This is a genomic window from Sulfurospirillum halorespirans DSM 13726, assembly GCF_001723605.1.
Lineage (GTDB): Bacteria > Campylobacterota > Campylobacteria > Campylobacterales > Sulfurospirillaceae > Sulfurospirillum > Sulfurospirillum halorespirans.
Map to the genome: position 1 here is coordinate 2,986,305 of NZ_CP017111.1, position 43,536 is coordinate 3,029,840.

The 43,536-nt window shown below is 41.9% G+C and carries 36 protein-coding genes, 2 tRNA genes and 3 rRNA genes (1 of these 41 cut by a window edge); 16 read left to right on the forward strand and 25 right to left on the reverse strand.

Features of this window, described 5'->3' with window-relative positions; translation table 11 throughout:
- The 8 genes from SHALO_RS14975 to SHALO_RS15010 form a co-directional block, all read right to left on the reverse strand.
- Positions 1–256, reverse strand: partial view of a DUF3373 family protein gene (locus tag SHALO_RS14975; RefSeq protein WP_069479241.1) — the 5' portion only. It extends 1,184 nt beyond the left edge of the window; only the first 256 of its 1,440 coding nucleotides appear in the window; its start codon is at positions 254–256; its stop codon lies off the left edge, out of view.
- A 40-nt stretch (positions 257–296) separates the two neighbouring features.
- The gene (locus SHALO_RS14980) at positions 297–638 is read right to left on the reverse strand and encodes a hypothetical protein (protein WP_069479242.1); all 342 of its coding nucleotides are present in this window, start codon (positions 636–638) and stop codon (positions 297–299) included.
- Between the two features lie 243 nt (positions 639–881).
- Positions 882–1,220: a hypothetical protein gene (locus tag SHALO_RS14985; protein ID WP_037958767.1), complete on the reverse strand. Its 339-nt coding sequence runs from the start codon at positions 1,218–1,220 to the stop codon at positions 882–884.
- A gap of 325 nt (positions 1,221–1,545) precedes the next feature.
- Positions 1,546–1,661: ribosomal RNA gene (gene rrf / locus SHALO_RS14990) — 5S ribosomal RNA — on the reverse strand.
- Positions 1,662–1,849: 188 nt separating this feature from the next.
- Positions 1,850–4,763: ribosomal RNA gene (locus SHALO_RS14995) — 23S ribosomal RNA — on the reverse strand.
- A gap of 321 nt (positions 4,764–5,084) precedes the next feature.
- Positions 5,085–5,160 (reverse strand) — tRNA-Ala (locus SHALO_RS15000).
- 1 nt (position 5,161) lies between these two features.
- Positions 5,162–5,238: transfer RNA gene (locus SHALO_RS15005), tRNA-Ile, on the reverse strand.
- Positions 5,239–5,326: 88 nt separating this feature from the next.
- Positions 5,327–6,835: ribosomal RNA gene (locus SHALO_RS15010) — 16S ribosomal RNA — on the reverse strand.
- Together the 16S, 23S and 5S rRNA genes with 2 tRNA genes alongside form the textbook arrangement of a ribosomal RNA operon.
- 400 nt (positions 6,836–7,235) lie before the next feature.
- Here SHALO_RS15010 and SHALO_RS15015 point away from each other — a divergent pair.
- Positions 7,236–7,943 carry a Bax inhibitor-1/YccA family protein gene (locus SHALO_RS15015; protein ID WP_025346305.1) on the forward strand — a complete coding sequence of 236 codons (708 nt, stop codon included), beginning with the start codon at positions 7,236–7,238 and terminating at the stop codon, positions 7,941–7,943.
- Between the two features lie 75 nt (positions 7,944–8,018).
- Here SHALO_RS15015 and SHALO_RS15020 read toward each other — a convergent pair whose 3' ends face one another.
- The 12 genes from SHALO_RS15020 to SHALO_RS15075 form a co-directional block, all read right to left on the reverse strand.
- Positions 8,019–9,176: a rhodanese-like domain-containing protein gene (locus SHALO_RS15020; RefSeq protein ID WP_069479243.1), complete on the reverse strand. Its 1,158-nt coding sequence runs from the start codon at positions 9,174–9,176 to the stop codon at positions 8,019–8,021.
- 28 nt (positions 9,177–9,204) lie between these two features.
- Complete coding sequence (gene nrfD / locus SHALO_RS15025) at positions 9,205–10,470, reverse strand: NrfD/PsrC family molybdoenzyme membrane anchor subunit (RefSeq protein ID WP_025346307.1); 1,266 nt, start codon at positions 10,468–10,470, stop codon at positions 9,205–9,207.
- Positions 10,458–11,123, reverse strand: a complete 666-nt coding sequence (locus SHALO_RS15030) for a 4Fe-4S dicluster domain-containing protein (RefSeq protein WP_069479244.1) — start codon at positions 11,121–11,123, stop codon at positions 10,458–10,460. Before SHALO_RS15030 ends, nrfD (SHALO_RS15025) begins: the two co-directional genes overlap by 13 nt.
- Before the next feature lie 2 nt (positions 11,124–11,125).
- Positions 11,126–13,549, reverse strand: coding sequence for a molybdopterin-containing oxidoreductase family protein (locus SHALO_RS15035; RefSeq protein WP_069479245.1), 2,424 nt, complete (start codon positions 13,547–13,549; stop codon positions 11,126–11,128).
- Between the two features lie 356 nt (positions 13,550–13,905).
- Positions 13,906–14,340 carry a hypothetical protein gene (locus tag SHALO_RS15040; protein ID WP_025346310.1) on the reverse strand — a complete coding sequence of 145 codons (435 nt, stop codon included), beginning with the start codon at positions 14,338–14,340 and terminating at the stop codon, positions 13,906–13,908.
- 156 nt (positions 14,341–14,496) lie between these two features.
- Positions 14,497–15,408 (reverse strand): LysR family transcriptional regulator, encoded by a 912-nt coding sequence (locus SHALO_RS15045; RefSeq protein ID WP_069479246.1) that lies wholly within the window; start codon positions 15,406–15,408, stop codon positions 14,497–14,499.
- Positions 15,409–15,450: 42 nt separating this feature from the next.
- A complete protein-coding gene (locus tag SHALO_RS15050; protein WP_069479247.1) occupies positions 15,451–15,771 on the reverse strand; it encodes a hypothetical protein in 321 nt (106 codons plus the stop codon).
- Between the two features lie 68 nt (positions 15,772–15,839).
- Complete coding sequence (locus SHALO_RS15055) at positions 15,840–17,054, reverse strand: rhodanese-like domain-containing protein (protein ID WP_069479248.1); 1,215 nt, start codon at positions 17,052–17,054, stop codon at positions 15,840–15,842.
- A gap of 29 nt (positions 17,055–17,083) precedes the next feature.
- On the reverse strand, positions 17,084–18,253 hold the full coding sequence (gene nrfD / locus SHALO_RS15060) for an NrfD/PsrC family molybdoenzyme membrane anchor subunit (protein ID WP_084010991.1): 1,170 nt from the start codon (positions 18,251–18,253) through the stop codon (positions 17,084–17,086).
- A gap of 6 nt (positions 18,254–18,259) precedes the next feature.
- On the reverse strand, positions 18,260–18,823 hold the full coding sequence (locus tag SHALO_RS15065) for a 4Fe-4S dicluster domain-containing protein (protein WP_025346315.1): 564 nt from the start codon (positions 18,821–18,823) through the stop codon (positions 18,260–18,262).
- 2 nt (positions 18,824–18,825) lie between these two features.
- On the reverse strand, positions 18,826–21,165 hold the full coding sequence (locus SHALO_RS15070; RefSeq protein ID WP_069479250.1) for a molybdopterin-dependent oxidoreductase: 2,340 nt from the start codon (positions 21,163–21,165) through the stop codon (positions 18,826–18,828).
- A 440-nt stretch (positions 21,166–21,605) separates the two neighbouring features.
- Positions 21,606–22,307: a methyltransferase gene (locus tag SHALO_RS15075; protein ID WP_069479251.1), complete on the reverse strand. Its 702-nt coding sequence runs from the start codon at positions 22,305–22,307 to the stop codon at positions 21,606–21,608.
- A gap of 220 nt (positions 22,308–22,527) precedes the next feature.
- On the opposite strand from SHALO_RS15075, the gene SHALO_RS15080 reads away from it, so the two are divergent.
- The 8 genes from SHALO_RS15080 (at position 22,528) to SHALO_RS15115 (ending at position 31,249) form a co-directional block, all read left to right on the forward strand.
- Entirely contained in the window at positions 22,528–24,744 is a 2,217-nt protein-coding gene (locus SHALO_RS15080; protein WP_069479252.1) for a CHASE2 domain-containing protein, read from the forward strand.
- Between the two features lie 2 nt (positions 24,745–24,746).
- Positions 24,747–27,143, forward strand: a complete 2,397-nt coding sequence (locus SHALO_RS15085; RefSeq protein WP_069479253.1) for an HD domain-containing phosphohydrolase — start codon at positions 24,747–24,749, stop codon at positions 27,141–27,143.
- A gap of 88 nt (positions 27,144–27,231) precedes the next feature.
- The gene (gene secG / locus SHALO_RS15090; RefSeq protein WP_037960056.1) at positions 27,232–27,567 is read left to right on the forward strand and encodes a preprotein translocase subunit SecG; all 336 of its coding nucleotides are present in this window, start codon (positions 27,232–27,234) and stop codon (positions 27,565–27,567) included.
- A gap of 5 nt (positions 27,568–27,572) precedes the next feature.
- Positions 27,573–28,529 (forward strand): polysaccharide deacetylase family protein, encoded by a 957-nt coding sequence (locus SHALO_RS15095; protein WP_084010993.1) that lies wholly within the window; start codon positions 27,573–27,575, stop codon positions 28,527–28,529.
- The gene (gene frr / locus SHALO_RS15100; protein ID WP_025346322.1) at positions 28,516–29,076 is read left to right on the forward strand and encodes a ribosome recycling factor; all 561 of its coding nucleotides are present in this window, start codon (positions 28,516–28,518) and stop codon (positions 29,074–29,076) included. The genes SHALO_RS15095 and frr overlap by 14 nt, the downstream gene beginning before the upstream one ends.
- 8 nt (positions 29,077–29,084) lie before the next feature.
- A complete protein-coding gene (gene pyrE / locus SHALO_RS15105; protein WP_069479254.1) occupies positions 29,085–29,693 on the forward strand; it encodes an orotate phosphoribosyltransferase in 609 nt (202 codons plus the stop codon).
- 6 nt (positions 29,694–29,699) lie between these two features.
- Positions 29,700–30,161: an RDD family protein gene (locus SHALO_RS15110; protein ID WP_084010995.1), complete on the forward strand. Its 462-nt coding sequence runs from the start codon at positions 29,700–29,702 to the stop codon at positions 30,159–30,161.
- Positions 30,158–31,249, forward strand: coding sequence for an MFS transporter (locus SHALO_RS15115; protein WP_069479255.1), 1,092 nt, complete (start codon positions 30,158–30,160; stop codon positions 31,247–31,249). Before SHALO_RS15110 ends, SHALO_RS15115 begins: the two co-directional genes overlap by 4 nt.
- On the opposite strand, the gene SHALO_RS15120 is transcribed toward SHALO_RS15115, so the two are convergent.
- From SHALO_RS15120 to typA, 4 genes are all read right to left on the reverse strand, one after another.
- Positions 31,233–31,685: a flagellar basal body-associated FliL family protein gene (locus SHALO_RS15120; RefSeq protein WP_069479256.1), complete on the reverse strand. Its 453-nt coding sequence runs from the start codon at positions 31,683–31,685 to the stop codon at positions 31,233–31,235. The genes SHALO_RS15115 and SHALO_RS15120 overlap by 17 nt on opposite strands.
- Positions 31,686–32,654 (reverse strand): DUF3137 domain-containing protein, encoded by a 969-nt coding sequence (locus tag SHALO_RS15125; RefSeq protein ID WP_084010997.1) that lies wholly within the window; start codon positions 32,652–32,654, stop codon positions 31,686–31,688.
- Between the two features lie 7 nt (positions 32,655–32,661).
- Positions 32,662–33,219: a LemA family protein gene (locus tag SHALO_RS15130; protein ID WP_069479257.1), complete on the reverse strand. Its 558-nt coding sequence runs from the start codon at positions 33,217–33,219 to the stop codon at positions 32,662–32,664.
- Between the two features lie 79 nt (positions 33,220–33,298).
- A complete protein-coding gene (gene typA / locus SHALO_RS15135; protein ID WP_069479258.1) occupies positions 33,299–35,098 on the reverse strand; it encodes a translational GTPase TypA in 1,800 nt (599 codons plus the stop codon).
- A 212-nt stretch (positions 35,099–35,310) separates the two neighbouring features.
- Between typA and fliK the strand changes: the two genes are divergently transcribed.
- From fliK to thyX, 7 genes are all read left to right on the forward strand, one after another.
- Complete coding sequence (gene fliK, locus SHALO_RS15140) at positions 35,311–36,858, forward strand: flagellar hook-length control protein FliK (RefSeq protein WP_238585259.1); 1,548 nt, start codon at positions 35,311–35,313, stop codon at positions 36,856–36,858.
- Between the two features lie 19 nt (positions 36,859–36,877).
- Positions 36,878–37,573, forward strand: a complete 696-nt coding sequence (locus SHALO_RS15145; RefSeq protein WP_069479260.1) for a FlgD immunoglobulin-like domain containing protein — start codon at positions 36,878–36,880, stop codon at positions 37,571–37,573.
- Between the two features lie 13 nt (positions 37,574–37,586).
- Positions 37,587–39,269, forward strand: coding sequence for a flagellar hook-basal body complex protein (locus SHALO_RS15150; RefSeq protein WP_069479261.1), 1,683 nt, complete (start codon positions 37,587–37,589; stop codon positions 39,267–39,269).
- 87 nt (positions 39,270–39,356) lie between these two features.
- Positions 39,357–41,855, forward strand: a complete 2,499-nt coding sequence (gene flgE, locus SHALO_RS15155; RefSeq protein WP_069479262.1) for a flagellar hook protein FlgE — start codon at positions 39,357–39,359, stop codon at positions 41,853–41,855.
- 54 nt (positions 41,856–41,909) lie between these two features.
- Entirely contained in the window at positions 41,910–42,176 is a 267-nt protein-coding gene (locus SHALO_RS15160) for a DUF4160 domain-containing protein (RefSeq protein WP_069479263.1), read from the forward strand.
- Positions 42,169–42,438 (forward strand): DUF2442 domain-containing protein, encoded by a 270-nt coding sequence (locus SHALO_RS15165; protein WP_069479264.1) that lies wholly within the window; start codon positions 42,169–42,171, stop codon positions 42,436–42,438. The genes SHALO_RS15160 and SHALO_RS15165 overlap by 8 nt, the downstream gene beginning before the upstream one ends.
- A gap of 12 nt (positions 42,439–42,450) precedes the next feature.
- Positions 42,451–43,065, forward strand: a complete 615-nt coding sequence (gene thyX / locus SHALO_RS15170) for an FAD-dependent thymidylate synthase (protein WP_069479265.1) — start codon at positions 42,451–42,453, stop codon at positions 43,063–43,065.
- Here thyX and ruvC read toward each other — a convergent pair.
- Positions 43,062–43,535: a crossover junction endodeoxyribonuclease RuvC gene (gene ruvC / locus SHALO_RS15175; protein ID WP_037960023.1), complete on the reverse strand. Its 474-nt coding sequence runs from the start codon at positions 43,533–43,535 to the stop codon at positions 43,062–43,064. The genes thyX and ruvC overlap by 4 nt on opposite strands.
- Position 43,536 lies beyond the last annotated feature (1 nt).

Below are 43,536 nucleotides of genomic sequence, written 5' to 3' on the forward strand. Positions count from 1 at the left end.
CGCCATTCATCTTGTAATCAACAACATCATACGCTGTTCTTAAATCAACAGTCCACTTGATGTTATCCCCAGAATCATGCGCCTTAATCTCAGATATTTGAGACTTTAAGGCATCAATATTGATTTTTGATTGAGCATTTTTGAGCTCGGCCATTTGCACTTTAAGTGCTTCAATCTCCTGCTTAAGTGAATCATCAGCGCCAAACGCTGAAGAGAGTGCTGCTCCGATGAGTAGCGGTGCGATGAGTTTTTTCATCTTTTTTTTACCTTTTCTAAGTAAGAATTATTTAACACAACTAGCAAGACGGAACGTTGCCGCTATCGCTTGCAAACTCGATACAGAAATCTCTAATATCTGGCATAAATTTTTGGAATTTTTCGCCTTTTAGAAACGCATCTAATCCCGGAAACTTTTTGGAGTATTCAGCAATAAATTTCTCGCCTTTTCCATCAAAAAGTGCTTTCCACTCTGCTTGCGTATGTTGTGTTGCGAATTTCGCTCCATTCATACTTGAACCATCTTTCATATATTTAAGATAGTACTTTTGTCCTTTTGCCGCATCTGCAAATGCAGAAGTGCTCATCATGCCCAATACCAAGAAAGCTGAAACAAGTAAACCGAAGACTTTTTTCATCATTTCTCCTTTTCAAATTTTAGATATGGAGTCATCATAACAAAAGTAAAATAAATTTTAATTTAAAAAGACGATTATGGGGACAAATAAGTAAATATTATGTTTACTTTTTTTTACTTTCCTGAACTATATAGGCTTAAAGCTGAAAGATAAGGCATTTTGTAGTAAATTTTATTTAACTTTTATAAATGCTTTTCAGATCATTTGAGTCTGATCTGAAAAGCGCGGAGTCACTTTAGAAGAAAATTAACACGAAGGAACGTTACCACTATCACTTGCAAACTCGATACAAAAATCTCTAATATCTGGCATAAATTTCTCAAATTTATCGCCTTTTAGAAACGCATCAAGCGTTGGAAACTTTGCAGAATACTCTGCAATAAACTTTTCAGCTTTTCCATCAAAGAGAGCTTTCCACTCCGCTTGAGTGTGTTGCGCAGCAAATTTTGCCCCATTCATACCTGAGTCATTCTTCATGTACTTCAGGTAGTATTTTTGCCCTTTAGCGGCATCAGCAAGTGCATTTGTACTCAAAAGCCCTACAATAAAGAAGGCTGAAACGAGTAAACCAATCAATTTTTTCATTCTTGATCCTTTTAGTTAAGTTTAGGAAAATATAGTAACGCAAAGAGACTAAAAGGTAATTGAAGAAATCAAACTTATAATATTAATAATAATTATAATAAGGCTAAATGATATGTCTAATAACAATGAAGATCTACGACGTAAGCGGGGATATAACAGGGAAGATTAAGCATGAAAGAGGAGGGTTTGTACTGGCAAAGTAAATTAACAGATAAAAAGTAAAGCGATAAAATGAGGTAAACGTTGTGTTCTATGTTAAGTAAAGGTGATGGTTGTTATTGGAGATAAAAAAGGGAGTTACGAATAAAGAGGGATAAAATCACGGAACTGGCAGCGACCTACGTTTCCATCCCAGTAAGGGAAAGTATTATCGGCGATGAAGAGCTTAGCTTCCTGGTTCGAAATGGGACAGGGCGTTTCCTCTTCTCTATAGCCACCAGAATCGTGAATTAAATGGTAAAAATAGGGGTCAGTTGTTAAACTTTAATACCTTTAGGTTTAAAGTTTTGCCCTGACTCCCATCAGATTACCGCTTAATTCACCATTCTATTGGTGAGTTTTAGTATTGTCTAGTCAACAGAACACTTTACACTTAATAAGGAAGTGAAATAGCATTATCATACGTAATAATATGTAAGCCAAACGACCTATTAGTACTGGTCAGCTAAAGGGCTCTCACCCATTACACACCCAGCCTATCAAACATGTAGTCTTCATGAGGTCTTCAGGGAAAGTTAATCTTGGAGTTGGCTTCCCGCTTAGATGCTTTCAGCGGTTATCACATCCGAACATAGCTACCGGGCGATGCTCTTGGCAGAACAACCCGTACACCAGTGGTTCGTTCAACCCGGTCCTCTCGTACTAGGGTTAACTCTCCTCAACTTTCCTACGCCCACGGCAGATAGGGACCGAACTGTCTCACGACGTTCTGAACCCAGCTCGCGTACCGCTTTAAATGGCGAACAGCCATACCCTTGGGACCTGCTCCAGCCCCAGGATGCGATGAGCCGACATCGAGGTGCCAAACCTCCCCGTCGATGTGAGCTCTTGGGGGAGATCAGCCTGTTATCCCCGGGGTACCTTTTATCCTTTGAGCGATGGCCCTTCCACACAGAACCACCGGATCACTATGACCGACTTTCGTCTCTGCTCGACGTGTATGTCTCACAGTCAAGCTGGCTTGTACCATTATACTCTACGAACGATTTCCAACCGTTCTGAGCCAACCTTTGTAAGCCTCCGTTACTTTTTAGGAGGCGACCGCCCCAGTCAAACTACCCACCAGACATTGTCCTGAACATAGATAATATGTCCCAGTTAGCTATCAGAATAAAGAAGAGTGGTATCTCAACAATGGCTCAGATGCAACTGGCGTCACATCCTCAAAGCCTCCCACCTATCCTGCACATCTTTATCCCAACAGCAGTGTCAAGCTATAGTAAAGGTCCACGGGGTCTTTCCGTCTTGCCGCGGGTAGGAGGAATTTTCACCTCCACTACAATTTCACTGGATTTCTGGTCGAGACAGCTCCCATCTCGTTACGCCATTCATGCAGGTCGATATTTAATCGACAAGGAATTTCGCTACCTTAGGACCGTTATAGTTACGGCCGCCGTTTACTGGGGCTTCGATCAAGAGCTTCGCTTGCGCTAACACCATCAATTAACCTTCCAGCACCGGGCAGGCGTCACACCCTATACATCCTCTTACGAGTTAGCAGAGTGCTGTGTTTTTGGTAAACAGTCGGGAGGGACTCTTTGTTGCAACCTTTTCCGCTTTCGAGAGCAAGTCTCTATACAGAAGGAGGCACACCTTATACCGAAGATACGGTGCTATTTTGCAGAGTTCCTTAACCAGAATTCTTCCACGCGCCTTAGAATACTCATCTCACCCACCTGTGTCGGTTTACGGTACGAGCAATTACAGATATACTTAGAAACTTTTCTTGGCTCGACGGCATCAACGATTCACCATCCACTCCGAAGAGCATCAAGTGCCTGTCAGGTCTCGAATAAAAGATTACGGATTTGCCTGTAATCTAATCTACACCCTTCGAACAACTATTCCATCAGTTGCCTCGTTTAGCCCTAAGCGTCCTTCCATCGCGCTCTATAATTGGTGTTGGAATATTAACCAACTTTCCATCGTCTACCCCTTTCGGACTCGACTTAGGTCCCGACTAACCCTACGATGACGAACATCGCGTAGGAAACCTTGGGTTTTCGGCGAACGGGATTCTCACCCGTTTTATCGCTACTCATGCCTGCATACTCACTTCTAGCCGCTCCAGCGCTCCTTACCGGTACACCTTCAATGCTGACTAGAACGCTCTCCTACCACTYGAAATAAATTTCAAATCTACAGCTTCGGTGGATAACTTTAGCCCCGTTATATTTTCCGCGCAGAATCGCTAGACCAGTGAGCTGTTACGCTTTCTTTAAAGGATGGCTGCTTCTAAGCCAACCTCCTGGTTGTTTGAGCAACTCCACATCGTTTTCCACTGAGTTATCACTTTGGGACCTTAGCTGGTAGTCTGGGTTGTTCCCCTCTTGACGACGCATTTTATCACCCGCCGCCTGACTGCCATGATTACACTATGGGTATTCGGAGTTTGACAGGGTTTGGTACCTTGGTATAGGCCCTAGCCCAATCAGTGCTCTACCCCCCATAATTACAACATGACGCTATACCTAAATATATTTCGGAGAGAACCAGCTATCACGAAGTTTGATTGGCCTTTCACCCCTATCCACAAGTCATCCCAGGACTTTTCAACGTCAACGAGTTCGGTCCTCCACTAGCTCTTACACCAGCTTCAACCTGCTCATGGATAGATCACTTCGCTTCGGGTCTGCAGCATCTGACTAATTCGCCCTATTAAGACTCGCTTTCGCTACGGCTCCGAGTTTTCTTAACCTCGCCAGATACCACAACTCGCAGGCTCATTATGCAAAAGGCAGTCCATCACCCTGATAAATCATAGGGCTCTGAATGATTGTAAGCAAATGGTTTCAGGTTCTATTTCACTCCCCTCACTGGGGTTCTTTTCACCTTTCCCTCACGGTACTGGTTCACTATCGGTCTGTAAGTAGTATTTAGGGTTGGGAGGTGGTCCTCCCGGCTTCAGACAGAATACCACGTGTTCCGCCCTACTCAGGATACTGCTAAGATGAATCTAGATTTCGTATATGGGACTATCACCCGCTATGGTTAACCTTTCCAGGTTACTCTACTACCTATCATCATTCTACAACGCAGTCCTACAACCCCTGTTGCAAGCAACAGGTTTGCCCTCTTCCAAGTTCGCTCGCCGCTACTATCGGAATCTCTATTTGATTTCTCTTCCTCTGGCTACTGAGATGTTTCACTTCACCAGGTTCGCTCCCCGCAGGGTAACTGACATTACTGTCAGCTGGGTTGCCCCATTCGGAAATTTACGGATCAAAGCTTCTTGACAGCTCCCCGTAACTTATCGCAGTCTAGTACGTCCTTCATCGCCTCTTACAGCCTAGGCATCCACCATTCGCTCTTAATAGCTTACCTATTTGTATTCTAATGCACATTTCACTCCCTTATTAAATGTAATTAAACATTAAACAAGTTGTAAATTGTTTTTTTTGCGTTTTGTTGACTTTGACAATAATAAATTAAATAACATCTTTATGTTCTTTCATCAGATAGCAAAGCTATCTTAAAGAACCAAACCTAAAGCACAACGCAAAGCGTCGTATTCTAAATTGTAGAACATAAACTTAGACTAAAAAGTCTAATATAAAAACAATACAAATTGTTCTTATATTAGACGTTGTGTCTTCATTCTCACTAACAATGTCTCTTGGCAATCTTTCACCATCTCTTAAAAAATGGTGGAGAATAGCGGGATCGAACCGCTGACCTCCTGCGTGCAAAGCAGGCGCTCTCCCAGCTGAGCTAATTCCCCATGGTGGGCTTAAGAGGACTCGAACCTCTGACCTTACCCTTATCAGGGGTACGCTCTAACCACCTGAGCTATAAGCCCCTTTTTCATTCAATCTCTCAAAACTAAATAAGCTTCCCTAGCTATGCTCGCCGGAGCACCATTGTGAGATAGTGCCCCTATACTCTAGAAAGGAGGTGATCCAACCGCAGGTTCTCCTACGGTTACCTTGTTACGACTTCACCCCAGTCGCTGAACCCACCGTGGTCGGTAACTAGTTTAGTATTCCGGCTTCGGGTGAATTCAACTCCCATGGTGTGACGGGCGGTGAGTACAAGACCCGGGAACGTATTCACCGTAGCATATCTGATCTACGATTACTAGCGATTCCAGCTTCATGAAGTCGAGTTGCAGACTTCAATCCGAACTGAGACTAGGTTTTAAGATTTGCTCCACTTCGCAGTATCGCGTCTCTTTGTCCTAGCCATTGTAGCACGTGTGTAGCCCTGGCCATAAGGGCCATGATGACTTGACGTCGTCCTCACCTTCCTCCTCCTTACGAAGGCAGTCTGATTAGAGTGCTCAGCCGAACTGTTAGCAACTAATCACGAGGGTTGCGCTCGTTGCGGGACTTAACCCAACATCTCACGACACGAGCTGACGACAGCCGTGCAGCACCTGTCTCTAAGTTCTAGTAAACTAGCACTCCTCTATCTCTAAAGGATTCTTAGGATATCAAGGCCAGGTAAGGTTCTTCGTGTATCTTCGAATTAAACCACATGCTCCACCGCTTGTGCGGGTCCCCGTCTATTCCTTTGAGTTTTAATCTTGCGACCGTACTCCCCAGGCGGCACACTTAATCTGTTAAGTGCATTACTGCAATGACTAGCATCGCAACAACTAGTGTGCATCGTTTAGGGCGTGGACTACCAGGGTATCTAATCCTGTTTGCTCCCCACGCTTTCATGCCTCAGCGTCAATAATGTTCCAGTAGATCGCCTTCGCAATCGGTATTCCTAGTGATATCTACGGATTTTACCCCTACACCACTAATTCCATCTACCTCTCCCATATTCTAGGTAACCAGTTTCGAGAGCAGTTCAACGGTTGAGCCGTTGGATTTCACTCTCGACTTGATTTCCAGCCTACGCATCCTTTACGCCCAGTGATTCCGAGTAACGCTTGCACCCTCCGTATTACCGCGGCTGCTGGCACGGAGTTAGCCGGTGCTTATTCATAGGGTACCGTCATTATCTTCCCCTATAAAAGGAGTTTACACACCGAAATGCGTCATCCTCCACGCGGCGTTGCTGCATCAGAGTTTCCTCCATTGTGCAATATTCCCCACTGCTGCCTCCCGTAGGAGTCTGGACCGTGTCTCAGTTCCAGTGTGCCTGATCATCCTCTCAGACCAGGTATGCGTCATAGCCTTGGTAGGCCATTACCCCACCAACTAGCTGATACAATAAAGCCCCATCCTTTAGCGATAAATCTTTCCCAACTGATCTTAAGATCAGAAGGAGTATGGGGTATTAGCAGTCGTTTCCAACTGTTGTCCCCCACTAAAGGGCAGGTTAGCTATATATTACTCACCCGTGCGCCACTAACTTAATAAGCAAGCTCATTAAGTCCGTTCGACTTGCATGTGTTAAGCACGCCGCCAGCGTTCACTCTGAGCCAGGATCAAACTCTCCATAAAATTTATGAAGTGTCTTCATTTGACTTAAAGTATCTCTTTTTTATTAAAGAGTTGATAATCTCTTTTTTCGCGTCACTGACTAAGGTCGCTTATTTAGATTTCAAAGATTGAATTTGACATTGTTAAAATGGTAATGAACTTGAAGCAAATCCCCTACTTTGGGTGCTTCTCTTTAACCCCGTTCTCTCAAACGAGGACGAAATTATATATCCATACACCTTAAAAGAAGGTTAAAATAAATGCGCAGCTAAGTAGTTTTTTTCTTCCTCTTAATACGATTAATTTTTTGTTTACTCTGTTTCCATATAATAGAGAACTCAAAAATTGCATTCCATCTTTTGAATTGGATAGAATGCGTTTTGATTTAATATGTTTAGTAAACAGTAAAAGGAGAATTAATATGGGACTGTATGACAGAAATTACATACAACAAGGTACGCATGAGAGTACCCATGAGCATACGAGGCTTAATGAAAGTTCATTAGGACTTTTTATCAAACAAACCTATCAGCTCTTTGCGGCTTCATTACTTGCGGCAAGTGCAGGTGCTTATGTCGGAATTGGAATGGCAAGTGCTATTGCTTCTTGGTATTGGGGTCTTGTTATTTTAGAGTTTGTCTTCTTGTTTGGACTTTTTGCGGCTAAAAAGAAAGCTGGCCTGAATATGGTACTTCTTTTTGGTTTCACGTTTTTAACAGGTTTAACACTCACACCGCTTCTTTCGAGCATTCTTGGAATGAAAGGCGGTGCAAGTATTGTGGCAAATGCCTTCATTTTAACAACGGTTGCGTTTGGTGGGCTTTCTGTGTTTGCAATGAATACTAAAAGAGATTTTTCAGCAATGGGTAAAATGTTGTTCATCACATTGATTGTGGTTGTGGTTGCAGGCGTCATTAATATCTTTTTCCATAGCCCAATCTTACAATTAGCCATTGCGAGCGTTAGCTCTATTTTGTTTAGTGCATTTATTCTTTACGATACACAAAACATTATCAGAGGCGCTTATGAAACGCCGATTGAAGGTGCTATTGCTCTGTATTTAGACTTTTTAAATCTCTTTATCTCATTGCTTCAAATTCTTGGAATTTTTGGCTCACGCGACGAATAAGTTCTAGATTAGCTATAAAAAAAGGGGCGAGAGGATTTTATCCTCCGCCCCTTTTTGCGTTTACATGTAAAGCTATTAACCTAAAGGTTCATTGACCTTAATCTCACATTTACTGCTCGTATCACATTTGATATTCGCATCAAAGTAGAAGATCTTACTCACATCAACTTTGGCATCTTTGAGTTTCAAGAAGATCTTACTCACATCAACTTTGGCATCTTTGAGTTTCAAGAAGGCTTCCATAGCTCTTCCTCCTGTCGCACAATTGATAATCACCATTTTACCTTTGGGTAATTTTGCTGCCAATTCTGTTGCTTTTAGTTTCCCTGCTTCAATATTGATAGCCCCTTTTATATGTCCATTAGCATATTCTGCTGCACTTCGTACATCGATAACAGCCACATTTGCGGGTATCTTATCACTGATGATCAGTGCTTTATACCATTCACCGTCTACCGTTCCTTCATCTTCTCCTAGTTTAATTCCTTCTACGAAGGTATCTTTTTTAGGAGCTGTAGCGACTTCTACTTTTTTAGCGCCTGCGGTAGTTTGCAGTTTTGCTTCTTTCCATGCGGGGAGTCCACCTGCGTAGACACTCACTTTTGTGTATCCAAGCTCTAGGAGTTTATTCGCAACCACATGGGATTTATGGCATTCATAGCCTGCACAGAAGGTAATGATCGGTGTTTTTTTATCGGTAGGAAAACGTCCCATTAGGGCTGGCATCTCTTCATCATTCATGTAAAGAGCTCCTGGGATACTCTCTGCCATTGTTTTAGCGTAAGGTCTTGCATCAATCAAGAGGGCACTATTTTTCTTAAAGGCACTCTCAACGACGGGTGTTCCTACTTCAAGGTAATTTTTACTGGCCCATTCTGGTTCACCTGCTTGGTAAAGTTTTACGTTGGTAAAGCCTTTACTTTTTAGGTGACCTGCAACGATTGGACTTTTTTCACAATCCCATCCACCACAGAAGACGATAATCTCTTTATCTTTTGCGACTTTATCCAGTTGTCCTATGTATTTATCAATTTGGGTATCAGGAATATTCAAACTGGAAGGAATCGTTCCTCCTAAGTATTTTGGGTTAGGTCTTGCATCAATCAAGAGGGCTTTAGCGCCACTTCTGGGTCCATTGCCAAGTGTTGCGCCTGTTGTCTCGGGTTGATTCGTACATCCTCCTAGTAGCAATCCTGCTACGATCAGGCTACTCGCTATTACTCTTAGTCTCATTCTCTCTCTCCTTTTTCGGGTTATTGGTTTAATGGTGTTCTCTTAATTCATTCACAGAAAAAAGCGTATCAAAAAGCTTATAAATAACCATCACCACGCCCACAGAGCCAACGACGATAAAAATCTCTCCTAAGTGCGGTGCGACATAATTAAATGATTTAGACAATGCATAAAAATCGTATTTCTCATACCCGAGGCCAAAACGGTTTGACATGGGATTGGCATTGCCTCCATAGACAAAAAGGTACCTTCCCACAAAGCCACCAACAACCACGGAAATGGAAGCGACTAATGTAAATATAGGCTGTCGTGCCTTAACAATACATAAAAAGGGGAGTGCCAATGTCAAAAAGATGTACCCTGTGAAATAGAGATAACGAAAAGGTCCAAAGAGAATCAAAAATGCCCAATCTTTATCGACCGTCATATAACCAAAGATCTCATAAATACCTAAAAGAGAGACGAAAAATAGCATCGCTCTACGAATAAGATCCATCAAGGCTTTATATTCTGCTTTACTGCGATGGGCAAAGAAACTGATGATTCCCATAATACCCAAAGATGAGACAAAAGCAGAGATAATAAAATAAAATGTCAAGAAGGGAAATTCTGTCCAAAGATGACGTGCCGTATTCATGGAAAAAAGTTTCGCTTGAATATAATACTCAATCAAGTCAACCCCAATGCTCAGCACTAAAATAGGCAATGCCAAACGTTTAGCCCACTCTCGTTTGTGCGTTAGAACCAGATAGATTTCAAATAAAACAAAAGGAATATACGTGCAATAAAGTGGCAACATCAACCACATGCCCGCATTAAGATTCGGGGTGAGTACCATCCAAACCATATTGAGCATATTAAGATCGGTCGCAATCGTAAAGAGTCCTGCAAATACCATCGAAATTCCGATGACCATAAAACCTGCGGCTGCTTTAGCTATAAGATTAAAATTCATCAGCTCCGCCAATGCGACTAAAAAAATCACTCCACTCCCCGTATAAATCATGTACATGTAATTCACAATGAAAAGCGTCCAAGGGATATTGCGATTGACCTCGCCAACATCTCCAAAAACGGCTAAACGCATCGCCTCTTTAAGGGCAGGATCGGTTGGATTGAGCCCTGAAGCATGCGCATTAGCGGCTGCACTAAAATAGCGTACATCAAAAATTTCATAAATGCCAATACATGCAAAGACTAGAAGGACATAGCCTAAAAGCATCGTTTTATTGAGCAACAGTTGAACGATACTGATCTTGTTAATATCAAGACCTGCAAACCTTATTTTCTCCATTCTGTACTCCTTCGATTGCGAGCTTGGTCATACATGGGTTTAATATCTTCCCATGTGTGAATAATCGTATTATGCGAAACACTTTGTTTGGCATACGTCTCATCATCTGGCAAAATATAAAAGAGTTTTGGAAGCGTTCCTGTGTACTCTTTTTGAAAGAAAAAACGTTTTGTTTTTAAAAGTTTCACAATGTCGCTATTCTCATCGTCCAAATCGCCAAACGTTCTTACTTTGGTTGGACATGTCGCTTGACACGCGGTCGTACCGCCTTCCACTAATGAGCGGTGATCGCAAAATGTACATTTATCCACAGCAACCATCGTGTCATCCACAAACCGTGCATCATACGGACACGCTTCCATACACCCTTTGCATAAAATACACTTGTGCGCATCCACTTTGACAATGCCTCCCTGTGCAAAATGGCTTGCGTTGGTCGGACACACACTCACACAAGGAGCATCAATACAGTGGTTACACTGCGATGGATAGAGATTGGCGAAGGGTTTGCCAAAAATGGTTCCTTCCACCACACCGATCCAAATACGTTGCTTATCGGCACCCAATTGAACACCGTTTTCCTCTTTACATGCAACCTCACACGCTTTGCAGTTGATACAATTTTGATAATCTAATGCCATTGCATAATTCATCTTCACACCCTCCTAATCGATACGAGTGTTTCATGCATATTGGCACATCCATGTACTGGCTCAATCGTATCTTCAATAATTTCATTATCACTCGCACCATTACGATGCGCAAACGTTAGCCCTTCTGATTTTGCGCCAAACCCATGAATGTAAAAAACAGTTTGTGGCACAATTTTAGGAGTGGGATAAGCTTTAATTTGCACCTGCCCTACGCGACTTGTCACTTCAACCGTATCTCCAAACTGGATGTTTAGCGCTTCGGCTTCTTTGTCATTGATCCACAAATAATTCTCACGCATCAACTCTAAGAGCATGATGTTATTTTGCGTTGCATTTTGGGTGAACTGTGCATGGCGCCCTGTAATAAATTTAAATTTCCCCACGGGAACGTTCACATACTCTTCATCCCTCCATACAGGCATAGGATCAACGCCTTTAGCAACCATACTGCCCAAAAAGCATTCAACTTTTTTATTCGGGGTGTTAAACGAGCGTTTAAGATCAGCAATATCCACAGGATTGACACAAATATCGTGTAAAAAAGCGACAGGATCGTACTCTTCTTCCAACTTCAACACAGAGTAAAACTTTTTATCTTTAGGGTAGTATTCGTACGTATTGTTATCAATCTTTTTAAAGTAGGTGAGCATATTGGGGTAAAAAACACCCTTTTCACGCAAGACTCCCCACGCCTCTTCACCGTATTTTTCAACAAACATATGTTTGTTCGTCTCTTCTTGATCGTGCATAAAAGGCTCTGCTAAATCAAAACCATTTTCTTCATAAAACTCATTTTCATCAGTATCTTCAAGCTCTTCTTGCACATCTTCATCATACTTTTTGGTAATTTCCCACAATGGTTTTGAAAGTTTTTGCGCTAAGCCTCGCATAATTTCATTCACCGGTTTACTCTCATACATAGGCTCAATCACTTTTTCACGTATCGCGATGGAGGGCTCTATCCCTGCAAAAGACTGCACGGGATCTTCTCGCTCCAAGTAAGTACATTCAGGTAAGATGACATCGGCTAGCATTGCGGTATCACTTGGCATCGTGTCGATGACAACGACTAGATCCATCTTTTCAAACATTGTGCGTGTTTTAGCAGAGTTGGGAACGGAGAGCATTGGGTTTTGTTTGTAGACAAACATACCACGGATCGGATAGGGTGATTTGCCCTCTTCGACCATATTGCGCCAACCTACCCATGTACCTGTTGCGCCGACAACTGCAGCTAAATTTTTATCGATTCTAGGTTTGGCGTTGGCGTACATTGGAGCGGTGGTTGTGTGTTCACCCAACGGAAGTTTTTTACCAAAGACAATGCCACCTTTGACATCGATGCCACCGCCAAGCGCTGTAAAAAGTGCCATGGCGCGACGCAGTTGAAAATCATTTTTAGACCATGTCGTTCGTCTTCCTTGGTAATAAACCGCTTGAGGCGCATTTGTCATAAAATCATGCGCAATTTTACATATCGTTGCAGCAGGAACACCTGTAATTTTTTCTGCCCATTCTGGGGTATATTCACTCTCAATGATATGTTTTTTGTATTTATCAAAATCAACAAAGTTTTTGGCAACATAACTTCGGTTGTAAACTTGGTCAATGATCGCAACATAGGTCAGTGCCAATACAAACGCCAAGTCGGTTCCTGGGCGAATTGGAACATAGGTATCAGCGTGCATTGCGGTATTGGTAAAGCGCGGATCGACCACGACCAGTTTCATGCCACGTCCACGGGTGCGTTTAAACATATCCATCGTGTCAGGTGTTAAAATCGCTTCGGCGCGATTGGCACCTGCCATAATGACGTACTTTGCATTTTCCAAATCCGCTTGCCCGTAACCACCAATGGTGAGCGTATAGCCTGAAACAGCGGTTTGCAGACAGATGGTTGAGTGATTAAGGAAATTGGACGATCCAAATTTATCGGACATAAAAGTTTTAAAAGTGTGTTCTGCCAACCCTTCACCGGCACAGTAACCAATACAGGAACGGTTGTCTTTCTCTTCTTCTAAAATTTTGACCAATTTGTCTTTAATATACTCATTCGCCTCTTCCCATGTCGCACGTCTGTATTTGCCTTCCCCTCTCTCTCCTGTTCGAATTAAAGGGTATTTGAGTCGATCAGGATCATACAGGGCATGAATGCCTGCCGCTCCTCTAGCACAGAGCATATTGCGAGATTTGGGGAAATAAGGATTGGGATCTAATTTTGTCACAATGCCATTACGTACATGCGCGATAGCCGCACATTTATTAACACACATTTCACAGATAGTTGGAACTTCCTTCATCAGTGCCACTTGAGGTTTCTCTTTTGAGCTTGCTAGAATGGTTGACGAACTAAACGCCGTTCCACTTGCAATACTCAAGGCGACACTGCCTTGAAGAAATCTCCTTCGTGAGATCTCTACTTTCATTCGTTTTCTCCACTTCAATTTTTAAACATTAGGTTTCAGAAAACCTACTGAAATAACCATTTCATGGATACATTGTAAGAAGAGTTTCTTTATATTATTATTAAACTAAATCATATTTATAAGTTAAACAAATTAATACAAAGACGAAACTCCGATGCAATCGCTTATAAAAAAAATAAAAGAATTTTATAATTTTATTTAACTTAGTAAAAAAAAGTCTTGTTTTTTTGATTTTAGTAAAAAAATAATGACATTTATGAGATTTTTATACCTATTTTTAAATATTCTAAGATACCGTTAAGAGAGGAAAGGTTGCAGAAAGAGGCTAAAGACATTAGCCTCTGATGGTGAAGTATCTATTTTTCACCTGGTTCTTTAGTACAGTTCGCACCATCACCTTTAATGACAACTCGCACACGCTTCTCTTTACCTTTTTGCTGTTCGTTTTCATACAGAAGCTCTCGTATTTCATTTTGAAACGACTCAATACAGTCTTGGCTATTTTTAGTCGTATCCAAAATAAGCACTTTTTCTTCTTTGGGATTTGAAGATGCACTCTTCTCTTGGGCTGCAGCCTTTTGGATCGAAGCATTCAGATCGCACTCCTCTTCTAAAAGCGTATTGATTTTTTGCGTCAGCGCTTCGATGGAGTTATTTTTATCATCGGGGTTGGCATAAAGAATTTTAGTAATCTCATTTTGAAACACTTCCGTACAATCGGCCCGACTCTGGGGATTAGCGCTTATCAATAATGAAGCTAGCAATGGTAAACTAAATATAACTTTTTTCATTTTATCTCCTTTATTTTTAACTATTATATACTATAATTATAAAAATATTTACTTTATTTTATGTTAAATCGTTACATGTAAAGCTTTGTGGTTCAAAAAGAGACGTACGAAGAGGTTTGGAGTCCAAGGAGCGTTTGCAATGCTCCTTGGGTAATGTTAAATTGAGGGTTTAATATCTTGTTTTCGGGTGATAAAATCAAGTGCGCTCGTAATTAGTGCATCTTGAATGCGGTCTTTAAGGTAGCAAATATAAAATTTTCGCATCAAATGAATACCTTTGATCGTGGCGACATGTAATCTTCCGGCCTTCACATCATCTTCGACCATATATTTGGAAAGAATGGAAACCGTTGGAGCCTCGTTGATGTCGGCTTTTAGAAGTGTTTGTTTGATAGTTATTGCGCTGTTAGCGATATTTTTAATCGTAAAATTTTTACAATCTACATCTATTTTGTGAAATGTCTCATAAATGATTTTACGGGTATTAGACTCCTCTTCGCGGCAAATCCACTGCAACCCAAAGAGCTCTTCCTTTTTTAAAGTGCTAGGAAGCGGTGATCTGCTGACAACGACCAACTCATCTTCCATCCATTCACGGTAGAAAATATTGGGATGAAAGGTAGGAGATTCGATGAGCGCTAGATCAACTTTTCGGTTCACCACAAGCTCAGTTAGTTCAACGGAGCTGTTGACTTTGACCATCACTTGGTTGGAGATCACCTCTTGAATATCGTTGAGAAACTCAGGCAAAATATAATTTCCAATCACAGGAGAAGCACCCAAAATAAAGAGCATCTCTTTATTAACCAGACGCAGTACCTCTTTTTCCGTGATCAAAATTTGCTTTTCAAGGCTGAGCAACGCTTGAAAAAGTTCTTCGCCCTCTTTGGTAAGGCTAATGCCACTTTTTTTGCGATCCACGATGGGAATGTTTAAATAATCTTCAAGGAATTTGATCTGTTGGGTAACGGCAGGTTGGCTAATTCCAAGCTTTCTAGAAGCTTTTGAAAAACTTTTTTCTCGCACAACGGTTAAAAACGTCTCTATCTTCGCAAAATCTTTAAACATTCACATCCCTATTTAAACAGTTCTAAATCTATCTCGTATCCATCAATAACATAAAGCCGTATTGCCACTATCGTTCGCAAAATGATAGAGAAAATCGTACAGATGTTTTAGGGAAGCATCGGTTAATGGCTTTGCATCAGGGCACAAAAGAAGCATCTCAGCTTTGAATGTTCCTGCTTCATAAAAGTGTTGCCACTCTTTTTGCGTATGCTTTTTAGCCATCACATTTCCACTAAAACCACAGACCGTGAGCATCTCTTTTTTAAAAATATCTGCACCCATTGTTGCATCCGCAAAACTAGGTGTTGCAAACCAACCAAACGCAACACAAGCGCCTAGAAATACATTTGTAAATTTTACCATGTTTTACTTCTTTTAGTGTAAGCGATCAGAGTGTTTCATCTCTGATCGCAGCTTTACATGTAAAGCTATTAACCTAAAGGTTCATTGACCTTAATCTCACATTTACTGCTCGTATCACATTTGATATTCGCATCAAAGTAGAAGATCTTACTCACATCAACTTTGGCATCTTTGAGTTTCAAGAAGGCTTCCATAGCTCTTCCTCCTGTCGCACAATTGATAATCACCATTTTACCTTTGGGTAATTTTGCTGCCAATTCTGTTGCTTTTAGTTTCCCTGCTTCAATATTGATAGCCCCTTTTATATGTCCATTAGCATATTCTGCTGCACTTCGTACATCGATAACAGCCACATTTGCGGGTATCTTATCACTGATGATCAGTGCTTTATACCATTCACCGTCTACCGTTCCTTCATCTTCTCCTAGTTTAATTCCTTCTACGAAGGTATCTTTTTTAGGAGCTGTAGCGACTTCTACTTTTTTAGCGCCTGCGGTAGTTTGCAGTTTTGCTTCTTTCCATGCGGGGAGTCCACCTGCGTAGACACTCACTTTTGTGTATCCAAGCTCTAGGAGTTTATTCGCAACCACATGGGATTTATGGCATTCATAGCCTGCACAGAAGGTAATGATCGGTGTTTTTTTATCGGTAGGAAAACGTCCCATTAGGGCTGGCATCTCTTCATCATTCATGTAAAGAGCTCCTGGGATACTCTCTGCCATTGTTTTAGCGTAAGGTCTTGCATCAATCAAGAGGGCACTATTTTTCTTAAAGGCACTCTCAACGACGGGTGTTCCTACTTCAAGGTAATTTTTACTGGCCCATTCTGGTTCACCTGCTTGGTAAAGTTTTACGTTGGTAAAGCCTTTACTTTTTAGGTGACCTGCAACGATTGGACTTTTTTCACAATCCCATCCACCACAGAAGACGATAATCTCTTTATCTTTTGCGACTTTATCCAGTTGTCCTATGTATTTATCAATTTGGGTATCAGGAATATTCAAACTGGAAGGAATCGTTCCTCCTAAGTATTTTGGGTTAGGTCTTGCATCAATCAAGAGGGCTTTAGCGCCACTTCTGGTTCCATTGCCAATCGCTGTTTTTACGTAAGCGTAATCTACATTTTCAAGTTTAAATTTCTCCATCAAACCTTTTACATGTAACGTGGGTTCATTCAACACTTTTGCACTTGGTGTTGCGCCTGTTGTCTCGGGTTGATTCGTACATCCTCCTAGTAGCAATCCTGCTACGATCAGGCTACTCGCTATTACTCTTAGTCTCATTCTCTCTCTCCTTTTTCGGGTTTAATACATTAATGCTGAGTGGTTTCATCCAAATTAAATACCTTATCGGCAACATAATATAAAAACAGCGCTAAACCAATACCGCCAAACCCTATGGCAAACTCTGCCGCTGAGGGAAAATATTCCACAAAGGTGGGAGCGACTTGGTATTCGGCTCGTTTGAGCGTTGTCATAGGATAGAGCAATGTGTCATGCACCAAATCATAGCGCATAAAAAAGATGCCCACCATACCTGTTATAGAGGCATAAACGGTGGCTTTAATCGCCTTTGCATTGCTCACTAAAATAACGGTAAAGGGAATCAACATACCTAAAATCAACTCACCAAACCAGAAATTGGGGTGTTTAATCGCATGAAAAATAGTTGCAGCACGTTCAGGCATATCACCATACAATGCGGTTAAAATTTTCCATGCTTCAAAAAAGATCAATACGGCTAAAAGCATGCCTAAAATCTTTGAAAGCTTGACAAGCATCACGCTTATTTTTTCAGGAAAATTCATTTTATAACGAAAACCATACATTAAAAAAATCAAATAACACCCTGTGATCATCGCAGAGAGAATGAAATAGACAGGGTAAAAAACACCATTGGCAGAAGGACGTGAAACCAAAAAGCCAAAAACAGCGCCAAGATTGGAGTGTGCGGCAAGACCCACTAAGAGTCCACAAATGCCAAAGATTTTAGAAAAGGTGTGGTTGACCTTAATCGCTAAAAAGAAAAACTCTAAACAGATAAAGGTCAGATAAAGACCATAAAGCGTACCCATCCACCAAATAGCCGACGTCAAACCTGGTGTTAAAACATTGTAAATAAGCATCGTCATCGGGTGACCGATTTCTAGTCCAATGACTGCAAAACCTGAGCTGATCGTAATAATTGCACCCGCGATCGCTCGTTTACCGATTTGCTGAAACTCAGGAATACCAAAAACATGCCCGATAGAGGAGATAATACAAAGACCTGTGCTGGAAACAACAAAGAAAACGTACATCGCAATCAGTAAACCCCACGGATGTTGTCTCGTGACATTGTAAACATGGTGTCCGTGTAAGATGTACGCAACCGCACCTGCCATAAACGCGGCAAGAAGCGCTACGGTTGTCACTGCCATCACCACATTGAGAGGTGTTTTTTCAAAATAAAAGAGTTTTTTTAAAGAGAGTGTTTGCATCATAAACTCCTACAAGATATAAAATAATTTTGGTTTCGTACCCAAGTGCTCTTTCACTTGGCGGTACTCTTTGTTAGCAAGCAATACAGAAATCTCGCTGTTTGGATCGTCCAAATCACCAAATACCCGAACTTTCGTTGGGCAGGTTGCTTGACAGGCGGTGGTTGTTTCGCCTGCAGCTAAACGGGTGTCGGAACAGAAGGTACATTTATCAACCGTGTTGGTTCGATTATCCACATAACGCGCATCATACGGACAAGCGTTGATACAATAGGTACACAAAATACATTTCGTCGGATCCACCATCACCATACCACCTTCGCCATAATAGGTTGCATTGGTCGGACAGACTTGCTGACACGGTGCATTTTCACAATGTTGGCATTGACTCGGATGATAGGTTTGTGAAGCGATAGAGATGTTCGGGAACTCACCCTCCGCCTCTTTAAAGCCGACCCAAATACGGTAATGATCGGGTAAAAGTAAAACGCCATTCTCTTCTTTACATGCACTTTCACATGCTCTACAATTAATACAATTTTTGTAGTTGAGTGCCATTCCATAACGTGCCATGATTAAACCTTTCTAATTTCTACGATGGTGTCGTGAAGACAGGTTGATCCGTGCATCGGTTCAATGCCATCTTCTATAATAGCCGCGTCATTACCGCCATTGTTGTACCCAAGACTCAGCGCTTTTGAGTACACACCAAAGCCGTGTACAAAAAAGAGGGTATCGGGTCCAATTTTCTCTGTCGGATACGCTTTAATAGTTGTTTTACCGACTTTACTCGCAACTTCAAGTTTATCGCCAAATTTAATGCCCAGTTTTTCAGCGACGCGTTTATTGATCCACGCGTAGTTTTGAGGCACAAGATTGAGAAGCAGGCGGTTATTGGAGGTGCCTGATTGGGTAAATTGTGCATGACGACCGGTGATAAAGCGAAATTTTCCTGCGGGAATTGCCATCTCGTATTCACTTTTCCAAACAGGCATCGCATCGATTCCTTTTTTAGCAAGAGCAGGAACAGAACACTCAATTTTGCCTGATGGGGTATTGAATTTCATGTTGCGTACCGAGTAGGCGCGTTTATGCTCAGGATAATACTCATAGTCATTCACACCCACTTTTTTGAAATACTCATTCATATTGGGATAGAAAACGCCTTTTTCTTTAAGTATATCAGCAGCACCTTCGTACTTGGCAACGGCATTGACATTGAGCTCTGCTTGATCGTGCGCAAACGGTTTTGTCAGATCAAACTCTGCGTAGACGGTCTCTTCATCATCATCTTCAATCGCTGATTGCACATCTTCGTCGTATTTTTTCGTAATTTCAAACAGCGGTTTGGTAAGCTTTGCACTCAGCCCTCGCATGATTTCCATCACAGGTTTACTCTCAAACATCGGATCAATCGCTTTGTTGCGTTGCGCGATGGAAGGCTCAATGCCACCGTACGAAACGACAGGATCGGTGCGCTCTAAATAAGTACACTCAGGTAAGATAACATCACTGAGCATCACCGTATCGCTTGGCATCGTATCGATCGTGACGACAAGGTCTAGTTTTTTCAGAAACTCTGCTGTTTTAGCATTGTTGGGCATATTTTGCATTGGGTTATGTTTGTAGTTAAAAAGTGCTCGAATCGGGTAAGGACTTCGATTTTCCAAAACCATATTGCGAAACGCAACCCATGAACCAGAACCGCCCACAACGGCTGCTTCATCTTTTTCAATGCGTGGTTTGGCTTGGGCGTACATTGGGGCCACCGCGTCATGTTCAACGAGTGGCAAGGTTTTACCAAAACAGATGCCCCCTTTGACATCGACACCGCCACCAAGGGCTGAAAAGATCGCTTGAGCACGACGAAGTTGGAAGTCATTTTTAGACCATGTGGTACGGCGACCTTGATAGTAAATGGATTGTGGTGCATGTGCCATAAAATCGCGCGCTACCTCATAAATATCTTTGGCTTTAATACCCGTGATTTTCTCCGCCCACTCAGGCGTGTAGTTATTGTTTAAAATATGGTTTTTATACTCTTCAAAGCCATTGAAATAATTTTCCACAAAGGCTTTATTGTAACGCTCTTCTTTGATGACAACATAGGTGAGAGAAAGCACAAACGCTAAGTCGGTTCCCACATTAATGGCGAGCCATTTATCGCTTTTCGCTGCGGTGTTGGTAAAGCGAGGATCGACCGTAATGAGTTTAGCCCCTCTTCCGTTGGTGCGTTTAAACATGTCCATCGTATCAGGCGTTACAATCGCTTCCGCACGATTGGCTCCAGCCATTATGACATACTTGGCGTTATCCAAATCGGCAATGCCATACCCACCAATCGTCAGAGAATAGCCTGAAACGGTGGTTGCCAGACATAAACTCGCGTGGTTGAGAAAATGCGAAGAGCCAAACATCGTAAAGAAGCTTTTGAAGGTGTGTTCAGCCATGCCTTCGCCTGCACAAAAGGCGACTGTGGAGCGGTTATCTTTCTCTTCATCCAAGATTTTGGTGAGCTTTTCGTTAATGTAAGCATACGCTTCGTCCCAACTGACGCGCTTAAACTTTCCACTTCCTTTTTCACCATCACGAATCAACGGGTATTTGAGTCGATCAGGATCGTACAGAGCTTGAATACCCGAATTTCCACGTGCGCAAAGCATATTGCGTGATTTTGGAAACAGTGGGTTTGGATCGAGTTTTTCAACGACACCATTGCGGACATGCGCAATGGCAGCACATTTATTGACACACATTTCACACAGTGTTGCTATCTTTTTATCTTCATTGCCAACTTTTTTGGCTGGTGTTGCAGCGCTTGCCATCATTGAAGAGGAGCTGATGCTCACTCCGCCTGCGATGGACATCGCCACACTCCCTTGAAGAAATCTCCTTCGTGAGATCTCTACTTTCATCGCGTCTCCTTGTTCTCTTTTGCCTTTAAGTTTCGCACTTTCAAACGATGTCAAAAAGTACGTCTTTCTAACTCCATTGTAAAGGTTAAATCTTATAAATAACTTACATTTTTGAAGGTAGATTGCCCTAAGAATGGGATATGCAGTGCAAATGCCCTATTTGTCGAAAGATAAAGATTGAAAAAAAATAAAAAATTTTTCTCAAAAGAGGGTAAAAAGTTAATTTTAATTGACATTTAGTAAATTATTTTTTCACTTTTTATGAAAAAATGGACAAATAAGTAGTCTATTTTGTTTAAGTTTATTTAACTAAATATCTATTTTATCGGAGTTTATGTTAATTTTACTAATAATTATAATTAGTAAAACTAATTATAATTACGTCAGAAGAATAGTTAAATATTTTTTACAATTATAATTATAATAACTAATTTATATAATTAAGCTTTTGAAGGAGTACCCCAAATGAAAAGAACCTCAAACTCAAGGTAGGCGTGTGGGTAATTTTGAATGAGCGCCTTGGTTTGTGCCACATTCAAACGTCTTTTTCCGCCACTTACACCACTTTTTTTGATGTAGCGAAAGGCGGAGCGATTGTCATCAAAAAAGAGGCGATAGGTTTTGATTTCATGCTTACATGTAAAGTAGTTTTCAAACTGAACTGCCAGGTTTTTGGCGTTAGGTAAGAACGAGGGAAGCCCGCTTACATGGTAGATACTTTCAAAGGTTTTATCGGTAAAAATAGCAAACGCCCCCTCTTTACATGTAAGGCTTATTTGCGCGATTAGCGCCTCAATATCCCTCGCCCATTGCAGTGCAGACGAGGAGATCAAAAGATCAAACGGTGGGGTTAGGCGAGAGAAAAGCGTAGGCGATTCAAAGTCTTCACAGAAAATCTCAACCTCTTTACCTGTAGGATGCAGGTCACACATACCTTGAGCACTATCCACGCCTGTAAAGTGCGCGATCTTCCAAGGGATATTTTTAAAAACAGCCCCACTGCCACACCCCAAATCTAAAATGGTTTGAGGCTTTGAATCAATACGCGCAATCAAATAACGCGCGATCTCTTGTTGCAACGCGGTATGGTCATCATAACGATGGGCATTTTTGGAAAATTCTTTGGTATGTTGTGCGATCATTGCGGTTGGGATATCCACTCTTTTTTGGAAAAGTATACCCTCCTGTGGCTAAAAAATGACTGTTTGGTCTTTACATGTAAAGCGAAGAAGAAGTACCAATAGTAGTTTAAGAAATCTTTTCATAGAATTAGGGAGCACACTCAAACAAGCGCTGAAAGATGGCTAAATGACGTGCGATACACTCTAGGCACTTACAAACATTACAGGAACATTTTAGACCATGCAAAAAAGCCTCATACAACTTCTTTTTACATTTGTCGTGATGGCTGGCTGCATTGGAGGCTATCTCTCGTTGAACCATTTTTGGCAACCTTTTGAGCATAAGATCAAAGATTTGATGCTTGAAAGCCGTGGAGAGATTCAAGGCGATGCGAACATTGTGATTATCGACATTGATGAAAAGAGTCTCAAAGCGCTCGGGCAATGGCCGTGGAGCAGGGATAAAATGGCAAAACTGCTGCAAAACCTTTCTGATCTGGGTGTTGCGATTATTGGGCTCGATGTTGTGTTTGCTGAGGCGGACAACAGCTCACCACACAACGTGTTAACTAAGCTTGGATTGTCGCATAAAGATGTACCCAATTACGATGCTATTTTTGCTCAAACCATTGCGGAAACACCCACTGTTGTGGGCTATGTTTTTGCGCTTATGCCTGATTCCATCGCGCCAGAAGGTCACCCAAAATCTGCGGCAATTATCATCGAGCAAAACCGACCAGCCCACTCATCGCTTATCAAACCCTACCGTGCCATTTTGAATATTCCAGAAGTTCAAAAACAGGCGTATTCAAGTGGTTATTTCAACACGATTCCCGATAGTGATGGGATTGTGCGTAGCATTCCTTTGGTCATGGAGTACGATGGAGTGCTCTACCCTTCCCTCAGCCTTGAAATGGCACGTATTGCGCTGGGAGAAAAAAAGATTCGCATTGTTTACGACGAGAGTGGGCTTCGTCACATTGAGATGGGAGAGCATCTTATTCCCACCGACTTTTTTGGACGCTTGATGGTGAATTACCGTGGAAGTCAACACAGCTACGAATACATCTCGGCGATTGATGTTTACAACAACACCGTTGATGCTTTACATGTAAAAGATAAAATCGCGCTTATTGGCACCTCCGCGGCAGGACTTTTGGATCTGCGAAGTACGCCATTTGATAGCGTTTACGCAGGTGTGGAGGTGCATGCCAACGCGATTGATAACATTTTGCATCAAGATTACATCGCCAAACCTGTCTGGACGCGTGGGGTTGATCTTTTGAGCATCGTTCTGCTCTGTTTTATCACCTTTGCCATTTTGCTTCTTCCAAGTGCCTTTTTCAGCTTTCTGGCGCTCATCGCACTCAATCTGATCATCGTTCTAACCCACTACTACAGTATGATCTACCAAGGAATTTTGTTCAACACGATTTTACCTCTAAGCGCAATCAACCTTCTGTTTATCATCGGGCAAGCGATTAACTATTTTCTAGAGATCAAGCAAAAAGAGCTGATCAAACATAAATTTGCCAGCAAAGTCAGCCCTGCGGTTATGAATAACATTCTCGCAAGCGAGGATGACATTTTGCAAGGCGTGGAAAAAGAGATCACGATCTTTTTCTCTGATGTGCGAGGTTTTACCGCGATTTCGGAAGCGGCGGGCGATGCAAAGTCGCTGATTCACCTCATGAATTCCTATATGGACCCGATGAGTCAGATTATTATTCGCAGTGGTGGCACGGTCGATAAATTTATTGGCGATGCGATTATGGCGTATTGGAACGCGCCCATCAGCATGGAAGATCATGCCGATAAAGCCGTCCATGCGGCACTCGAACAGCTCCATCACCTCACATCGCTTAATGCCAAGCTCAAAGCAAATCCTGAGTTTGCACCTATTGCATTGATGGCAGAGTCACAAAATATGCCCATCATTGACATTGGCATTGGGATTAATACGGGTGTTGCGATCGTCGGCGAGATGGGAACAAGCAGTCGCAGCGACTATACGGTCATTGGTGATGCGATCAACCTGGGATCTCGCCTTGAGTCGCTCTGCAAATACTACCATTCGCACCTTACCATTTCGCATTTCACCAAAGCCAAACTCAAAGGTGCTTACATTTTTCGTTTTTTAGATTTGGTGACCGTCAAAGGCAAACATGAGCCTGTTGAAGTGTGGCAGATTCACGACTTTGATGCGCCACAAACAGAGCCACTTTACGAAGTCCGTTATGAAGAACTCCAAGAAGAGCTCAGGCTTCACCACGAAGCGATTGCCCTTTACCAAGAGGCGCGTTTTGCTGAAGCACTCACGCGTTTTGAAGCACTGAACCAAAGAGAGCATAAAACCAATGAAGCCATTTATGGCATCTATTGTGAGCGTTGCGCACACTACATCGCCTTCTCACCTCTTGCATTTAACGGTGTCTTTGTACACACAACCAAAGGATAAGTATGAGTTTTATTCGCATTTTAGGTGCTCAAGGAAGCAGATCCAAAAACGCCTTTACCACCTGCATTCAGGTGAGTCGCCATACACTGATTGATGCGGGCAATATTATGCACGCCTTAGGCGAAGAGGCTTTACATGTAAACCGTATTTTTTTCTCCCACGCTCATTTAGATCACATCATCGATACCGCATTTTTGATCGACCATTTTTTTACCAAACGCACTGAAACGCTCTACCTCTACGGACTTCCCCACACGATTGAAGCCCTGCAAAAGCATCTTTTTAATGACGTGCTTTGGCCCGATTTTAGTCACATTCATCTGCCAAATTCAACTAAGCCAGCCATCGCGTATGTTGAAATAGAACCCAATCAACCCTACGCCATTGAAGAGGGCATCACGCTCACCCCATTTTTAGCCAATCATAGCGTGCCGTGTTGCGGATACATCATCGAACAAAACGGAAGCAGCGTGCTTTTTTCAGGCGACACGTTCCACAACGAAGTACTGTGGCAAAAACTCAATGAAACGCCTTCCATCAAAGCGCTCATCATCGATGTTTCGTTCCCCAACCACTTTGTCAAAATTGCGACCGAGAGCAAACACCTCACGCCTCAGTTTCTTGAACAAGAACTCAAACAGCTCACTCGCACCGATTTGAAACTCTACATCAACCATCTCAAACCGCTTCATGCGGCGTTGATTATTCAAGAACTTGGTGAGATTGGTATTAAAGAAGAGATGGTCTTGCGTGATGGCGAGAGGATTGAGCTCTCTTCTGGCGCACTCAGTCGCACCTTAAACACTCCAAAAAATGACGAGCGCGTTCAAAAACTCACCGAAATTGGCACCGCTCTCTCGGCAAGTGAGAGCCTTGATGTTCTCTTAGAGATGATCGTCACCGAAGCTAAAAATCTCACGCACGCCGATGGAGGAACACTCTATCTTCTAGAGAAAGAGCATCTTCATTTTAAAGTGGTGCAAACCGACTCACTGAATATTAAGATGGGAGGAACAAGTGGAAAAATCACGTGGTCACCACTTCCTCTGAATCTTGAAAATGGCACGCCCAATAAAGCGATGGTCGCCGTCACTTGCGCACTTGAAAACCGTTTGATTAACATCGCTGATGTTTATGAAGCCATTGGATTTTCCTTTGATGGCACGAAAACGTTTGATCAAGGAACAGGCTACCACTCTAAATCCATGTTGGTCATTCCCATGAGAAACCACGAACAAGAGATCATCGGCGTGTTACAGCTGCTCAATAAAATGGATGAGCAAAACCATAACGTCATCTTATTTGATGATGAAGATGAAAAAATCACCCTCTCACTGGCATCTCAAGCCGCCATTGCCATCACCAACACCTCACTGATTCAAGGGCTTGAAACGCTCTTGGAATCTTTTTTGAAAAGCATCATTTTTGCCATTGGCAAGAAATCGCCCTACACCGCAGGACACGTCAAACGTATGGTCAAGCTGAGTGTCATGCTCGCTGAAGCAATTAACCACGACACGAACATCTACGCGCATAAACACTTTAGCAGTGATGAGATCAAACAGATCAATTTTGCAGCCCTCATGCACGACATAGGCAAACTCGCAACGCCTGAACACGTGATGGATAAAGCAACGAAACTCCAAACCTTGTTTGACCGCATTGAGCTTGTCGAGAGTCGTATTCAGATGATCCAAAAAGCGTTACATGTAAAGTTTTTGGAAGATAAATTTGCCCTTTTAGAAGGTAACCAACAGGAAAATGTGAGCTCGCTTGAAACACAGTATCAAGAAAAAATTGCAACCTTGCATGCTGCGTCCAAACTTATCCAAGCGAGCAATAAAGGCGATACGCCCCTCAGCGAGGAAGCCGTAACGCAGATTCAAACCCTTTCAACGCAAGCGTGGCAGATTGGCGATGAGACCTACACGATTTTAAGCAAGGATGAAGCGCATCATTTGAGCACACAAAATGGTACGCTCACGTTTGAAGAGCGCGAAATTATCAATGCCCATGCCAAACTCAGCGTCGATATTTTAAACCGCCTTCCTTTTCCTAAAAAATACCGCCAAATTCCTCAAATTTCAGGCAACCACCATGAAAAGCTCAATGGCAAAGGCTATCCCCAAGGGCTCAAAGGCGATGAAATCAGCTTTGAAGCGCGCATCTTAGCCATTGCCGATATTTTTGAAGCCCTCACGGCGAGTGATCGACCCTATAAAGCAGGCATGCCTCTCTCTGTGGCGATGAAAATTCTCTACGCCATGGCAAAAGAGGGTGAACTTGATGTTGATCTTGTGAAATTTTTCTACACCTCTGGCACCTATTTGGAGTACGCCAAAGCGTTTTTACCACAGCGTAGCATCGATGAGATCGTCCTTGATTTTGAGAAGCCTTAAGGACGCAAAAGTCACTTTAACGATTTTTTAACCCGTTTTGGGTATAATCCTTAGTTCTACATTATTTAAAAAACAAAGGACTTCCCTTATGACCTCCGTTTTATTGGTTTTACAATTTGTATTAACCGCTATTTTAACTGTTTCTGTACTGCTTCAAAAAAGCTCCTCTATCGGTCTTGGCGCTTACAGTGGAAGCAATGAATCTCTTTTTGGTGCAAAAGGACCAGCAGGTTTCATGGCAAAATTCACCTTTATTGTAGGAATCTTGTTTATTGCAAATACGCTCACATTAGGTTATTTTTACAACCAAGATAAAAAAGTATCGATTGCTGAAGATATTAAAATCGAAAAAAGCGTTGTACCAAGTGTTCCAGCTCCTGTGACAACAGCACCAGCAGCCCCTGAAGCTCCAACGTCTAAATAATCAGCATGAAATCTTTTTGGCTTGTGGTGTGTCTTGGTGTAATGATGTGGGCCGATGCCCATATCTTCATCTACCATCGTTTTAACGATGCCAGATACCCCACAACCAATACAACGCTCGAAGAGCTTCGCAAAGAGTTTGATTTCTTCAAAAAAAATGGCTACGAAGTGATACCCCTTGAAAAACTGGTTAACACCCTTCACGCTAAAGAACCCATCCCCGATAACTGGGTCGTTCTTACCATTGATGATAACTACAAAAGTTTTTATGAGCATGGTTTAGCCCTTTTTAAAGAGTACAACTACCCTTTTTCGATGTTCGTTTATGTGGGAGCTACGGAGCAAAAGTATGGCGATTATATGAGTTGGGAACAGCTTCGTGAAATCTCCAAGTACGGCGCTTTAGAGTTTCATTCACTGAATCATCCGCACATGAGCGAACTCAGCAACGAAGCGCTTAAAAAAGATTTTGATGAAGGCTTAAACCTCTTTGAAAAACGCCTTGGCATGAAACCGCGCTACTTCTCCTACCCGTTTGGTGAGTTTAGTCCGCGTGTGAAAGCCATCGCGCAAAGCTATGGGTTTGAAGCGATTGTAAACCAAAACATGGGTGCAGTTGCAAGCTTTAGCGATCCGCTTGATTTAGACCGCTCCGCGTTGGTTGGCAAGAGTAATTTAGAGGGATTTTTAAAGTATAAAGCCCTTGAAACCACATGGTTTAAGCCTAGCGTATTGCTCGAAGATGGCAAGCTTACCTCTTTACATGTAAAGGCACAAACCACCGCACAAAAAGGTGGCATCTACATCAGTGAACAGGGTTATTTTGAGGTCAGTTTAAGCGATGGCGTTTTTGAAGCTCAGATCAATAAAATACTCACCAAAGAGCGCACACGGATCATTGTCTCCGTGGGCAATAAAATTTCAACGAAACTACTTGTAAAGGATAAATATGGAACTCAGTAAAATCTATGCTGAACAAAAAGAGCATATGGAAAAATGTATCGCGGCACTCAAACGCGACTTTATGACGATTCGCAGTGGTAAGGTCTCTACCACCATTTTAGACAACATTCATGTTGATTACTACGGAACACCAACCGGTCTTAGCCAAGTAGCGACTGTTTTAACCACCGATGCGACGACGATTACGATTTCTCCGTGGGAGAAAAAGATGCTCAGAGAGATCGAAAAAGCAATTATGCAAGCGAACATCGGGGTCAATCCGAATAACGATGGCGAGACCATTAAACTTTTCTTCCCTCCAATGACAACAGACCAACGTAAAGAGGGTGCCAAACAAGCCAAAGCGATGGGCGATAAAGCCAAAATCGCGATTCGCAATGTTCGTAAAGACTCGAATGATCAAGTGAAAAAACTCGAAAAAGATAAAATTATCACGGAAGATGGTTCTAAAAAAGGACAAGACGAAGTGCAAAAAATCACCGATGCAACGGTTTCAAAAGTCGATGAGCTCGTAAGAGAAAAAGAATCTGAACTCCTAAAAATTTAAGGGCGAATATGCAAGTTGAAAAAATTTATAAAGATGCCAATGCCCTGTTAGAGGGACACTTTTTACTCAGCAGTGGCAAGCACTCACGCTATTACCTTCAAAGTGCGAAAGTGTTGGAAGATCCTAGAGTTGCAGAGCAATTAGCCGTTGAATTAGCCAAAATGATCAACGCTTCCAACGTAGAGATCGACACCATCTGTTCCCCGGCCCTTGGTGGCGTTTTAGCAGGCTACGAGCTTGCACGTGCCCTTGGTAAACGCTTCATTTTCGCGGAGCGTGTGAACGGTGAGATGACGATTCGCAGAGGTTTTGAAGTCAAAAAAGGTGAGAAAATTTTGGTCTGTGAAGACATCATCACGACCGGTGGTTCGGCTTTAGAAGCGGCAAACATTGCTGAAAGTATGGGTGGCGTGATCGTTGGATTTGCAGCCCTTGCGAACCGTGGTTTTTGTAAACGTGTGGGAAGCGATCTTGTGGGCAAGCCTACATGTAAACTTCCAAACGACGCACCATTTTTCGCACTGGCTGATTTTGAGTTTGACATTTACGAGCCAAGCGAATGCCCTTTGTGCAAAGAAGGAAGCGTGGCGATCAAACCAGGTAGCAGAGGAAACTAAGTCTTAATGCGGTGGAGAGCGACTAAAAAAAGGGGCAAAAAAGAGCACAAAAGCACTTTGCCTCTTTTGACCATCGCACCTTTTCAAAGACGCCTCAAAGCTTTTGTCGTCGACTCTTTTATGCTTTTGATGCCGATTTTGTACATTGTTTTTTACCTGATTTACGGTTCACGCGAAGGCTTTGCAGCACACATGCTGCAAGGCTGGCTTCTTATTCTGATTCCGTATGGTTTTCTCACGACCCTCTTTCTCAAACGAAACGCTCAAACCCCCGGCTACAAAGCGTATGACCTTGTACTGATCGATCTTAAAACAGGACAACGTGCCACATTAACACAACTCATTGTGCGCTATATTCTACTGCTACTTACCGCTGTGAGTATCCTTGGACTTTTTGTGCCACTCTTGCGCAAAGACAACCTCGCGCTGTATGATATTTTGAGTCAAACTGCCCCTATTCCTAAATGATCTTTTTTAAAATCTCTGGCTTTTTCTTTGCCTACTTTTCTGTTACCAGTGTGTATGTCATCTTTATGCCTAAAATCTTACAAACACTTGATTACAGTGCTCCTCAAATCGGAGCTATCTTTGCACTAGCGCCTTTGATGCGTTTTTTTGTCCCCTTTTTCTTTCTCAAACATTTTGAGCTCACCCAAAAAGTCTTTTATACAGCGCTTTGTGGGGCGCTTCTTGCCATTATGCTGTTCTACCCGACCATTCACCACTTCTACCTCTTTATGCTCCCTAATATGCTTCTAGGTGCGTGTCTTGGCATGATATTACCGTACATTGAAACCTATGCGATGGAGCATTTGCAAAAAGAGCGCTTTGGACGATCGCGCCTGTTTGGCTCGATCGGTTTTATGCTGATTGGCATTATCCTAGCGCGTCACTTGGAACATTACACCAATGGCTTGCATTACCTGCTTTTAGCCATCAGTTTGACCGCTTTTTTTGCGTATTGGCTAACCCAAAACAATGTTCACTTTACAACTGAAAATGCCACGAACGAAGCGCCTTTTAACTTCTTACATGTAAAGTATTTATGGATCAGTCTTTTTCTAATGCAGGTCAGTTTTGGGGGATTTTATAACTTCTTTACCATTTACGAAACGGCGCACGGCATCAGCCTTGAAATGACGAGCTATTTGTGGGCATTTGGTGTTATCTGCGAGATTGTGCTGTTCTATTTTCAATCCCCATTACTCAAGCGTTTTAGCCTTCTATCGCTTATCAAACTGGGTGTTTTAGCAACAGCCCTTCGTTGGTTTTTGCTCTTTTTATTCCCCTCATCGCTGTGGATCTCTTACGCTTCACAATCGTTGCATGCCTTTAGCTTTGCCCTGCATCACACCGCAGCGCTCAGCCTTTTGTACACACTTTATGCGCATAAAAAGCTCGCAGGACAATTTTACTATGGCTTTTCATTTGGGCTTGGAGGTTTTGTGGGAGCCTTGTTAGCAGGCTATTTTTATGGGGAGTATCTTTATTTGTATGCCAGTTTGGTGGCACTGCTCGCTCTTGGAAGCTTGATGCTTTTCAAGGTGAGAGAATAAAATTTTTAATGTAAATCGTCTCGATCTCATACCCAAATGTATTTTCCAACATCTCGATCAACTCTTCTTTAAGGCGATCTTTACCATTTAACGTTTCAAGCCCATTTGCATCCATGGTGCTAAGATACTGCAAAACGGCATTGCGCACATTGTCCATATTGGCTTGAAGCTCTTTTTTGGTCGCATTGTTTTTCAAAACCAACGCAATATCGGCTTTTAAAATCTTATACTTTTGCGCTTTTATGTTGATAAAAATCGTATCAAGGCTCAGCTCTTTTGCATTCTTACTGACATTATTAGCCTGCGTTGAGGGAGTTTTTTCGTACGAAGATTGAGTGCCATCGTCTTTAAGCATATAATTAATCGTAATAAATCCAAGAAGAATCAACAAAAAAATAAAACCTAAAGAGAGTTTGAGTAGTCTTTCATTAAACATTTAACGTTTACTCCATAATTTTTCATTGAGTTTAAATTCAGTCACAATGTTCGTAATCATCGTCAAAAGTTCAAAATACGCTTTGATTGATTCAAATTCTAACAACGATCGTGTTAATATCGGCTCAAAGAGCGGTTTGGTGTAGTGCAGGGCTAAAAATAGTTTTGAATCTACAAATGAGAGGTAAAGGGGCTTGTCGATTTTTTGATGAAAAGCAACAATGCGCTCCATCAAAGCATGCGATAAAATATAGCGGCTCTCGATCTGATCATCGCCATACACCACAAAAAGCTTTTCAAATGCCACATGATCAAGCTTGATAAGCTCACCTCTACTGGGATTTACACCTTGCAACCATGTGCCTAAAATTCCCAAACTGCGCTCAGCCACATCGGGAAGCACGACCACTTTGGCGTGAAAGGTTTTGTTAAAATCTGCCACAAAAAAAAGCCCTGAGAAGATGTCACTCCACTCCTCTTTACCGTTTTTGGTACGCACTTTTTTCTCTACATGTAAATCGCAAAAACGAACCTTCACCCCTTCGATCTCGCCACACACCAAATCTTTGCCCGAAAAACGATCATAGGCTTCGCTAAAAAGCTCACTACGCTCATATTCACGTTCATCAATGGAATCCATTTTCGTGTAGATCAGCGAAGGGTCTAAAAAATGGATCATCTTCTCAATCACCAGATCTTTAAACAACGAGTCATACCCTGCGCGTTCATGGCGATAGATAAACATAAAGATGAGGAAACCGCTCATGGCGCTGAGCAAAAAAGCATGCAGGGGAGTAAAAACATTCGTACGACTTAAAACGAAAAAGAGCACTGTGCCCAAAAACACAAGCATCAACGCAGCTTTTTTAAGCGAAGAGAGTATGGTTAAGCGCTTTTCTTCCAATGCTTGAAGCGTTGGGTACATTGACTCGTAGTAATAATCCAGCAAAGAGGCAAGACGTGGTTTCAAAGCTTACCTATTTTTGAAAAAGGTTTTTCACATCGACGGAGGAGCGTTCTTGCTTTGGAATGCTAAAAACCTCTTTGCGCTCCAAGTGCATCAAACCTGCCATAAAATTGGTCGGGAACATCTCAATCGCATTGTTATAATCATTCACACTCTGATTGTAAGCGCGTCTTGCGGCAGAGATTTGCTCTTCAACTTCACTCAGGGTTGCTTGAAGGTGTAAGAAATTTTCATTGGCTTTGAGCGTGGGGTAGTTTTCCACCGCAACCATAAGATTGCCAAGCATGGAAGAGAGCTGTTTTTCTAAAGCAATGGTTTCGCGGCTATCAAGGGAGTGTGTCATGGCTTTTATGCGAAGTTCGGTGATTTTCTCAAGCGTGATGCTCTCATGCACCATATACTCTTGAACACTTGCGACAAGGTTGGGAAGAAGGTCATGTCGTTTTTTAAGAACGGCGTCAAGCCCTGCGTAAATGGTATCGACTTGGTTTTTTTTGGAGATAAGCGTGTTGTACATAAACACGACAAGAAGAAAAATGAGACCTGCAACAACCAAAAACGTTTCCATCGTAAACCTCCTGTATTGTTCAGAGATGATACGATTTTGCCGCCATAATGGCGGCAAAATCTTTACATGTAAAAACTTCTTAGCGACTCATACGTTTACGTTGGTTTGGATCAAGGTATTTTTTACGAATACGAATGTTGATAGGAGTTACTTCCACCAATTCATCGTTTTCAATCCACTCAAGTGCCAATTCTAGGTTCATTTTGCGTGGTGGAACGAGTTTAATCGCTTCATCAGCACCACTACTTCTCACGTTACTTTGTGGCTTACCTTTGATTGGGTTGACATCCAAATCGTTCGGTCGTGAATGCTCACCGATAATCATACCTGCATAAACTTTAATTTGTACATCAATGAAAAGCATACCGCGCTCTTGTAAACTAAAGAGTGAGTAACCCATCGCTGTACCGCTTTCCATAGAGATAAGCGCACCATTTTTACGGTGTTCAACTTCTCCACTTAAAGGTCTAAAGTCTAAGAAGGAGTGGTTCATAACACCCTCACCTTTGGTATCGGTTAAAAATTGTCCACGAAAACCGATGAGTCCGCGTGCAGGAATTTCAAACTCAATACGCGTTTGACCATCACCCGTTGGATTCATTGCTTTCATTTCCGCTTTTTTACGACCCAGTTTTTCGATAACCGTTCCTGTAAATTCATCAGGAACATCGACAACAAGGTGCTCGTATGGCTCTAATTTGACGCCATTCTCTTCTTTGATAATAACTTCTGGACGCGCAAGTGAAAATTCAAAACCTTCACGACGCATATTTTCAGCCAAAATCGTGATTTGAAGCTCTCCACGTCCACTGACTTTAAATTTACCTTCGCCTGCGTTTTCATAGCGCATTGCGATGTTTGTTTTCATCTCAGATTCTAAACGCTCATTGATTTTGTTCGATGTGACGTATTTGCCATCAAGTCCCGCAAACGGAGAGTCATTGACACCAAAAACAACGGAAAGTGTTGGCTCTTCGATGTGCAAAGGATCAAGAGGCATCGGATTGTTTGGATCAACCAAACTATCACCTACATCAAGGGTTTCAAAACCAGCAACCGCTACGATGTCGCCGCTTTCTGCTTCGTTAATGTCAATTCTTTCCAAACCGTGAAAACCGATCAGTTTTGAAACACGTCCACGTACTTGTTCGCCATCGGCTTTAGCCAGTAGTACAGTCTCATTTTTCTTAATCGTTCCGTTAAAAATACGTGCAATACCGATTTTTCCAACGTAGTTGTCGTAATCAAGGGTAAAGACTTGAAGTTGAAGTGGATTTTCAGGTTTTCCTGAAGGGGCAGGAACATGTTTGAGGATGGTCTCAAAAAGAGGCTCAAAATTTTTGTTCTCATCGCTCATATTGTATTTGGCATAACCATCACGCGCTGCTGCATAAATGATAGGAAATTCGAGTTGATCTTCATTCGCTCCAAGGGCGACTAAAAGGTCAAACACTTCGTCAACAACACGCTCTGCATCTGCCGCTGGTTTGTCGATCTTGTTAACAACAACGATCGGGCAAAGACCAAGACTCAGCGCTTTTTTAACCACGAATTTGGTTTGAGGCATAACGCCTTCTTGTGCATCAACCAGCAATAAAACACCATCAACCATTTTTAAAACACGCTCAACCTCACCACCAAAGTCGGCGTGGCCTGGAGTGTCGATAATGTTAATTTTAGTCTCTTTATAGCGAATAGCTGTATTTTTAGAAAGAATGGTAATGCCACGCTCTTTTTCAAGATCGTTGCTGTCCATGGCTCTTTCTTCTACTTTTTGGTGCGCTGTGTAGGTACCTGATTGTTTCAACAGCTCATCGACTAAGGTCGTTTTTCCGTGGTCAACGTGCGCTATCACGGCAATATTTCTAAACTCTTGCAAAAAATTCTCCTCGTAAACTTTGACTTTTACATCTTATAAAACGTACGTGATTGGTGTAGTTTGATGAAGTAAATATGCTTCATTATACCACGTTCTTGACTAAATTCAAAATTCCATTACATGTAAAGCATTTTTGGTGTTCACTTTTAAAAACTGGAATGAGTATTGCTTGTTAAAAGTGTGAAATTATCTCTAAAATAAATTGTAAGGCAATGATGATGCAAAATCTTCTCTCTTTTGCGCAGTCCACAAGCACACTTCCCGTAGCTTCTGTATCAACAGAAACGATGAAAAGTGAGAGTAGTGATGGCTCTTTTTCAGAGAGTTTTTTCTCAATGATTCTTGGACAATACGCAAGTGAAGAAGAGCAAACAACGCTTAGCGAAACAGCGCTTCCTGTGACAACACTAGAAGAAGATACGCTTGAACTTTTCAGCAGCGAAGGCGAAGCAAAAAGCATTGATGAACATTTATTGGAAGACCTTTTAAGTGTCGTAAGCACACTCCAAGAAGATCCAACAGCGACGGTTTTTCCAACACTTAATGCCTCTTCAAGTTTAGAAAAATTAGTGGCGAGTGAAACCACACGCCAAGAGTTTGCCAGTGTTAAAAATGTGAGCGATTTATTGGCATTATCGCAAAAATACAACCTTGGGTTAGAAAAACTTACCATCTCAACTGAAAGTGCGCAAAGCCTCCAAGCCAAGTTTCCAACACTGGCTGAAAATAACTTTTTTGATGATTTGCAAACAGCCCTTACAACCGCACAAAGCACAACTCAAAGTGATGTAAGTCTTGCTACAACGGCTTCAAGTGTTATGAGTTTGCTCGATAAACAATCTACCCAAACGCAAACATCCTCTCAATCTTCGATGTTAAGCGAGCTTATCTCAAAAGAGAATTTAAGCACCCAAACCGATGGTGACGCAGAATCACTGGAAGTAAACGAAAAACAACAAACCGTGCAAGCATTTCAAGAAGAGACAACCGAAACCTCCACTAAACCTTTGGATATGCTTCTTCAAAAAGTAACCAATACTAACGAAACTAAAAAAACACTCACGGCAGAAAATGCAAGTCTCAGTAGCGATGATACCTCCGTGGAAACATCCACAACACGCGTCAATGAAGTAGTGACGGACAGTGTAAGCACGGAAGACGAGAGTATTGATAGTGTGTTAACAACCCTTAAAACTGATGAAACTTCCGATGAAGCTGCGGAAGAGGAGATTGCACTCAGCCAAAAATTCGTAAGCAGTGAAGAGAGTGAAGTCACATCAACCTCATCAGAGGATTCACAATCCGCATTGGAGATTAAAAATGATCTTAAAACAACGCTCCGACAAGAGATAACATCCAAAACAGCTACGGTTAAAGAGAGCCTCAACCAATTTGCAAGTGATCTTCAAGAGAAGATTGATGCGTACAAGCCGCCTATTATGAAGGTTGAACTCTCCTTAAGTCCTCAAAGTTTAGGCGATGTTGATGTAACGCTTTTAACCAGAGGCAACAATTTACATGTAACAATTTCGTCCAACACCAGCACGATGTCACTCTTTACGCAAAACCAAAATGATGTTAAAAGTGCCCTGATCAATATGGGCTTTACCAATTTAGAGATGAATTTTAGTGATCAAAGCAACAAAGAACAAGCACAACAAAATCAAAAAAATAGTAGTGGAAGTTCAGATGAATTTACCACCGAATCAAGTGAAGAAGAGACAACTCTTTTAGAGATTGTCATTCCTCAATACGTCTAACATAAAAAAAGGATCTATTATGTCAACCACAACAACCGGTTATGAAAGCCTTCTTGGAACCACATCGACCACTACGACAAGTACAACAACATCAACGGCATCTTCTTCATTGGACACCGATGACTTTTTAACCTTGCTTGTCACCGAGTTACAGTACCAAGATCCAACCGATCCGATGGATACAGAGACGATTTTAACGCAAACCTCACAACTTGCTTCGATTGAAGCATCTGAAAATACGGCCAATTCCTTAGATGAGCTTTCATCACAACTCCAGTCTTCCACCACTTTTAATGCAGTTTCTTCTATTGGTAAGATGGCTAGCTTAGGATCGAACTATGTTACGTATGAGGGTGAAGAGATGACCTTCGAAGTCTATTTCCCAAATGAAATTGCCGATGGGACACTTACCATTGCTGATTCTGATGGTAATGTAGTTCGTACCATTGACTTAGGTGATACAGCTGCAGGAGAGAGTGGTGTCGTAGCCATTACATGGGATGGGCTTGATAATGAAGGAAATGCCGTAGATGAAGGCTATTACAGTGTTGGTGCCACCTATACAGATCCTGATGGCACTTCAGATACAACCGTTTTAGGCGTCTATCCTATTGAATCTGTCTACTACGACGATGGAGAGATCAAGTTAAAACTTGGGTCTAATTACTACTCAATTGGTGATGTCGTTGAAATTTATGAATTAAGCGAATCGTAAAAAGGATCCCCCTATGAATAGCTCTTTTTACAATAGTATTTCAGGTATTGTTAATAATCAATTTTCGATGGATGTTGTTGCCAATGACATTGCCAATGTCAATACAACTGGTTATAAAAGCAGTACCGCTGAAATTTCATCACTTTTTTCCAGTGTTCTCTCAAGCACAACCGCTTCTACCAATGATCTTGGGATGGGCGCATCCAGTCAAACCACGGCACTCAATATGGCCCAAGGTTCGCTTGAGACGACCGATAGAACGTTTGATTTAGCGCTTGAAGATGAAGGATGGTTTGGTGTTTTAGGGGCTGATGGGTCTACGTATTACACTCGTGCAGGAAGTTTTTCACTCGATGCCAACAGTAATCTCGTCGATACTAATGGAAACTATCTTTTGGTAACACTGGGAAATAACGTCACAACAACCACACTTGATGAAGAGACCCTAGAAGGGTTTGGCACAGTAGACACAACGCTTCAAGCCTATTCCATTACGCAACTGGATGATGTGGCACTCGGAGAGGTCGGAGATCAAACATCTGTTACACTACCCGAACTGCTTTACTATCCAGCCGTTGCGACTACAGAAGCTTCCTATGCTGCGAATCTTGATCCTACCGTGACGGTTGATACGGTGAACCTTGATTTGGATGCCGCAGACTACCCTGCAACGGTAACGGCCTCTTCTTCGCAAACCGTTACACTCAGTGGTACCGTTTCAAATACAACGGCTGCCCTTGACCCACAAGAGGGCGATACCATAATTCTTACATTAACAGATGCCGATGGATTAAGCCAAACGGTCAATGCCACATTAGATGAAAACTTAGAGTGGACTCTTTCGGATTATGATGTCAGTGGACTCAATACAACCAGCGACCTAACGGTCTCCTCCGCTGTCCTTCAAACATCCCAAGAAGTTGCCAATGAAGAGCATTTTACAATGACGGTTATTGGTTCGGATGGGGATAAGGATATTTTAGATATGACCTTTACCAAAGTGGTCCCACAAGGGGAAGAGGGAACCACATGGAATGCTGTTGTAAACATTTACAGCTATTATGAAGATTACGACAGCACCAAAACCTACGATACGTCTTTGTATTACGTTGATGAATCTACCAATAAAGTGTATGAAATTGTCGATACCCAAACAGGTGCTTTAACCTTTAATAGTGATGGATCCCTTGCAAGCAATACTATTCCAACGCTTGATAATGGAGGAACAACATTAACGCTTGATCTAGGAGAGACGGATAGTTTTGATGGCATGATCTCCAGTACTAGCATCGATAAAACCAATATTGCTGATTACAATGGCTCATTGGAGGGTTATTTAACGGGATACGGCGTCGACGAAAATGGCAATATCATTGCAAGCTTTAGTAATGGTGAGAGTTCAGCCATCGCTAAAATCGCCGTTTATCATTTTCAAAATGATCAAGGTTTAACCCAAGTTTCTTCCACACTTTTTAGTGAATCTGCGAACAGTGGTGACGCTATTTTTTATACCGATGCTGATGGAAATACCACATCAGGTACCGCTATCGCTACTAGTACCCTAGAAGCCAGTAACGTTGATCTAGCAACCGCATTGACCGAGCTTATTATTGTTCAAAAAGCGTTTAGTGCAAGCTCTAAAGGCATTACCGCCAGTGATGAAATGCTTCAAAATGCAATCAACATGAAGCAATAATATTGCAAAAGTAACAAAAAACGAAATGGAATAAAAATTGCTTTTAAAAACACAAATACCTCCTAATAAAAGATTAAAGGATACGCTATGATGAGAGCACTCTGGGCCGGCGTTACCGGATTACAAGCGCACCAAACGGCTATGGACGTTGAATCAAACAATATTGCCAATGTTAATACCACCGGTTACAAATACAGCCGTGCAAATTTTGCAACTCTCTTGAGCCAAACAACGTCTATTGCAACAGCACCAACTGGAACACTGGGTGGTCAAAACTCAACCCAGATTGGTCTTGGAACAACCGTAAGTACCGTTACGAAGATTTTTTCACAAGGCTCCATTGAAACCACCGATAAAGATACGGATCTTGCGATTAGCGGTTCTGGATTTTTCGTTGTTTCTCCTGATGGTGGAACCACGTACAAATATACCCGCGATGGTGATTTTGAGTTTGATGCCGATGGTAACTTTGTTGATAGCAACGGCTACATCGTTCAAGGATGGTTACAAGATGAAGATACAGGCGAAATTGATACCACTTCACCTGTGACCAATATCACGATTGCTCCAGGACTTACAACGCCTGCAAGTGCTACAACCAAAGTAACCGTTAAAGCGAACCTTGATTCAGGTACGAGCGTTGGAACCAATAAAACATCTATCTACTCACTTGATTCTAACAGTGGTTGGGTGGATACCGATGGCGATGGTGTTAAAGATACAGCAGAAGTTCATGATGAAGATGATTCAGGTTCTAATTTGTTTACCTCTGATGATGAGCTCACTGAAAGAGGGATTGATTTTGGTGTTTTATACGATTCTGATGGTGAAGCCATTAGTCTCAATGAGGGACAAGGTTCGTGGATTAGTTATGCCGATGCTGAGACAAGTGTGACCATTAGTGATTACACGGCTGTTAATTTAGATATTACCATTAATGGAACCACCATTACCAATAGCGGTCCTGTAGATTATACCGATGCAGATGATGCCGCAACACAACTTGCCAGCTTAATCAATGCACAAACGGCTTCTACGGGTGTAACCGCAACCGTGACGAGTGGTAATAAAATCGTTTTAAGCAATGACAACTCAACGGGTACAACTTCTGCAACAAGAAACATTAAAATTGTGGCTAGTACTGCCGATACCACTGAAATCGATACCACATCTGTCATTACCGCGTATCAATATGCCTATACCTCATCAGGAGCAACAACATCTACCGACTATGATGATTCTGAAACACGCTATTTTACAACTACCGAAGATTTAAGAAATGCGATGCAGACAGACGCTAGAACCAATGTCGATTACACAGGTGATGGTGCTTCTGACATTAACGATAGTGTGAGCATTATCGTCAATGATTCTGGTCAGTTTGAAATTTCAAATACCACAGGCGATGCTTTCAACGAAGATGATGGAGATTTTATTGAAGATGATACCATTGATGAGACATCACTTAATTCGATATTATCCAATCACTCAGTGACACTGGCTACAGGCTCTGTATTAGGTGTTGGCATTGTTTTATCTGCCGATACCGTCATTGGTGGAACCACCTATCTTGCAGGTGCTACTGTTCCAGCAGCTACTATTAATGCAGCTTTAACAACTGAAACCGTTACCCTTCCTTTAGGATCAACCGCATCAGGAACGGGAACAAGTACGATTGAATCTGGAACCAATCTTAAATCTGCCGATGAGACAAGTGAAGATTATGATCTTAATTTGACCGTTACAGGCTTAACAGGTACGAATATCTCGCAAAACGATAGCTTTATCTCTGTTATGGATGCTATTCAAGGAACACTCACAGCAGGAACAACCACACGAACTACTGAAAATATCTATGCAGCAGCCTTAACAACTACCACTGAAATCTATGACTCTTTAGGCTCAAAACACACTTTAACCATCCAATACACTAAAACAGGCACAAGTAGTTCTGGTGGTACGGAATGGTCAATGGTTATTTCAGTACCAGAACCAGGTGAACTTAACAGTGGCGTTGAACCTGAAAATATTGTTACAGGTACCATTAGTTTTAACTCCGATGGTTCACTCTCTACCTATACGCCAAGAAACCTTACCTATACTGCCAATAACGGCTCAACCTCTAATCAAAGTGTTTCACTTGATTTTGGTTCACTCGGTCAATTTGATGGTATCACCAGTTTTGATAAAGACTCTAGTACCTCAAGTATTAATCAAAATGGTTATGCAGGTGGAGATTTAACGGGTATTAGTATTGATGAAACGGGTACTATCATTGGTAGTTTTAGTAATGGTTACAGTTTTTCCCTTGCACAAGTGGCTATGGCAACGTTTACCAATGAAACGGGCTTAGAGAGCGATGGTGGTAACTGCTATATTTCAACCACCAACTCGGGTACAGCGATTGTTGGACAAGCCAGTACAGGAAGTAAAGGTTCCATCCAATCCAGTGCTTTAGAGATGAGTAACGCGGATCTTTCACGCTCACTGACTCAGTTAATCGTTATCCAAAGAGGTTACCAAGCTAGCTCAAAAGTAATTACCACCGCCGATGAAATGCTTAATGTACTTCTTCAAATGACATAACCATTTTTTAGCAAAAATATATTAAAATGAGTCCCAAAAATTAAGGGACTCATTATGCCTATTATTTCCTACTTTTTTGGTATTGTCATCAGAATGTACCATGATGACCATCCTCCAATGCACATCCACGTTGAATATCAAGGTTTTACTGCTTTTATATCTATTGAATCAGGTGAAATCATCAAAGGTCATCTTCCCAAAAAAGCGCTGATTATTTTAAAAGATTGGATATTTTTACACCAAGAAGAGTTAAAACACAACTGGGAACTTGCCCAAATATTTGAACCTTTAGAAAAAATTGCAGGAGCAGATAATGATTAATCTTATAAAAATTGAACCTCAAAATAACTATACTTTAAAACTCTATTTTTCAGATAATTCATCAGGTATACTTGATTTTACCTATATGGTAAAAACGCAAAGTTCTTTAACAAAACCTCTTGAGTCTTTGGACTATTTTCAAGCATGTTTTATCGATTTTGGAGCGTTGTGCTGGAAAAATGGATTGGAATTAAGCGCAGAATCTTTGTACCGAAAATGTAAAGAAAATGGTACATTCCATATCAATCAAGCAAGCGCTTAAACAAGGATCATCATGAAAATTACACTCAACCACTACACTCCCCTCCTCATTTGTGCCGATGCCATTCGCACATGCTGGCAAAGTTTTGACAAAAGCGACGAAGGCGGCGAAAAAGACAAAGAACTCATCGATCGTGTTGGCAATAAATTTAAACATGCTTCAACGCTTGAACATCTTGTCTATAACTTCTACATCGAAGGCGTATCGCGTGCGCTTCTTCAAGAGCTAGCACGCCACCGTATGGCGTCACTTTCGGTTAAATCCACACGCTATACCCTTAAAGAGTTAAAGAACGAAGAGAGCTTTACATGTAAAGATATGGAGCGCGCTTCAAAATACTTGGTTTTAACGGGTGTGGAGATGGTCGATGCCATGAGCATTAAGGCACTTGAGAACCTTCGTTTAGTACTCGTGGAGGGCATTAGCAACGATAAGGCAAAATACTGCCTTCCAGAGAGCTACAAGACCGAACTGACATGGACAGTCAATGCCAGAAGCCTTCAAAACTTTTTATCACTGCGCAGTGATAAAAGTGCACTCTGGGAGATTCAAAATCTAGCCCATGCACTTTACAATGCCCTTCCTGAAGAGCATAAGTATCTCTTTTCAATCAACGAACCCTCTTAACTCACCTTAACCCTTTGGGCATGCGTGATGGCAATAGCTATTGCGTCCGTAATGTCCAAGGGTTTAATCTCTTGCTTAATCCCTAAAATCTTCTTCACCATAAACGCAACCTGCTCTTTAGCCGCTTTTCCATTGCCTGTTACGGCTTTTTTAACTTGGAGCGCTGTGTATTCGCTAAAATTACCAATCGTTTGCAAAATTTTCAAACTCAATGCTCCACGAAATTGTGCCAATTTAATCACCGTTTGAGGGTTATACGCGTAAAAAATATCTTCAATCGCGACTTCATCAATGGTGTGATGTTTTAAGATCGTATCGATTCCTTCAACCAACTCCATAATCTGATGTTGGAGTATTTTTTCTTTAATTTTGATAAGCCCTGCTTCAATTAATACAAGACTATTTCTCTCTTTTTTGAGGATTGCATAACCGCAATTTCGTGTGCCTGGATCGATTCCTAAAATAACCACT

Coding starts and splice junctions, on each gene's coding strand:
- SHALO_RS14980 (WP_069479242.1), bottom strand. CDS start 638: ATGATGAAAAAAGTCTTCGGTTTACTTGTTTCAGCTTTCTTGGTATTG.
- SHALO_RS14985 (WP_037958767.1), bottom strand. CDS start 1,220: ATGAAAAAATTGATTGGTTTACTCGTTTCAGCCTTCTTTATTGTAGGG.
- SHALO_RS15015 (WP_025346305.1), top strand. CDS start 7,236: ATGGGACTGTATGACAGAAATTACATACAACAAGGTACGCATGAGAGT.
- SHALO_RS15020 (WP_069479243.1), bottom strand. CDS start 9,176: ATGAGACTAAGAGTAATAGCGAGTAGCCTGATCGTAGCAGGATTGCTA.
- nrfD (WP_025346307.1), bottom strand. CDS start 10,470: ATGGAGAAAATAAGGTTTGCAGGTCTTGATATTAACAAGATCAGTATC.
- SHALO_RS15030 (WP_069479244.1), bottom strand. CDS start 11,123: ATGAATTATGCAATGGCATTAGATTATCAAAATTGTATCAACTGCAAA.
- SHALO_RS15035 (WP_069479245.1), bottom strand. CDS start 13,549: ATGAAAGTAGAGATCTCACGAAGGAGATTTCTTCAAGGCAGTGTCGCC.
- SHALO_RS15040 (WP_025346310.1), bottom strand. CDS start 14,340: ATGAAAAAAGTTATATTTAGTTTACCATTGCTAGCTTCATTATTGATA.
- SHALO_RS15045 (WP_069479246.1), bottom strand. CDS start 15,408: ATGTTTAAAGATTTTGCGAAGATAGAGACGTTTTTAACCGTTGTGCGA.
- SHALO_RS15050 (WP_069479247.1), bottom strand. CDS start 15,771: ATGGTAAAATTTACAAATGTATTTCTAGGCGCTTGTGTTGCGTTTGGT.
- SHALO_RS15055 (WP_069479248.1), bottom strand. CDS start 17,054: ATGAGACTAAGAGTAATAGCGAGTAGCCTGATCGTAGCAGGATTGCTA.
- nrfD (WP_084010991.1), bottom strand. CDS start 18,253: ATGATGCAAACACTCTCTTTAAAAAAACTCTTTTATTTTGAAAAAACA.
- SHALO_RS15065 (WP_025346315.1), bottom strand. CDS start 18,823: ATGGCACGTTATGGAATGGCACTCAACTACAAAAATTGTATTAATTGT.
- SHALO_RS15070 (WP_069479250.1), bottom strand. CDS start 21,165: ATGAAAGTAGAGATCTCACGAAGGAGATTTCTTCAAGGGAGTGTGGCG.
- SHALO_RS15075 (WP_069479251.1), bottom strand. CDS start 22,307: ATGATCGCACAACATACCAAAGAATTTTCCAAAAATGCCCATCGTTAT.
- SHALO_RS15080 (WP_069479252.1), top strand. CDS start 22,528: ATGCAAAAAAGCCTCATACAACTTCTTTTTACATTTGTCGTGATGGCT.
- SHALO_RS15085 (WP_069479253.1), top strand. CDS start 24,747: ATGAGTTTTATTCGCATTTTAGGTGCTCAAGGAAGCAGATCCAAAAAC.
- secG (WP_037960056.1), top strand. CDS start 27,232: ATGACCTCCGTTTTATTGGTTTTACAATTTGTATTAACCGCTATTTTA.
- SHALO_RS15095 (WP_084010993.1), top strand. CDS start 27,573: ATGAAATCTTTTTGGCTTGTGGTGTGTCTTGGTGTAATGATGTGGGCC.
- frr (WP_025346322.1), top strand. CDS start 28,516: ATGGAACTCAGTAAAATCTATGCTGAACAAAAAGAGCATATGGAAAAA.
- pyrE (WP_069479254.1), top strand. CDS start 29,085: ATGCAAGTTGAAAAAATTTATAAAGATGCCAATGCCCTGTTAGAGGGA.
- SHALO_RS15110 (WP_084010995.1), top strand. CDS start 29,700: ATGCGGTGGAGAGCGACTAAAAAAAGGGGCAAAAAAGAGCACAAAAGC.
- SHALO_RS15115 (WP_069479255.1), top strand. CDS start 30,158: ATGATCTTTTTTAAAATCTCTGGCTTTTTCTTTGCCTACTTTTCTGTT.
- SHALO_RS15120 (WP_069479256.1), bottom strand. CDS start 31,685: ATGTTTAATGAAAGACTACTCAAACTCTCTTTAGGTTTTATTTTTTTG.
- SHALO_RS15130 (WP_069479257.1), bottom strand. CDS start 33,219: ATGGAAACGTTTTTGGTTGTTGCAGGTCTCATTTTTCTTCTTGTCGTG.
- fliK (WP_238585259.1), top strand. CDS start 35,311: ATGATGATGCAAAATCTTCTCTCTTTTGCGCAGTCCACAAGCACACTT.
- SHALO_RS15145 (WP_069479260.1), top strand. CDS start 36,878: ATGTCAACCACAACAACCGGTTATGAAAGCCTTCTTGGAACCACATCG.
- SHALO_RS15150 (WP_069479261.1), top strand. CDS start 37,587: ATGAATAGCTCTTTTTACAATAGTATTTCAGGTATTGTTAATAATCAA.
- flgE (WP_069479262.1), top strand. CDS start 39,357: ATGATGAGAGCACTCTGGGCCGGCGTTACCGGATTACAAGCGCACCAA.
- SHALO_RS15160 (WP_069479263.1), top strand. CDS start 41,910: ATGCCTATTATTTCCTACTTTTTTGGTATTGTCATCAGAATGTACCAT.
- SHALO_RS15165 (WP_069479264.1), top strand. CDS start 42,169: ATGATTAATCTTATAAAAATTGAACCTCAAAATAACTATACTTTAAAA.
- thyX (WP_069479265.1), top strand. CDS start 42,451: ATGAAAATTACACTCAACCACTACACTCCCCTCCTCATTTGTGCCGAT.